Annotated in this window: 45 protein-coding genes, 1 tRNA gene and 1 pseudogene; 29 read left to right on the top strand and 18 right to left on the bottom strand. The window is 67.1% G+C overall.

Annotated features, from left to right (window positions below; translation table 11 throughout):
* The 3 genes and pseudogenes from BMY22_RS24320 to BMY22_RS10220 form a co-directional block, all read left to right on the top strand.
* A pseudogene (locus BMY22_RS24320) lies at positions 1–322 on the top strand (IS4 family transposase); the annotation flags it as partial.
* A 99-nt stretch (positions 323–421) separates the two neighbouring features.
* Positions 422–592 carry a hypothetical protein gene (locus tag BMY22_RS24315; RefSeq protein ID WP_167363721.1) on the top strand — a complete coding sequence of 57 codons (171 nt, stop codon included), beginning with the start codon at positions 422–424 and terminating at the stop codon, positions 590–592.
* Between the two features lie 382 nt (positions 593–974).
* Positions 975–1,733: a TorF family putative porin gene (locus BMY22_RS10220; protein ID WP_090621703.1), complete on the top strand. Its 759-nt coding sequence runs from the start codon at positions 975–977 to the stop codon at positions 1,731–1,733.
* A 16-nt stretch (positions 1,734–1,749) separates the two neighbouring features.
* On the opposite strand, the gene hpaI is transcribed toward BMY22_RS10220, so the two are convergent.
* Complete coding sequence (hpaI, locus tag BMY22_RS10215; protein ID WP_090621701.1) at positions 1,750–2,550, bottom strand: 4-hydroxy-2-oxoheptanedioate aldolase; 801 nt, start codon at positions 2,548–2,550, stop codon at positions 1,750–1,752.
* Positions 2,551–2,695: 145 nt separating this feature from the next.
* On the opposite strand from hpaI, the gene BMY22_RS10210 reads away from it, so the two are divergent.
* Complete coding sequence (locus tag BMY22_RS10210; protein WP_090621700.1) at positions 2,696–3,151, top strand: GNAT family N-acetyltransferase; 456 nt, start codon at positions 2,696–2,698, stop codon at positions 3,149–3,151.
* 91 nt (positions 3,152–3,242) lie between these two features.
* Here BMY22_RS10210 and trpE read toward each other — a convergent pair whose 3' ends face one another.
* The 5 genes from trpE to BMY22_RS10185 all read right to left on the bottom strand — a co-directional run bounded on the left by trpE (position 3,243) and on the right by BMY22_RS10185 (position 8,737).
* Positions 3,243–4,721: an anthranilate synthase component I gene (trpE, locus tag BMY22_RS10205; protein WP_090621699.1), complete on the bottom strand. Its 1,479-nt coding sequence runs from the start codon at positions 4,719–4,721 to the stop codon at positions 3,243–3,245.
* Between the two features lie 177 nt (positions 4,722–4,898).
* Positions 4,899–5,558: a phosphoglycolate phosphatase gene (locus tag BMY22_RS10200; RefSeq protein WP_090621713.1), complete on the bottom strand. Its 660-nt coding sequence runs from the start codon at positions 5,556–5,558 to the stop codon at positions 4,899–4,901.
* 47 nt (positions 5,559–5,605) lie between these two features.
* Positions 5,606–6,280, bottom strand: a complete 675-nt coding sequence (rpe, locus tag BMY22_RS10195; RefSeq protein WP_090621697.1) for a ribulose-phosphate 3-epimerase — start codon at positions 6,278–6,280, stop codon at positions 5,606–5,608.
* Between the two features lie 88 nt (positions 6,281–6,368).
* Complete coding sequence (gene gabT, locus BMY22_RS10190; RefSeq protein WP_090621696.1) at positions 6,369–7,649, bottom strand: 4-aminobutyrate--2-oxoglutarate transaminase; 1,281 nt, start codon at positions 7,647–7,649, stop codon at positions 6,369–6,371.
* A gap of 197 nt (positions 7,650–7,846) precedes the next feature.
* The gene (locus tag BMY22_RS10185; protein WP_090621695.1) at positions 7,847–8,737 is read right to left on the bottom strand and encodes a LysR family transcriptional regulator; all 891 of its coding nucleotides are present in this window, start codon (positions 8,735–8,737) and stop codon (positions 7,847–7,849) included.
* A gap of 155 nt (positions 8,738–8,892) precedes the next feature.
* Here BMY22_RS10185 and BMY22_RS10180 point away from each other — a divergent pair, with 155 nt between their 5' ends.
* The 4 genes from BMY22_RS10180 to BMY22_RS10165 all read left to right on the top strand — a co-directional run bounded on the left by BMY22_RS10180 (position 8,893) and on the right by BMY22_RS10165 (position 12,652).
* The gene (locus BMY22_RS10180) at positions 8,893–9,666 is read left to right on the top strand and encodes an SDR family NAD(P)-dependent oxidoreductase (protein ID WP_090621693.1); all 774 of its coding nucleotides are present in this window, start codon (positions 8,893–8,895) and stop codon (positions 9,664–9,666) included.
* A 120-nt stretch (positions 9,667–9,786) separates the two neighbouring features.
* Positions 9,787–10,602 (top strand): shikimate dehydrogenase, encoded by an 816-nt coding sequence (aroE, locus tag BMY22_RS10175; protein ID WP_090621692.1) that lies wholly within the window; start codon positions 9,787–9,789, stop codon positions 10,600–10,602.
* Between the two features lie 40 nt (positions 10,603–10,642).
* The gene (locus BMY22_RS10170; protein ID WP_090621690.1) at positions 10,643–12,079 is read left to right on the top strand and encodes an MFS transporter; all 1,437 of its coding nucleotides are present in this window, start codon (positions 10,643–10,645) and stop codon (positions 12,077–12,079) included.
* Positions 12,080–12,211: 132 nt separating this feature from the next.
* Positions 12,212–12,652, top strand: a complete 441-nt coding sequence (locus BMY22_RS10165) for a GlcG/HbpS family heme-binding protein (protein WP_425265969.1) — start codon at positions 12,212–12,214, stop codon at positions 12,650–12,652.
* Positions 12,653–12,723: 71 nt separating this feature from the next.
* On the opposite strand, the gene BMY22_RS10160 is transcribed toward BMY22_RS10165, so the two are convergent.
* The 3 genes from BMY22_RS10160 to BMY22_RS10150 are packed head-to-tail and all read right to left on the bottom strand — an operon-like array spanning position 12,724 to position 15,169.
* Complete coding sequence (locus BMY22_RS10160) at positions 12,724–13,485, bottom strand: DnaJ domain-containing protein (protein ID WP_090621687.1); 762 nt, start codon at positions 13,483–13,485, stop codon at positions 12,724–12,726.
* 2 nt (positions 13,486–13,487) lie between these two features.
* Entirely contained in the window at positions 13,488–14,156 is a 669-nt protein-coding gene (gene murU, locus BMY22_RS10155; protein ID WP_090621685.1) for an N-acetylmuramate alpha-1-phosphate uridylyltransferase MurU, read from the bottom strand.
* The gene (locus BMY22_RS10150; protein WP_090621683.1) at positions 14,153–15,169 is read right to left on the bottom strand and encodes an aminoglycoside phosphotransferase family protein; all 1,017 of its coding nucleotides are present in this window, start codon (positions 15,167–15,169) and stop codon (positions 14,153–14,155) included. The genes murU and BMY22_RS10150 overlap by 4 nt, the downstream gene beginning before the upstream one ends.
* 132 nt (positions 15,170–15,301) lie before the next feature.
* Between BMY22_RS10150 and BMY22_RS10145 the strand changes: the two genes are divergently transcribed.
* From BMY22_RS10145 to BMY22_RS10095, 11 genes are all read left to right on the top strand, one after another.
* Complete coding sequence (locus BMY22_RS10145; RefSeq protein ID WP_090621682.1) at positions 15,302–18,061, top strand: LPS-assembly protein LptD; 2,760 nt, start codon at positions 15,302–15,304, stop codon at positions 18,059–18,061.
* A complete protein-coding gene (locus tag BMY22_RS10140; protein WP_090621680.1) occupies positions 18,036–19,337 on the top strand; it encodes a peptidylprolyl isomerase in 1,302 nt (433 codons plus the stop codon). The genes BMY22_RS10145 and BMY22_RS10140 overlap by 26 nt, the downstream gene beginning before the upstream one ends.
* Positions 19,334–20,332: a 4-hydroxythreonine-4-phosphate dehydrogenase PdxA gene (gene pdxA / locus BMY22_RS10135; protein WP_090621679.1), complete on the top strand. Its 999-nt coding sequence runs from the start codon at positions 19,334–19,336 to the stop codon at positions 20,330–20,332. Before BMY22_RS10140 ends, pdxA begins: the two co-directional genes overlap by 4 nt.
* A gap of 129 nt (positions 20,333–20,461) precedes the next feature.
* Positions 20,462–21,280: a 16S rRNA (adenine(1518)-N(6)/adenine(1519)-N(6))-dimethyltransferase RsmA gene (rsmA, locus tag BMY22_RS10130; RefSeq protein WP_090621677.1), complete on the top strand. Its 819-nt coding sequence runs from the start codon at positions 20,462–20,464 to the stop codon at positions 21,278–21,280.
* Between the two features lie 40 nt (positions 21,281–21,320).
* Positions 21,321–21,701 (top strand): Co2+/Mg2+ efflux protein ApaG, encoded by a 381-nt coding sequence (gene apaG / locus BMY22_RS10125; protein WP_090621675.1) that lies wholly within the window; start codon positions 21,321–21,323, stop codon positions 21,699–21,701.
* Entirely contained in the window at positions 21,701–22,534 is an 834-nt protein-coding gene (locus BMY22_RS10120) for a symmetrical bis(5'-nucleosyl)-tetraphosphatase (protein ID WP_090621673.1), read from the top strand. Before apaG ends, BMY22_RS10120 begins: the two co-directional genes overlap by 1 nt.
* Positions 22,535–22,604: 70 nt before the next feature.
* The gene (gene glpE / locus BMY22_RS10115; protein WP_090621672.1) at positions 22,605–22,940 is read left to right on the top strand and encodes a thiosulfate sulfurtransferase GlpE; all 336 of its coding nucleotides are present in this window, start codon (positions 22,605–22,607) and stop codon (positions 22,938–22,940) included.
* A gap of 356 nt (positions 22,941–23,296) precedes the next feature.
* Positions 23,297–25,219, top strand: a complete 1,923-nt coding sequence (locus BMY22_RS10110) for a PrkA family serine protein kinase (RefSeq protein ID WP_090621670.1) — start codon at positions 23,297–23,299, stop codon at positions 25,217–25,219.
* Between the two features lie 105 nt (positions 25,220–25,324).
* Positions 25,325–26,599, top strand: coding sequence for a YeaH/YhbH family protein (locus BMY22_RS10105; protein ID WP_090621668.1), 1,275 nt, complete (start codon positions 25,325–25,327; stop codon positions 26,597–26,599).
* On the top strand, positions 26,596–28,161 hold the full coding sequence (locus BMY22_RS10100) for a SpoVR family protein (RefSeq protein ID WP_090621667.1): 1,566 nt from the start codon (positions 26,596–26,598) through the stop codon (positions 28,159–28,161). Before BMY22_RS10105 ends, BMY22_RS10100 begins: the two co-directional genes overlap by 4 nt.
* Positions 28,162–28,311: 150 nt before the next feature.
* Positions 28,312–29,559, top strand: coding sequence for a multifunctional CCA addition/repair protein (locus BMY22_RS10095; protein WP_090621665.1), 1,248 nt, complete (start codon positions 28,312–28,314; stop codon positions 29,557–29,559).
* A gap of 11 nt (positions 29,560–29,570) precedes the next feature.
* On the opposite strand, the gene folK is transcribed toward BMY22_RS10095, so the two are convergent.
* Together folK and BMY22_RS10085 are read right to left on the bottom strand one after the other, a co-directional pair.
* A complete protein-coding gene (folK, locus tag BMY22_RS10090; protein ID WP_090621664.1) occupies positions 29,571–30,116 on the bottom strand; it encodes a 2-amino-4-hydroxy-6-hydroxymethyldihydropteridine diphosphokinase in 546 nt (181 codons plus the stop codon).
* Complete coding sequence (locus BMY22_RS10085) at positions 30,107–30,460, bottom strand: dihydroneopterin aldolase (protein ID WP_090621712.1); 354 nt, start codon at positions 30,458–30,460, stop codon at positions 30,107–30,109. Before BMY22_RS10085 ends, folK begins: the two co-directional genes overlap by 10 nt.
* Positions 30,461–30,525: 65 nt before the next feature.
* On the opposite strand from BMY22_RS10085, the gene plsY reads away from it, so the two are divergent.
* Positions 30,526–31,095 carry a glycerol-3-phosphate 1-O-acyltransferase PlsY gene (gene plsY, locus BMY22_RS10080; protein ID WP_090621662.1) on the top strand — a complete coding sequence of 190 codons (570 nt, stop codon included), beginning with the start codon at positions 30,526–30,528 and terminating at the stop codon, positions 31,093–31,095.
* 16 nt (positions 31,096–31,111) lie between these two features.
* Here the strand turns inward: plsY and tsaD are convergent, their stop codons facing one another.
* Entirely contained in the window at positions 31,112–32,137 is a 1,026-nt protein-coding gene (gene tsaD, locus BMY22_RS10075) for a tRNA (adenosine(37)-N6)-threonylcarbamoyltransferase complex transferase subunit TsaD (RefSeq protein ID WP_090621661.1), read from the bottom strand.
* A gap of 199 nt (positions 32,138–32,336) precedes the next feature.
* On the opposite strand from tsaD, the gene rpsU reads away from it, so the two are divergent.
* The 5 genes from rpsU to BMY22_RS10050 all read left to right on the top strand — a co-directional run bounded on the left by rpsU (position 32,337) and on the right by BMY22_RS10050 (position 37,569).
* A complete protein-coding gene (gene rpsU / locus BMY22_RS10070) occupies positions 32,337–32,552 on the top strand; it encodes a 30S ribosomal protein S21 (protein WP_010795989.1) in 216 nt (71 codons plus the stop codon).
* Between the two features lie 96 nt (positions 32,553–32,648).
* Positions 32,649–34,580 (top strand): DNA primase, encoded by a 1,932-nt coding sequence (gene dnaG / locus BMY22_RS10065; RefSeq protein ID WP_090621659.1) that lies wholly within the window; start codon positions 32,649–32,651, stop codon positions 34,578–34,580.
* Positions 34,581–34,644: 64 nt separating this feature from the next.
* Positions 34,645–36,501, top strand: a complete 1,857-nt coding sequence (rpoD, locus tag BMY22_RS10060; RefSeq protein WP_090621657.1) for an RNA polymerase sigma factor RpoD — start codon at positions 34,645–34,647, stop codon at positions 36,499–36,501.
* A 99-nt stretch (positions 36,502–36,600) separates the two neighbouring features.
* Positions 36,601–37,275 carry a Crp/Fnr family transcriptional regulator gene (locus BMY22_RS10055; protein WP_090621655.1) on the top strand — a complete coding sequence of 225 codons (675 nt, stop codon included), beginning with the start codon at positions 36,601–36,603 and terminating at the stop codon, positions 37,273–37,275.
* 217 nt (positions 37,276–37,492) lie between these two features.
* Positions 37,493–37,569 (top strand) — tRNA-Ile (locus BMY22_RS10050).
* 457 nt (positions 37,570–38,026) lie between these two features.
* Here BMY22_RS10050 and BMY22_RS23750 read toward each other — a convergent pair.
* Positions 38,027–38,350, bottom strand: coding sequence for a hypothetical protein (locus BMY22_RS23750; RefSeq protein ID WP_143068477.1), 324 nt, complete (start codon positions 38,348–38,350; stop codon positions 38,027–38,029).
* 416 nt (positions 38,351–38,766) lie between these two features.
* On the opposite strand from BMY22_RS23750, the gene BMY22_RS10045 reads away from it, so the two are divergent.
* Entirely contained in the window at positions 38,767–40,080 is a 1,314-nt protein-coding gene (locus BMY22_RS10045; protein ID WP_090621654.1) for a DUF4214 domain-containing protein, read from the top strand.
* Between the two features lie 357 nt (positions 40,081–40,437).
* Here BMY22_RS10045 and BMY22_RS10040 read toward each other — a convergent pair whose 3' ends face one another.
* The gene (locus BMY22_RS10040; protein WP_090621652.1) at positions 40,438–41,700 is read right to left on the bottom strand and encodes a NupC/NupG family nucleoside CNT transporter; all 1,263 of its coding nucleotides are present in this window, start codon (positions 41,698–41,700) and stop codon (positions 40,438–40,440) included.
* A 315-nt stretch (positions 41,701–42,015) separates the two neighbouring features.
* Between BMY22_RS10040 and BMY22_RS10035 the strand changes: the two genes are divergently transcribed.
* The gene (locus BMY22_RS10035; RefSeq protein ID WP_244158840.1) at positions 42,016–42,486 is read left to right on the top strand and encodes a hypothetical protein; all 471 of its coding nucleotides are present in this window, start codon (positions 42,016–42,018) and stop codon (positions 42,484–42,486) included.
* 67 nt (positions 42,487–42,553) lie between these two features.
* Here BMY22_RS10035 and BMY22_RS10030 read toward each other — a convergent pair whose 3' ends face one another.
* Positions 42,554–44,059 carry a sigma 54-interacting transcriptional regulator gene (locus BMY22_RS10030; protein ID WP_279626355.1) on the bottom strand — a complete coding sequence of 502 codons (1,506 nt, stop codon included), beginning with the start codon at positions 44,057–44,059 and terminating at the stop codon, positions 42,554–42,556.
* A 50-nt stretch (positions 44,060–44,109) separates the two neighbouring features.
* A complete protein-coding gene (gene phnD, locus BMY22_RS10025; protein WP_090621651.1) occupies positions 44,110–45,078 on the bottom strand; it encodes a phosphate/phosphite/phosphonate ABC transporter substrate-binding protein in 969 nt (322 codons plus the stop codon).
* 230 nt (positions 45,079–45,308) lie between these two features.
* Here phnD and BMY22_RS10020 point away from each other — a divergent pair, with 230 nt between their 5' ends.
* A complete protein-coding gene (locus BMY22_RS10020) occupies positions 45,309–45,908 on the top strand; it encodes a hypothetical protein (RefSeq protein WP_090621649.1) in 600 nt (199 codons plus the stop codon).
* 15 nt (positions 45,909–45,923) lie between these two features.
* Here BMY22_RS10020 and BMY22_RS10015 read toward each other — a convergent pair whose 3' ends face one another.
* Together BMY22_RS10015 and BMY22_RS10010 are read right to left on the bottom strand one after the other, a co-directional pair.
* Complete coding sequence (locus BMY22_RS10015) at positions 45,924–47,663, bottom strand: hypothetical protein (protein WP_090621647.1); 1,740 nt, start codon at positions 47,661–47,663, stop codon at positions 45,924–45,926.
* 187 nt (positions 47,664–47,850) lie between these two features.
* A complete protein-coding gene (locus BMY22_RS10010) occupies positions 47,851–48,585 on the bottom strand; it encodes a DUF2780 domain-containing protein (protein ID WP_090621646.1) in 735 nt (244 codons plus the stop codon).
* Positions 48,586–48,929: 344 nt separating this feature from the next.
* On the opposite strand from BMY22_RS10010, the gene BMY22_RS10005 reads away from it, so the two are divergent.
* On the top strand, positions 48,930–49,232 hold the full coding sequence (locus BMY22_RS10005; RefSeq protein WP_090621645.1) for a PepSY domain-containing protein: 303 nt from the start codon (positions 48,930–48,932) through the stop codon (positions 49,230–49,232).
* Positions 49,233–49,492: the final 260 nt, after the last annotated feature.

Raw genomic sequence — 49,492 nt, 5'->3', positions numbered from 1 at the left:
CGTGGAACAGGCACATCGCGAACGGCTTCCCGAGGGCTGGGAGGCGTCCCCCTACCACCTGGCGGTGCAGGTCAGAAGCCGTTACGAGGGGATGCTCGTCGCGCTGGCGGTGGAGCACTGGCCCGCCTGGGCCGACGATTCGGCCAGCACACTGGCACAGCGCCTGTTGGCATTGGCACGACAGATCAAGCCCAGCCAGGTGGCGACCAGTAAGCGCGGCCCCAAGGTGGAAAAGCCCAAGGCCTGGGTCGATGCCGCGACGGCTCGCGCCCATGTCTCCACCGACCGCCTCATCAAGGCCTCGAAAAGTAAAAGACCTTGAAAGGGGTGCCTGTATGACCCGGACACGGAGACGGTCAGCGACAGCCAGAGCCGGATCGCCGCACTGCGCCATGCCCGCGCCACGGATGCCGATATCGTCGTGCTCGAACTGCTCGACGGCCGAAGGGTGACGCTGGCCATCGCCGACGCCCCGGACGCGGCGCAGGCGCACCAGGCCGTGGTCGACGGCCAGCCGCTCGCCTGGAGCGGCCATGTCGGACGCTTCGACGAGTCGACAGCCGGGGAGATGGCCTCGGGACGGCATCGGTAACGACCATCGGACAGCGGTCCCCTCCTGGAGCACCCGGCACGCTGTTCGCACCACCCTCGCCCACTGCGCTCACCGCGCCCGGCACGGCCGGTGGGGCGACTCCGGCCGTGCCGATGCCCCATCAAAGGGCCCCAGCCGGGTATCGGCACAGCCGGCGCAACGATGTTCCGTGCCAGCCATGGTCGACGCACCGGAACGATGCACAGTAAGTACCGAACGTCATCAAACCGGTGCAGAAAAGCCCGAAAAAACTCGGAAACATTTTTTACGGAAAAACCTCCGGCCAGTTGGCAAGCCCTGTGCTTATCTCAAAAAAGCTTCACCGGCCCCCTTCCAGACCAGCGCGAAACACGCGCATCGAAACCTCAAGGACAGACGCGTCATGCTCAAGAAAACGACCCTCGCCCTCACCACCGTCGGTGCCGTGGCCGGCAGTTGCATCGCCGTGGCGGGGCTGGCAGTGGACACGCCCCTGGGCGAGTTCAGCATCACTGCCAACGCCACCCTGGCCTCCGAGTACATCTTCCGCGGCATCTCGCAGACCAAGGGCGACCCGGCCATCCAGGGCGGACTGGACATCGTCCACCAGAGCGGACTGTACGTCGGCACCTGGATCTCCAACGTCGACTACGAAACCTCGAACGCGAACACGGAGCGCGACTACTACTTCGGCTACACCAACAAGCTCACCGAGGAGCTGAGCTTCGACGTGGGCTGGCTCAAGTACGACTATCCGGGCGACGACCTCGGCAATGCCGACCTGAACTACAGCGAGTACTACGGCAGCCTTTCCGCCTACGGCTTCAAGGTCGGCATCAACTATTCCGACGACTACAGCCACGACAACACCGCCGTCTATTCCTACGTCGGCTACAAGCGCGACCTGCCCTACGGGGTGGGCCTGTCACTGCGCGCCGGCAAGTACGACTTCAAGGACGACTCCTTCTACAAGGACGGCGCGACCCAGGGCGAAGACTCCTACTACGACTGGTACGTCGGGGTGAGCAAGGAGTTCGTCGGCCTGCAGTTCGGCCTGACCTATACCCAGACCGACCTGAAGGACGAGGAGTGCGAGAACTACACCGGCAACGAGACCTACTGCGACGCCAACTTCGTCGCCTCGATCTCCAAGGTCTTCTGACCGCCAGCGCGCGCCCTCAGTAGCCGCCGCCGCTTCCGGCAGGGCCCGCGTCGTTCCCCTTGAAGCGGCCGGCCAGGCTCCTCATGGCGCGCATCAGCAGGCTGGTGTCGACGCCCACGGCGACGAAGGCGCAGCCCAGCTCCAGGTAGCGGCGCGCCCGCGCCTCGTCCGTGGAAAGAATGCCGGCCGCCTTGCCGGCCCGGCGGATGCGCGCGATGCCGTCCTCGATGGCCGCCACCACCGCCGGATGCCCCGGCGCGCCGCGATGGCCCATGGACGCCGAGAGATCCGCTGGGCCGATGAACACCCCGTCCACCCCCTCGACCGCGGCGATGGCGTCGAGATTCTCCAGTCCCCTGACGCTCTCCACCTGGACCAGCAGGCACATCTGCGCGTCGGCCTCGTCCAGGTAGTCGGGAATGCTGTTCCAGCGCGAGGCACGGGCCAGCGCGGCGCCGACCCCGCGGATGCCGCGCGGCGGGTAGTGCATGGCGGCGACCAGCTCGCGGGCCTGCTCGGCGGTTTCCACCATGGGCACCAGCAGGGTCTGCGCACCGATGTCGAGCAGTTGCTTGATCAGCACCGGATCGCCGACCGGCGGACGGACCACCGCCTGGCAGGCATAGGGCGCCACCGCCTGGAGCTGGCCGAGCAGCGAGCGCAGGTCGTTGGGCGCGTGCTCGCCGTCGAGCAGCAGCCAGTCGAAGCCGGCATTGGCCGCCAGCTCGGCGCAGTAGGGATCGGCCAGGCCGACCCAGACGCCGATCTGCGCCTCCTGGCTCAGGCGCTGCTTGAAGGTGTTGACGGGCATCTGCATGGTTCGCTCCTTGGCAGACGAAGGAAAAGGAAGGCCGGGGCCGGTATCATGCCGGCCTGCCGGTAACCGCCTGCTCCTCGCAGGTTAAGCCCGCCGCCGTCCCGGGAGAAGCCCGGCCCGGCCATGCCCCCTCGGAGACACGCCCATGGAGATCCGCCCCGCCACGCCCGCCGACATCCCGGCGCTGTGCCGCCTGCTCGACCAGCTGTTCGCCCAGGAAGCCGAATTCAGCCCCGACCGCGCCGCGCAGCAGCGTGGTCTGGCGGCGATCATCGAGCAGCCGGCGGTCGGCGAGATCCTCCTCGCCGAGGAGGACGGGCGGGCCTTCGGCATGGTCAACCTGCTCTACACCGTCTCTACCGCATTGGGCGCGCCGGTGGCGCTGCTCGAGGACATGGTGGTGGATGCCGCGGCCCGCGGCCATGGCCTCGGCACGCAGCTCCTGGAGGCGGCCATCGCCACCGCGCACCGCCGCGGCTGCCGGCGCATCACCCTCCTGACCGACGCCGACAACCTCGACGCCCAGCGCTTCTACGCCCGCCAAGGCTTCGCCCGCTCGCCGATGATCCCCCTACGCCGGGCGCTCGATCCGCAGCCGTAGGGCGGGTGAAACCCGCCGAACATGGCGCGGGACCGCACCGAAATCGGCGGGTTTCACCCGCCCTACGATCCACCCGGCCCCGTCGCCGCCTTCAGGCCTTGCCCTGCTCGGCCAGGGCCACGGCGCGGAACATCGCGCGGCGCTTGTTCAGGGTTTCCTCCCACTCCAGCGCCGGCACCGAGTCGGCGACGATGCCGGCGCCGGCCTGCACGTGCAGCTCGCCGTCCTTGATCACCGCGGTGCGGATGGCGATCGCGGTGTCCATGTTGCCGTTCCACGCCAGATAGCCGACCGCGCCGCCGTAGACGCCGCGCTTGACCGGCTCCAGCTCGTCGACGATCTCCATGGCGCGGATCTTCGGCGCACCGGAGAGGGTGCCGGCCGGCAGGATGGCGCGCAGCGCGTCCATCGCCGTCAGCCCGTCCTTCAGGTGGCCGGTGACGTTGGAGACGATGTGCATGACGTTGGAGTAGCGCTCGATGACCATCTTCTCGGTGAGCTTCACCGAACCGGTGTCGGCGACCCGGCCGACGTCGTTGCGGCCCAGATCGATCAGCATCAGGTGCTCGGCCAGCTCCTTGGCGTCGGAGAGCAGGTCCTTTTCCAGCGCCAGGTCGGCTTCCTCGCTGGCGCCGCGCGGACGGGTGCCGGCGATCGGGCGCACCGTGACCAGGCCGTCCTCGACGCGCACCAGCACTTCCGGCGAGCTGCCGACCACGTGGAAGTCGCCGAAGTTGAAGAAGTACATGTAGGGGGTCGGATTGAAGCAGCGCAGCGCCCGGTACAGGTCGATGGGCGCGGCGGCGAAGGGGATCGACATGCGCTGGGAGATCACCACCTGCATGCAGTCGCCGGCGAGGATGTAGTCCTTGATGCGCGTCACCGCCCGCTCGAAGTCCTCGCGGCCGAAGCTCGAGCGGAATTCGGGCTCGGCGCCGGCCGGCGCGCCGAGTTCGATGCCCTGGCGCGACGCCAGCGGCTGGCGCAGCGTTTCCAGCAGAGCCCGCAGGCGCGCCTGACCACGCTCGAAGGCGTCCGCCTCGGCCGGGTCGGCGAGGACGATCAGATGCATCTTGCCGGCCAGGTTGTCGAACACCACCACCGCATCGGAGACCATCAGCAGGATGTCCGGGGTGCCCAGCGGATCGGGGTTCGGGCAACGGGCGAGCTTCTTCTCGACGTAACGCACGCTGTCGTAGCCGAAGTAGCCGACCAGCCCGCCGTTGAAGCGCGGCAGGCCCGGCAGGGTCGGCACCCGGTAGCGCGCCTTGAACGCTTCGACGAAGGCCAGCGGGTCTTCGCAGTCGTGGCGCTCCACCTCGACATCGTCGACGCTGATCGAGACGCGGTGGCCGTGGACGCGCAGCACGGTGCGCGCCGGCAGGCCGATGATCGAGTAGCGGCCCCACTTCTCGCCGCCCTGCACCGACTCCAGCAGATAGGAATGGGGAGCGTCGGCGAGCTTCAGGTAGATCGACAGCGGGGTGTCGAAGTCGGCGAGGGTTTCGCAGGCGAGCGGAATGCGGTTGTAGCCTTCGGCGGCCAGGCGCAGGAATTCTTCGCGGATCATGAATCAGTCTCGTGGCGGGCGGGAATACGGGAAAGGGGCAAACGCGCCGGCGAGCCGGCAGGGGATGTCGTCAGGCGCGCCAGCGCCAGCGGGCCAGGGCCTTGATGACCTTCATCCAGAGTTTGCGGGAGACCACCACGATTGCGTTTCCCTCGGCGGGATGGGCAAGAAGAGCGGTCACACTAGCGCAGCCGCGGGTGTCGAATCAACCAGCCCGGACAGCACGTCGAGCACCAGCGCCGGTCCCTCCTCGGCGATCGGCCGGCCGTGGTTGTAGCCGTAGGAGAGCGCCACGCAGGCGACCCCCGCCGCCTTGGCGGCCAGCACGTCGTTGCGCGAGTCGCCGACGAACAGCGCCTCCCCGGCGGCCACGCCGGCCCGCTCCATCACCCAGAACAGCGCCGCCGGGTCGGGCTTCTGCTGCGGCAGGGTGTCGCCGCCGACGATCCAGCGGAAATAGCCGTCCAGACCCTTGTCGGCCAGCAGCTCGGGCAGGAAGCGCGCCGGCTTGTTGGTGATCAGGGCAAGGGCCACCTCGCGCTCGCGCAACCAGTCGAGGGTTTCCACCACGCCGGGATAGACGCGGGTCAGCCCGTGGCTGTCGGCGTAGGCCCGCATGAACAGCGCCAGCGCCGCCTCGGCCTCGGCCGCGTCCACGCCGTCGTGGCAGAGGTCGCCGGCCAGCGCGCGACGCACCAGCACCGGCGCGCCGTTGCCGATCCACAGGCGCACCCGCTCGACGCCGGCCGGCGCCCGGCCGAGCTGGACCAGCATGCGGTCCACCGCGGCGGCCAGGTCCGGCACCGAGTCCACCAGGGTGCCGTCGAGGTCGAACATCGCCAGCTTCGGCAGCTCCCCGCCGAACAGGCCGTGCAGCGGCGTCGTCACGGGCGCACCCGGGCCAGCTCGGCGCGCATGGCGTCGATCACCGCCTTGTAGTCGGGCTGGCCGAAGATCGCCGAGCCGGCGACGAAGGTGTCGGCACCGGCGGCGGCGATCTCGGCGATGTTCTTCACGTTGAGCCCGCCGTCGATCTCCAGGCGGATGGCGTGGCCGCTGGCGTCGATCAGCGCGCGCGCCTCGCGCAGCTTGTCGAGGGTGCGGGGGATGAACTTCTGGCCGCCGAAGCCGGGGTTGACGCTCATCAGGAGCACCATGTCGAGCTTGTCCATCACGTACTTCAGGCAATCCAGCGGGGTGCCCGGGTTGAACACCAGGCCGGCCTTGGCGCCGCCGTCCTTGATCAGTTGCAGGGAGCGGTCGATGTGCTCGCTGGCCTCCGGATGGAAGGTGATGTAGCTGGCGCCGGCGTCGAGGAAGTCGCCGATGATGCGGTCGACCGGCTTGACCATCAGGTGCACGTCGATGGGCGCGGTGATGCCGTACTTGCGCAGCGCCGTGCAGACCATCGGGCCGATGGTCAGGTTGGGCACGTAGTGGTTGTCCATCACGTCGAAGTGGACGATGTCGGCGCCGGCGGCGAGGACCTTGTCCACCTCTTCGCCCAGGCGGGCGAAGTCGGCGGAAAGAATCGACGGGGCGATGGCGAAGGGCTGCATGGGTACCTCGGGACGGCTTGCGGCAAAGGCGTGCAGTTTCCCGCTTCGCCGCCGGTGCGGCAAGGGCGGCGCTCCGCCCTGCCCCGGCTCAGTCCAGCTCGTCGAAGCACTCGGCGAGGATCGCCAGGCCGCGGTCGAGCAGTTCGTCCGGCACGGTCAGCGGCATCAGAAAGCGCAGCACGTTGCCGTAGGTGCCGCAGGACAGCAGGATCAGGCCCTTGTCGCGGGCCCGGGCGACGATCTGCCCGGTCAGCGCGCTGGCCGGCTTCTCGACATCGCCGCCCTCGCACAGCTCCACCGCGACCATGGCGCCGAGGCCGCGCACCTCGGCGATCGACGGGTGGCGGGCCTGGAGCGCCCAGAGCCCCTCGGTCAGCCGCGTGCCGATCGCGCGGGCGCGCTCGAGCAGGCGCTCCTCCTCGAACACCTCAAGCACCGCCAGCGCCGCGGCGCAGGCCAGCGGACTGCCGGCATAGGTGCCTCCGAGGCCGCCGGGGGCGATGGCGTCCATGTATTCGGCCTTGCCGCACACCCCGGCCAGCGGGAAGCCGCCGGCGATGGACTTGGCGAAGGCGGTGAGGTCGGCGGCCACGCCCATCTGCTCCATGGCGAAGAAAGTCCCGGTGCGCCCGGCGCCGGTCTGCACCTCGTCGGCGATCAGCAGGATGCCGTGGCGGTCGCAGATCGAGCGCAGGCCGCGCATGAACTCCGGCGGGGCGACGTTGAAGCCGCCCTCGCCCTGCACCGGCTCGACGACGATCGCGGCGATGTCGCGCGGCTCGGCGTCGTTCTTGAAGATCCGCTCGACGCTGGCCAGCGCCTCGGCCACCTCGACGCCGTGCAGCGCGCTCGGGTAGCGGGCGCGGAACACCCCGCCCGGCAGCAGGCCCATGCCGGCGGCGTAGGGGACCTTCTTGCCGGTCAGCGCCAGGGTCATCAGGGTCCGCCCGTGGTAGGCGCTGGTGAAGGCGATCACCCCGGTGCGCCCGGTGGCGGCGCGGGCGATCTTCACCGCGTTCTCCACCGCTTCCGAGCCGGTGGTGACCAGCAGGGTCTTCTTCGCGAAGTCGCCCGGCACGCGCGCGTTGAGCTGCTCGCAGAGTTCGACGTAGGGCTCGTAGGCGAGCACCTGGAAGCAGGTGTGCGACAGCTTGTGCAGCTGCGCCTCCACCGCCGCGACGATCTTCGGATGCAGGTGGCCGGTGTTGAGCACGGCGATGCCGCCGGCGAAGTCTATGTACTCGCGCCCTTCCACGTCGACCACGCTGCAGTTGCGCGCCTGCTCGGCGAAGATCGGGTGGATCTGCCCGACGCCGCGCGGCACCGCGGCGATCCGGCGTTGCATCAGGGATTCGTTGGTCCTGCTCATGGGGTCCTCTCTGGCCGCGCGGCGGCGCTTCGCTCAAGGAGAATCGGGCGCCGGCGGCAGGCGCGGGCGCCCGGTCGGCCTTCCTTTTGCCACTCTAGGGCCTGCCACCGATTGTTTCCACGACTGCGTTGCCGCCTTGCCCGGGCAGAAGGCCATCGCGGCGGCGCCCCCGGAGCCAGGGAACGACAGGGCCGGTATCACAGGGGCCGGTCGGGAAAGAGTTCCTGCAACAGGCCGAACACGGTGTTCTTGATGGGCGTGTCCAGCTCCGTCCAGGCCAGGCCGATTGCCGCCCGATGGCCACCCAGCTCGAGCGGTCTGGCCACGACCTTCGGCGGCAGCGCCAGCGCCGCCTCGGAGGGCAGCAGTCCCACCCCGAGGCCCGCCGAGACCAGCGCCAGCATGGTGGTGAACTCGCCGAGTTCGGCGGCGATCTGCAAGGCCACCGCGTGCCGGTCCAGCGCCGCGACGAGTTCGTTGTAGAAACCGGGCGCATAGCGCCGGGCCAGGAGAAACAGCGGAGCCTCCGCCAGGTCGGCCGGCTGCAGCGCGGCACGCGCCGCCAGCGCATGATCGGCCGGCAGGGCGACCACGAAGGACTCGCGCAGGACGACCTGCGTCCTGATCCCGGCGCCGAGGATCGGCAGGCGGACCAGGCCGAAGTCGAACAGCCCGTTGCGCAGTCCCGCCAACTGGTCGGGAGTGGGCAAGTCCTTGAGTTCGAACTCGATTCGGGGAAAGCGGACATGCAGGGTGCGAATCAGCGTCGGCAGCACGTTGGGCAGCACGGAGGAGACGAAGGCGATCCGTATCCGGCCGATTTCACCTCGCCCCGAGGCCTTGGCGATATCCACCGCACGCGCCGACTGATGCAGCGCCGCCCGCGCTTCCGGGAGAAAGATCCGCCCCACCTCGCTGAGCGCGACGGCATGCCGGTCCCGGTCGAACAGCCGCACCCCCAACTCCTCCTCCAGTGCCTTGATCTGCATGCTGAGCGCCGGCTGCACGATCGACAGGCGCTGCGCCGCCCGGCCGAAGTGAAGCTCCTCCGCGAGCACGATGAAGGCACGCAAATGCTTGAGTTCCATGGGTTTTCTTTTCCTGCGAAGCGGCTGTTGGTGCTGATCATGAATCCTGATAACAGCATCAGCAACGACAATTGGACGCGCCGTGCAAGCTGCGGTGAAGTGGTACGCAACGCAGAGAACACTCCCAACGAGCCGCCTTTCACCAGGAGCTATCCATGATAAATCGAGATGATCGATTTCGCCTCGACGGCCGGCAAGCCCTGATAACCGGCTCCTGCCGGGGGATCGGCCTGGAACTGGCGCGCGGCCTGGCACAGGCCGGCGCGGCGGTGGTGCTCAACGGGCGAGCGGTCGAACGGAGCCGGGCGGCCTGCCAGGCGTTGCGCGAGGAGGGTTTCGCGGCGGAATTCGCGGTCTTCGACGTCACCGACGGCGCGCAGGTCCGGACCGCCATCGCCGACCTGGAGGAGCGCCTCGGCCCCATCGACATCCTGGTCAACAACGCTGGCATCCAGCACCGCGCGCCGCTGGAGGAATTCGGCTCCGAGCAGTGGCACGACCTCGTGCGCACCAATCTCGACGGCGTCTTCCACGTCTCCCAGGCCGTCGCCCGCCGCATGATCGAGCGGCGGCGCGGCAAGATCATCAACATCGGTTCCGTGCAGTGCGAGCTGGCCCGGCCCTCGATCGCCCCCTACGCCGCCACCAAGGGCGCGCTGCGCATGCTCACCCGCGGCATGTGCGCGGACTGGGCCCGCTACGGCATCCAGGCCAACGGGCTGGCCCCGGGGTACTTCCAGACCGAACTCAACCGCGCGCTGCTCGACGATGAGGACTTCTCCGCGTGGCTATGCCAGCGCACGCCGGCCGGCCGCTGGGGAAAGCCGGAGGAGCTGTGCGGAGCCGCGGTGTTCCTCGCCTCGGCGGCCTCGGACTTCGTCAACGGCCAGATGCTCTATGTGGACGGCGGACTGACCAGCGTCGTCTAGAGCCCCCGACAACGGCACGCCCCCACCAGGACAGGCTCGCCAGGCCGGTCGGCGAACAGGGCCGGCCGCGGGCGCCCTTCACCCCTCGACAAACCGGCTCCATCACCAAAGGAAAGCACCATGCCCCGCTCCATTCCCACCCTGTGCGGCTCGATCATGGGAGAACCCTTCTCACTGGGCGAGAAGATCCACAACGCCGCCTACCGGGCACTCGGCCTCGACTACACCTTCGTGTGTTTCGGCGTCGAGGACCCGCGCAACGCCGTCCAGGCGATACGGACCCTGGGCGTGCGCGGGATGAACGTCTCCATGCCGTACAAATCGGCAGTGATGCCCTACCTCGACGCCATCGACGCGTCGGCCCGGGCGATCGGTGCGGTCAACACGATCGACAACCGGGACGGCGTGCTGACCGGCTACAACACCGACTACCTGGGTGCGGTACGGGCCTTGCGGGAAGCGATCCATCCGGCCGGCAAGCGCGTCGCGGTCATCGGTGCCGGCGGCGCGGCGAAGGCGGTCGTCTACGGCTGCCGGCAGGCCGGCGCCCGGGTAAAGGTCTTCAATCGCAGCGCGGAACGCGGCAAGGCGCTCGCCGACGCGCTGGGCGTCGATTTCGGCGGGTCGCTCGACGACTTCGAGGCCCAGGCCTTCGACATCGTCATCAACGCGACCTCGGCCGGCTTCAAGCAGCCCGACGTGAACCCCTTGGACGGCCGGCTGGCCCCCCACCTGATCGTGATGGACGTGGCGTTCCTTCCGGTCGAAACGGCGCTCCTGCGACAGGCCCGGCAGTTGGGCTGCGCGACCGTCGCCGGCACCCGCATGCTCGTGCACCAGGCCTGCCGGCAAATCGAGCTTTACACCGGCCACGACGCGCCCATCGACGTGATGGAGCGCGCGATGCTGCACGAGATCGAGCGCCTGCACCTGTAAGCCCACAACAAGATCCGCCAAGGCACCCCGAGGAAACACCATGACGACTACAACTCCAACAACAGTCAATCCGCTAGCGCTCGACGACGAGCGACCGGCCACGGACGGCGCGGCACACCACGGCGACGCGATCCCGGCACGGGACCTGCGGCGCGCCGCCTGGGCCTGCTCGCTCGGCAGCGCCCTCGAATACTACGACTTCGCGCTGTATACCCTGGCCTCGGCACTCATCTTCGGTCCGCTGTTCTTTCCCGAGCAAACCCCGGAGATGCGCCTGATCGCGAGCTTCGGCACCTACTTCCTGGGATTTGCCATACGGCCGCTCGGCGGCATCCTGTTCGGCCTGCTCGGCGACCGCCTGGGACGCAAGTTCGTGCTCTCCGCCACCGTCCTGCTGATGGGCGTGTCGAGCGCGCTGATCGGCGCCCTGCCGACCTTCCAGACGGCGGGCTATCTGGCGCCGGTACTGCTCGTCGTGCTGCGGCTGCTCCAGGGGCTCGGCGCCGGGGCCGAACAGGCCGGCGCCGCCGTCATGATGACCGAGTACGCGCCAGCGGGTCGGCGGGGCTTCTACGCGGCCCTGCCGTTCCTGGGCATCCAGATCGGCACGCTGCTCGCCGCGGCGGTTTACCTCTTGATGGTCAGCGACCCGGCCCGCATCACGGAGACCTGGCTCTGGCGGGTGCCGTTCCTCCTCAGCGTCATCATCATTGGCGTCGGCCTCTACATGCGCCTGCGGCTGAAAGAGTCGCCGACCTTCATCAGGATGCAGGCGCACAAGCGGACCTCCGACAACCCGCTGAAAAGCGTCCTCAAGGACTCCAGGCGCACGCTGCTCATCGGCGTCGGACTGCGGCTCGCGGAAAATGGCGGCTCCTCCATCTACCAGGCGCTCGCCGTCAGCTTCATCGTCGGGGTCATCGGCCTCAAGGGACCGGTCGGCGTGATCACCCTGATCTGTGCGGCCCTCGTCGGCGCCTGCACCGTACCGATCGCCGGAAAGTTGAGCGACGCGTTCGGGCGCGTCGTCGTGTACCGCGGTTTCGCGATCCTCCAGCTGCTGCTGGCGTTTCCGGTCTGGTGGATCCTGAGCCTGGGCAACGTCGTCGCCAGCGTGATCGCCATCGCCATCGCGCTCGGGATCGGCACCTGGGGGATGTTCGGCACGCAGGCCGCGCTCATGCCGGAACTGTTCGGCGCCCGCCATCGCTACATGGGGGTATCTCTCGCCCGGGAAGCCTCCGCCGCCATTGCCGGCGGCATCGCGCCCATGGTCGGGGCGGCGATCATCGCGGTGGTCGTCTCGATGAACCCCGACGACCCGCAGGCCGCCGTCGGCGCCTGGTTTCCGATTGCCTGCTACCTGGCGCTGCTGACCCTGGCGACGATCTACACGACCTTCAAGATGCCGGAAACGCGCAACCGCGACCTGGACGACCCGCAGGATGCGACACACGCGAGGGCGGTGCCGTTCTGAGCAAAAGCCCGCACGTTCCGAACGCCTCGCCGTGGGATGCCCCACGGCGACGGCCACCGACCATTTCATTTACACCGAGGTTCGATTGTGAAGCGTTCCGATAGCCACACCACGAATGGCAACTCCCGTTACCTGCGCCAGGTCGGCACGGTTACCCTGCCGCTGGCCATGCAGGCCTTACAGGCGGCGCTGGACAAGGCTGCCGAACTGTCGGTCCGGGTCAGCGTCTCCGTGGTCGATGCGGCAGGCCACCTGATTCACCTGGCGCACATGGACGGCGCGACGCTGCAGAGCCGCGACATCGCCTTGAACAAGGCCCTGACGGCGGTCGGTTTCGGCTTCTCCACCAGCGCCTGGGAGGCTCGCCTGGAAAGCCGCTCGGCGGCGGTCCGCCAGGGACTGCCGCTCCAGCCGCGCATCGCCCTGTTCGGCGGTGGAGAACCGTTCCTGCAGCACGGCGTGACCGTGGGGGCTATCGGCGTGTCGGGAGCCTCCGAGCAGGAGGACGTGCTCTGCGCCCGGGCGGCGGTCCATGCCGTGGAAAGCCTGCTGGGCGAGCCAGTCCAGCAATAATGATGCGCCCGCGCTGGTCGCACGGCGCGGCCGTCCCGCAGTGGGCCCGCCGGGGCCGGCAGGACTATCCCCTAGCGGAATCCGTGGCGGTCGCGGACCAGCCGATAGGCCTCGTGCAGCTCGCGGGTCCGCGCGGTGGCGGCATGCAGCCGCGCCGGGCTCGCCCCGGCGCCGGCCAGCTTGTCCGGGTGGTGCCGGCTGAGCAGCCGGCGGTAGGCGCGCTTGATGGTCGCCGGGTCGCTGTCGGCGTGGATGCCGAGCAGACGCAGAGCCTCTCGGTAGTCGTCGGCGGCGGGCGGTGCCGGCAGGGGCGCGCAATCGCGGCCGAGCGCCTCGACCTGGGCGCTGCTGCGCCCCAGCCAGCGTCCCCAGAGCAGCATCAGCTCGCGCTCGGCAGGCGTCACCCGGCCGTCGGCCCAGGCCATCCGCCAGCAGGCGCGCAGCAGGCGCTCGACGCGCTCGGCCTGGCCGCTCAGGCGCTGCAGCGAACGGCGCAGCCCGTCGACGCCGAGCATGCCGTGGGCGAAGATCCGGCTGGCGGCCTGCCGCGCGCGGGCGTCCAGGCCGAGTTCGCCCATCTCGCGACAGGCCTGGCGCAGATGGGTTTCCTGCACCGGCCCCTCGCGCCGGGCCAGACGACCGAGCAGGTGGAAGAGCAGCTCGTGGTCGTCCGGTGCCCGACGCAACCCCAGGCGCTCGGCCAACTGCCGCCAGGAACGCAGCTTCAGCCGACGGTCGAGCAGCAGGCCGAGCAGGCCACCGAGCGCGGCACCGCTCAAGCCGGCCAGCAACAGGCCGGCCAGGGCGCCCAGCAGGGCGAACGGCCAGACCATCCTCAGCGCGGCTCCGCCAGCAACCGCTCGACCTCGGCGAGGCGTTCGTGGGTGCCGACGTCCACCCAGTGCCCGCGAAAGTGCTCGCCGCCGACCCGTCCCTCGGCCATCGCGGCGAGCAGCAGCGGCGCCAGCTTGAAGGCTCCCGGCCGGCAGCCGGCAAACAGCGCCGGGTCGAGCACGGCGATGCCGCTGTAGGTCAGTCCGGGCCGTTCGCCGCGGGCGCTGACCCAGCCGTCCCGCAGGCAGAAGTCGCCCTGCGGGTGGTGCGCCGGGTTGTCCACCAGCACCAGATGGGCCAGGGACGCGGGGACACGGCGCAGGCCGGCGAAGGCGTAGTCGGTCCAGATGTCGCCGTTGACCAGCAGGAAGGGCGCCTCGCCGAGCAGCGGCAGGGCGCGGTGGATGCCGCCGCCGGTCTCCAGCGGCTCGCCCTCGGCCGAATAGGCGATGCTCGCGCCGAAGCGCGCGCCATCGCCCAAGTAGGCCTCGATCTGCGTGCCGAGCCAGGCGTGGTTGATCACCAGCTCGCGAAACCCCGCGGCGACCAGCGCGCGCACGTGGTATTCGATCAGCGGCACGCCGCCGGCGCGCACCAGCGGCTTGGGAGTGTGCAGGGTCAGGGGGCGCAGGCGCTCGCCCTTGCCAGCCGCGAGGATCATCGCCTTCATGGCGCGCGCTCCCCGGGCAGGCCGGCGAGCAGCGTGCCGAGTTCGGCCAGTTCCGGCCGGCGCGCCAGCACCGTCTCGATGTAGCCGAAGAAGCGCGGCACGTCGGTCAGGTACTTGGGCTTGCCGTCGCGGTGACAGATCCGCGCGAAGATGCCGATCACCTTGAGGTGGCGCTGCACGCCCATCAGGTCGCTGGCGCGCAGGAAGTCCTCGAACCCGGCCTGCACCGGGATGCCGGCCTCCCCGGCCATCCGCCAGTAGCGCTCCAGCCAGGCGTCGACACGCGCCGGCGGCCAGCTGAGGAAGGCATCCTTGAACAGACAGGTGACGTCGTAGGTGACCGGGCCGTAGACCGCGTCCTGGAAGTCCAGCACGCCCGGGTTGGGCTCGCTGAGCATCAGGTTGCGCGGCATGTAGTCGCGGTGCACCAGCACCTTGGGCTGCGCCAGGGCGCTGTCCACCAGCAGGTCGCAGACTCGCTGCCAGGCGGCCAGTTGCGCGCCTTCGAGCGCTATGCCGAGATGGCGCTGCAGGTACCAGTCGGGAAACAGCTGCAGCTCGCGGCGCAGCAGGGCGTCGTCGTAGCTCGGCAGGCCACCGTCCAGCGGCAACTGCTGGAAGGCCAGCAGGGCCTTGAGGGCGTCCTCGAAGAGGGCGTCGGCGTTGTTTTCGTCGATCACCTCCAGATAGGTCTGCCGACCGAGGTCGGTCAGCAGCAGGAAGCCCTGCTCGAGATCGGCGGCCAGAATTTCCGGCACGTTCACGCCGGCGGCGGCGAGCAGCTCGGCGACCTTGACGAACGGCCGGCAGTTCTCCTGGGGCGGCGGCGCATCCATCGCGATCAGGCTGCGCTCGCCATCCTGCCAGCGAAAATAGCGCCGGAAACTGGCGTCGCTGCTCGCCGGCGTCAGGCTCGCCGGCCCCGGCACTCCCCAGCCGCGCTCGGTAAACAGCGCCGGCAGACAGCGCTCCAGCCAGCGCTCGAGGTTTTCCAATCGACCATCCACAGACATCTACTACCCCCTACTCCTACGGACCTAGCCGTTGCCAGACGCATTGCTTTATTATGGCCGATCTTACTCCAGCCTATCGAAGGCCGTGCCGCACCGGCGGTTGGCGCACAGGAAGCCCGGACATAAACTCAGATGGCCCTCACTCCTCCCCGCTCGTTGTTCCGCCGAAAGTTTCCCCTTCTGGTCACCGGCAGCCTGTTGGTCCTGGGTTCGGCCCGCCTGCTCGCCGCCGACCAGTTCGACTGCCAGGCCTCGGCCACCGGCGGCTGGAACTGCGCGCCGAAGAGCGCTGCCAAACCCCGGCCACCGCGCCCGCACGAGGCCGCCGCCATGGCCGGCGGACAGGCCGCTTCCGCCCAGGAGGCCCAGGAAGGAGCCGCGGCGACCCTGGTCACCAAGAGCGAAGGCTTTGCCCTGGCCTCGCGCAGCAGCGACTACAGCCACCTGGACTGGGTGCCGCGGGAGAAGCTCACCCCGGCACAACTGGCGGAAACCGGCCCCTACTGCGCCGGCGCCTACGTCGAGCCGCCCCGCGTGGGGATGGACGACAAGACGCCGATGCGCGAAGCGCCGACCTACGTCTCCGCCAAGGCCTCGCGCTACGACCAGGACAAGCAGGTCGCGGCGATCGCCGGCGACGTGGTCCTGCGCCGGGGCGGCATGCAGGTGGAGTCCGACGAGGCGCGCCTCTATCAGCTGGAGAACAAGGGCGAGGTGTCCGGCAACGTCAGGCTGCGTGACGAGGGCGTACTGGTCGTCGGCGACCGCGCCGAGATCCTGCTGGACAACGGCGAGGCGCAGGTGGACAACGCCGAGTACGTCATGCATCGCGGCCACGTCCGCGGCAGCGCGCTCACCGCCAAGCGCGAGGAAACCGCGATCATCCGCCTCAAGGACGGCACCTACACCACCTGCGAGCCGGGCAGCAACACCTGGACCCTGAAGGGCAAGAACATCACGCTGGACCCGGCCACCGGGGTCGGCAACGCCACCCACGTGACGCTACGGATGCGCGACCTGCCGGTCTTCTACACCCCGTACATCCGCTTCCCGATCGACGATCGCCGCCAGTCCGGCTTCCTGATGCCGAGCTTCGGCAGCTCGGGCAGCGGCCTTGCCCTGCAGACGCCCTACTACTTCAACCTGGCGCCGAACTACGACGCGACCCTCTACCCGACCTACATGGCCGACCGCGGCCTGTTGATGGAGGGCGAAGTGCGCTACCTGACCAAGACCAGCGAGGGCCAGGTCGGCGGAGGCTACCTGGACGACAGCGACAACGAGCGCAAGCAGCAGTCGGAGTACCAGAAGCAGCGCTGGATGTACAACTGGCAGCACACCGGCGGGCTGAATTCGCGCCTGCTGACCGAGGTCGACTACACCGACATCAGCGACCCCTACTATTTCCAGGACATGCAGACAAGCCTGGGCATCCGCCAGCCGGACTTCCTCAACCAGCGCGGCACCCTGACCTGGCGTGGCGACACCTTCACCGCGCGCCTCAACGTCCAGGCCCTCGAACGCAGCACGATCAGCGACACCACGCCCTACGACCGCCTGCCGCAGGTCAGTCTCGACGGCTTCCTGCCGTATCAGCCGCAAGGCCTGCACTTCACCTACGGCACCGAGTACGTCAAGTTCGAGCGCAGCCTGCGCCGCGGCAACTTCATCAACCAGAGCGGCAACCCGCAGCCCTGGTATGACGAGAACATCACCGGCCTGGACCGCGCCGACGGCGACCGCATCCATCTGGAGCCCGGCGTCAGCCTGCCGCTGGAGTGGACCTGGGGCTATCTCAAGCCCTCGGTCAAGGTCGCCCACACCCGCTACGACCTGAGCCTGGACAGCAAGGGCAAGCAGGAGATGGCCGCTGCCGGCGAGCACTACGACGACACCCCGGACCGCACCGTGCCGATCGCCAGCCTGGACGGCAGCCTCTACTTCGACCGCAACGTCAACTGGTTCGGCAAGGGTTTCCGCCAGACCCTGGAACCGCGGATGTACTACCTCTATGTGCCGTACCGCAACCAGAAGGACATCCCGGTGTTCGACACCGGCGAGCACGTCTTCAGCTATGCCTCGCTGTGGCGCGACAACCGCTTCACCGGCAAGGACCGCATCGGCGACGCCAACCAGCTGTCGCTCGGCGTGACCAGCAGCCTGATCGAGAACAACGGCTTCGAGCGCCAGCGCGTCAGTTTCGGCCAGACCATCTACTTCAAGGATCGCCGGGTGCAGATGCCGCGCGTGGACTACAAGACGCGCGACGACTCCAAGTCCGGGATTTCGCCCTACGCCCTGGAGTACCTGTACCGCTTCAACCACGACTGGCGCCTGACCTCCGCGTTCAACTGGGACCCGGACGCCCACGAAACCCGCTCGGGCAACGCGATGTTCCACTACCAGCCGGCCGACAATCCGAGCAAGATCGTCAACCTGGGCTATCGCTATCGCAAGGACGTGATGCGCTACAACCAGGCCAACGGCACCTGGGACTACAGCACCGACTTCGGCAAACCGGGCGACCCCAACTACATCAAGGACTACTACAAGATCAAGCAGCACGACTTCTCGACCATCTGGCCGCTCGTTCCGCAGTGGAGCGCCATCGCCCGCTGGCAGTACGACTACAGCCGCAGCCGCACCCTGGATGCCTTTGGCGGCTTCGAGTACGACAGCTGCTGCTGGAAATTGCGCGTGATCGAGCGTTACTGGATCGGCTACAACGAGGACAACCTCAACCCGAACAAGAACGACCAGGCCGACCAGGGCATCTTCTTCCAGGTCGTGTTCAAAGGCCTCGGCGGCGTGGCCGGCAGCAAGGTGGACGCGTTCCTCAGCCAAGGCATCGAAGGGTACACCGAACGTGAAGAGTACCAAAAAGATAACTAAGCACCTGCGCCCGCTGCTGCTGTCCACCCTGCTGCTCGGCAGCGCGGTGCATGCCGAGGTGCGGCCGCTGGACCGCGTCGTCGCCATCGTCGACAACGACGTGATCATGCAGAGCCAGCTCGACCAGCGCCTGCACGAGGTCGAGCAGACCATCTCCAAGCGTGGCGCCCAGTTGCCGCCGCGGGAGCAGCTCAACGCGCAGGTGATGGAGCGCCTGATCCTGGAAAACATCCAGCTGCAGATGGGCGAGCGCGCCGGCATCCGCATCGGCGACGAAGAACTCAGCCAGGCGATGTCGACCATCGCCCAGCGCAACGGCTTGACCCTCGAGCAGTTCAAGGCCGCCCTGGCCCGCGACGGCCTGTCCTTCGACGATGCCCGCGAGCAGGTGCGCCGCGAGATGATCATCAGCCGCGTCCGCCAGCGCGTGGTGGCCGACCGTATCCAGATCAGCGACCACGAGGTGCAGAACTTCCTCGCCTCGGACCTCGGCAAGCTGCAGCTGTCGGAAGAGTTTCGCCTGGCCAACATCACCATTCCGCTGCCCGACGGCGCCTCACCCGAGATGATCCAGGCCGCCGAGCGGGATGTACTGGAGATCTACCGGCAGCTGCGCGCCGGCACCGACTTCGCCCAGTTGGCGATCGCCCGCTCGGCCGGCGAAACCGCGCTGGAAGGCGGCGAGATCGGCTGGCGCAAGGCGGCCCAGCTGCCGCCGCCGTTCGACGGTCTGGTCAGCCGGCTGTCGGTCGGCGGGGTGACCGAACCGGTGCGTACCCCGGGCGGCTATATCATCATCAAGCTGCTCGAAAAGCGCGGCGGCAGCGCTCACCAGGTCCGCGACGAGGTCCACGTTCGCCACATCCTGATCAAGCCGAGCGAGATCCGCAGCGAAGCCGAGGTCCGGGCGCTGATCGAGCGTATCTACGAACGCATCCAGAACGGCGAGGACTTCGCCGAGCTGGCGAAGAGCTTCTCGGAAGATCCGGGTTCGGCGCTGAACGGCGGGGACCTCAACTGGATCGATCCGAACGCCCTGGTTCCGGAGTTCCGCGAGGTGATGGCCAACACCCCTGCCGGGCAGCTGTCGCGGCCGTTCAAGACCCCGTTCGGCTGGCACGTGCTGGAAGTACTCGGCCGCCGCGCCACCGACAGCAGCACCCAGGTCCGCGAACAGCAGGCGCTCAACATGCTGCGCAACCGCAAGTACGACGAGGAGCTGCAGTCCTGGCTGCGCCAGATCCGCGACGAGGCTTACGTGGAAACCAAGCTGTGAGCCCGCGCCGCTTCGCCCTCACCCCTGGCGAGCCGGCCGGCATCGGTCCCGACCTGTGCCTGCTGCTGGCCCGCCAGGCCCAGCCCCAAGTGCTGGTCGCCGTCGCCAGCCGCGCGCTGCTCGCGGAGCGCGCCAGCCAGTTGGGCCTGCACATCGAGCTCCTCCCCGTCACGCCGGACGCCTGGCCGAGCACCCCCGCCGCGGCCGGTCGCCTGTACGTCTGGGACACTCCGCTGCGCGCCGCGGTGCAGACCGGACGGCTCGATCCGGCGAACGCCGCCTATGTCCTGGAGACCCTGAACCGCGCCGGCCAGGGCTGCCTCGCCGGCGACTTCGCCGGCATGATCACCGCGCCGGTGCACAAGGGCGTGATCAACGAAGCCGGCATCCCCTTTTCCGGCCATACCGAATTCCTCGCCGAACTGACCGGCACCGAACAGGTGGTGATGATGCTCGCCACCGCCGGCCTGCGCGTGGCCCTGGTCACCACCCACCTGCCGCTGCGCGCGGTGGCCGACGCCATCACCGCCGAGCGTCTGGAGCGGGTGACGCGCATCTTGCACGACGACCTGGTCGGCAAGTTCGGCATCGCCCGCCCGCGCATCTTGGTCTGCGGCCTGAATCCGCACGCCGGCGAGGGCGGCCACCTGGGCCGCGAGGAACTCGAGGTGATCGAGCCCACCCTGAAGCGTCTGCGCAGCGAAGGCCTGCAGTTGGTCGGCCCGCTGCCGGCCGATACCCTGTTCACCCCCAAACACCTCGAGCACTGCGACGCGGTGCTGGCGATGTACCACGACCAAGGACTGCCGGTGCTCAAGTACAAGGGCTTCGGCGCCGCGGTCAACGTCACCCTCGGTCTGCCGATCGTGCGCACCTCGGTCGATCACGGCACCGCGCTGGAGCTGGCCGGCAGCGGCCGGGTCGATACCGGCAGCCTGCAGGTGGCGCTGGAAACCGCCTACCAGATGGCCGCCGGCCGCCCGCAGGTCGGCTGAAGCGAGAGGCGCCGCAGCCTTTCGGGCTTTTCCTGCCGCGTACGGCTTGAAGCGTGCGGCCACCTCACTGCTAAACTGCATCTTTTTGCATTCGCTTTGAGCTTGTGGCTTGAAGCTTGGAGCCGTCCCATGTCCGAGCTGTACCAGCACCGCGCGCGCAAGCGCTTCGGCCAGAACTTCCTGCACGATGCCGGGGTGATCCACCGCATCCTGCGCGCCATCCATCCCCGCGCCGGCGAGCATCTGGTCGAAATCGGCCCGGGCCAGGGTGCGCTGACCGAGGGGCTGCTCGGCAGTGGTGCGCGCCTCGACGTCGTCGAGCTCGACCTCGACCTGATCCCCCTGCTCAAGATGAAGTTCGGCCTCGACCCATGCTTCCACCTGCACCAGGGCGATGCCATGAAGTTCGATTTCGCCCAGTTGTGCAGCAAACCGCACAGTCTGCGCATCGTCGGCAACCTCCCCTACAACATCTCCACCCCGTTGATCTTCCACCTGCTCGAACATGCCGGACTGATCCACGACATGCACTTCATGCTGCAGAAGGAGGTGGTCGAACGCCTGGCCGCCGAGCCGGGCGGCGGCGACTGGGGACGGCTGTCGATCATGGTCCAGTACCACTGCCGGGTGGAGCACCTGTTCAACGTCGGCCCCGGCGCCTTCAACCCGCCGCCGAAGGTCGACTCGGCGATCGTCCGCCTGGTCCCCCACGCCACCCTGCCGCACCCGGCGCAGGACCCGGCGCAGCTCGAGCGGATCGTCCGCGAGGCCTTCAACCAGCGCCGCAAGACCCTGCGCAACACCCTCAAGGGCCTGCTCGACGCCGCGGACATCGAGGCCGCCGGTGTCGACGGCAGCCTGCGCCCCGAGCAGCTGGACCTGGCCGCCTTCGTCCGTCTGGCCGACCGCCTGCATGAACGGGAGAAGGAACACCGCCCGCTCACGTAAGCTCAAACCCCGTTCAGCCATCCGCCAACAGAGCCAACGCATGTCAGATCCCCGCTATCAGATCGACGTCAGCGTCGAGACCCGTTACCTGCCGGAGCAGTCGCAGCCGGAAGAGAACCGCTATGCCTTCGCCTACAGCGTGACCATCCGCAACAACGGCACGCTGCCGGCCCAGTTGCTCTCGCGTCACTGGCTGATCACCGACGGCGACGGCCATGTCCAGGAGGTCCGCGGTCCCGGCGTGATCGGCATGCAACCGCTGCTCGGCCCGGGGCAAAGCCACAACTACGACAGCGGCACGCTGCTCGCCACCCAGGTCGGCACCATGCAGGGCAGCTACCAGATGCTCGCCGAGGACGGGCACCATTTCGATGCGTCGATCCAGCCGTTCCGCCTGGCCGTGCCCGGAGCCCTGCACTGATGGCGTTGTATGCGACCGGAGACCTGCAGGGCTGCCTGGAACCTCTCAAGTGCCTGCTCGAGCGGGTCGCCTTCGATCCGGCCCGGGATCGCCTGTGGCTGACCGGCGACCTGGTCAACCGCGGCCCGCAGTCGCTGGAGAGCCTGCGCTTTCTCTATGCCATGCGCGACGCGGTGACCTGTGTGCTGGGCAACCACGACCTGCACCTGCTGGCCGTGGCGCACGACATCGAACGCCTGAAGAAGAGCGACACACTGCGGGAAATCCTCGAGGCCCCCGATCGCGACGTGCTGCTCGACTGGCTGCGCCAGCAGAAGCTGCTGCACCACGATGGCGAGCGGGGCATCGCCCTGGTGCATGCCGGCATCCCGCCGCAGTGGTCGCTGAAGAAAGCGCTGCGCCTGGCCGGGGAAGTCGAGGAAGCCCTCCAGGACGACGCCCGGCTACCGCAATTTCTCGACGGCATGTACGGCAACGAACCGCTGCGCTGGAACGGCCGGCTGCGCGGCGTGGCGCGCCTGCGGACAATCACCAACTACTTCACGCGGATGCGTTTCTGCACCCCCGACGGCACCCTCGACCTGAAGAGCAAGGAAGGCCTGGGCACCGCACCGGCGGGCTTCGCCCCCTGGTTCAGCCACCCCGGACGCAAGACCCGCGGGCAGAAGATCCTCTTCGGCCACTGGGCCGCCCTGGAAGGCCGCTGCGACACGCCCGGGGTGATCGCCCTGGACACCGGCTGCGTCTGGGGCGGGACCCTGACCCTGCTCAACGTGGACACCGACGAGCGTCACCGCTGCGCCTGCAACAGTGCCAAAGGTGCTCCTATCTAGTGGGACGGCCACGGATCGGGTAGTTTCTCAGCATTGACGAGCGACCCGCTCCAGCCATCGAGGTGCATCCATGAGCGAATTCCGTCGTATCCCGCCCCAAGAGGCCCAGCTCCTGCGTACCCAGGGTGCGGTGGTGGTGGACATCCGCGACCCGCAGAGCTATGCCCTGAGCCATATCGCCGGCGCATACCATTTGGACAACCACTCCCTCGCCGACTTCATGGCCCAAGCGGATTTCGAGCAACCGCTGATCGTCGCCTGCTACCACGGCAACTCCAGCCAGGGCGCTGCGGCCTACCTGGCCGAGCAGGGCTTCGCCGAGGTCTACAGCCTGGATGGCGGCTTCGAGCTGTGGCGCGCCACCTTCCCCGACGAGGTCGCGCAAGGCGAGACGGACCAGCCCTGAGCCCCGCCTGAGCTAGACCGAGCCGGCTTTCTCGGCCCGCCAGACGGGTCGGGCGGTGCTCTTTTGCGCCGTAAATCAGCCACTTTTCCGCTCCGCCAGACCGTCCTCCGCAGTGTCCCGGCAACCGCAACTCCCCCTCTTGTCATCTCCCCGCGCAACCGTGCTACTGTCGATACCGAACTACTCTTGTTCTTACGCCATCCACATCTGGGCAAAGCCGGCACACGGCTTGCTACTACACTTCAAGGCAACGACCTTCGGGCATGGGGGATTCATCGGCTGACCCGCGTCAGCGAACCGCCAACACCCAAGTGCTAAAACCAAAGCCGGCTCCGGGCATCGAACGAGGTGACGACATGAGTATCTTCAGCCACTTTCAACAACGCTATGAGACGACGCGTCAGGAAGAGTACTCCCTCCAGGAGTACCTCGAACTGTGCAAGCAGGACCGCAGCACCTATGCCACCGCAGCCGAACGGATGCTGATGGCGATCGGCGAGCCGGAGTTGCTGGACACCTCCGTCGACCCGCGGCTGTCGCGGATCTTCTCCAACAAGGTCATCCGCCGCTACCCCGCCTTCGCCGACTTCCACGGCATGGAAGACTGCATCGAGCAGATCGTCTCCTACTTCCGCCATGCGGCCCAGGGCCTGGAAGAGAAGAAGCAGATCCTCTACCTCCTGGGTCCGGTCGGCGGCGGCAAATCCTCCCTGGCGGAGAAGCTCAAACAGTTGATCGAAAGGGTGCCCTTCTACGCGATCAAGGGCTCCCCGGTGTTCGAATCCCCCCTGGGGCTGTTCAATGCCGCCGAGGACGGCGAGATCCTCGAAGAGGATTTCGGCATTCCGCGCCGCTACCTCTCCACCATCATGTCGCCCTGGGCAACCAAGCGGCTCAACGAGTTCGGCGGCGACATCAGCCAGTTCCGGGTGGTCAAGCTGTATCCCTCGATCCTCAACCTGGTCGGGGTGGCCAAGACCGAGCCGGGCGACGAGAACAACCAGGACATCTCCGCGCTGGTCGGCAAGGTCGACATCCGCAAGCTGGAGGAATTCCCGCAGAACGACGCCGACGCCTACAGCTATTCCGGCGCGCTGTGCCGTGCCAACCAGGGTCTGATGGAGTTCGTCGAGATGTTCAAGGCACCTATCAAGGTGCTGCATCCGCTGCTGACCGCCACCCAGGAAGGCAACTACAACAGCACCGAAGGCCTCGGCGCGATTCCCTACACCGGCATCATCCTCGCCCACTCCAACGAGTCCGAGTGGCACAGCTTCCGCAACAACAAGAACAACGAGGCCTTCATCGACCGTATCTACATCGTCAAGGTGCCCTACTGCCTGCGCGTTGCCGACGAGATCAAGATCTACGACAAGCTGCTGACCCACAGCTCGCTGGCCAAGGCCCACTGCGCGCCGGACACCCTGAAGATGCTGGCCCAGTTCTCCGTGCTCTCGCGTCTGAAGGAGCCGGAAAACTCGAACATCTACTCGAAGATGCGCGTCTATGACGGCGAAAATCTCAAGGACACCGATCCCAAGGCCAAGTCGATCCAGGAGTACCGCGACAACGCCGGGGTGGACGAGGGCATGAACGGCCTGTCGACCCGCTTCGCCTTCAAGATCCTCTCCAAGGTGTTCAACTTCGACCCCAACGAAATCGCCGCCAACCCGGTGCACCTGCTCTACGTGCTGGAGCAGCAGATCGAGCAGGAACAGTTCCCGCCGGAGGTGCGCGAGCGCTACCTGCGCTACCTCAAGGAATACCTGGCGCCGCGCTACATCGACTTTATCGGCAAGGAGATTCAGACCGCCTACCTCGAGTCCTATAGCGAGTACGGGCAGAACATCTTTGACCGCTACGTGCTGTACGCCGACTTCTGGATCCAGGACCAGGAATACCGCGACCCGGAAACCGGCGAGATCCTCAACCGCATGGCCCTCAACGAGGAGCTGGAGAAGATCGAGAAGCCGGCCGGCATCAGCAACCCGAAGGACTTCCGCAACGAGATCGTCAACTTCGTGCTGCGCGCCCGCGCCAACAACAACGGCAAGAACCCGAGCTGGCTGAGCTACGAGAAGCTGCGCGTGGTGATCGAGAAGAAGATGTTCTCCAACACCGAGGACCTGCTGCCGGTCATCAGCTTCAACGCCAAGGCGAGCAAGGAAGACCAGCAGAAGCACAACGACTTCGTCACACGCATGGTCGAACGCGGCTACACCGAGAAGCAGGTCAGGCTGCTCTCCGAGTGGTACCTGCGGGTCCGGAAATCGCAGTAATCCAGCCGCAAGCCACACGCTTCAAGCTGCAAGCGGAAGCAAGCCCCTGAGCTCGGCTCCGCTTGCAGCTTGCGGCTCGGGGCTGGCAGCTCCCCGGAGGGGCCTATGAGTTATGTGATCGACCGACGCCTGAACGGCAAGAACAAGAGCACGGTGAACCGCCAGCGCTTTCTGCGGCGTTACCGTGATCACATCAAGAAGGCGGTGGAGGAGGCCGTCAGCCGCCGCTCCATCACCGACATGGAGCACGGCGAACAGATCAGCATTCCCGGCCGCGACATCGACGAGCCCGTGCTGCACCACGGGCGCGGCGGCAAGCAGACCATCATCCATCCGGGCAACAAGGAATTCACCACCGGCGAGCGCATTCCGCGCCCGTCCGGCGGCGGGGGCGGCGGCAGCGGTGCCGGCAAGCCCAGCAACAGCGGCGACGGCATGGACGACTTCGTCTTCCAGATCACCCAGGAAGAGTTCCTCGACTTCATGTTCGAGGATCTCGAGCTGCCCAACCTGGTCAAGCGCCACATCACCGGCGCCGACACCTTCAAGTCGGTCCGCGCCGGGATCAGCAGTGAGGGCAACCCCTCACGGATCAACATCGTCCGCACCCTGCGCTCGGCCCATGCCCGGCGCATCGCCCTGTCCGGCAACAGCCGCGCCAAGCTGCGCGAGGCCAGGGCCGAACTGGAGCGGCTGAAGATCGAGGAGCCGGACAACTTCGGCGACATCCAGAAACTGGAGGCGGAAATCTCCCGCCTGCGTATGCGTATCGAGCGGGTGCCTTTCCTCGACACCTTCGACCTCAAGTACAACCTGCTGGTCAAGCAGCCCAACCCCAGCTCCAAGGCAGTGATGTTCTGCCTGATGGACGTCTCCGGCTCCATGACCCAGGCGACCAAGGACATTGCCAAGCGCTTCTTCATCCTGCTCTACCTGTTCCTCAAGCGCAGCTACGACAAGATCGACGTGGTGTTCATCCGTCACCACACCAGCGCCAAGGAAGTGGACGAGGAGGAATTCTTCTATTCCCGGGAAACCGGCGGCACCATCGTCTCCAGCGCCCTCAAGCTGATGCAGGAGGTGATGGCCGAGCGCTACCCGGTCAACGAGTGGAACATCTACGCCGCCCAAGCCTCGGACGGCGACAACTGGAACGACGATTCGCCGGTCTGCCGGGATATCCTGATCAAGCAGATCATGCCCTTCGTGCAGTACTACAGCTACGTCGAGATCACCCCGCGGGAACACCAGGCGCTGTGGTACGAATACGAGAACGTCCGCGAGGCGTTCCCCGACTCCTTCGCCCAGCAGCAGATAGTGTCGGCCGCCGATATCTATCCGGTGTTCCGCGAACTCTTCCAGCGGAGGCTAGTGTCATGACCCCCAGAGAGAGAAAGGGCCAGCCGATTTCCACCGGCTCGGAGTGGAGCTTCGAACTGGTCCAAGCCTACGACAAGGAAATCGGCCGCATCGCCGAACGCTACGCGCTCGACACCTATCCCAACCAGATCGAGGTGATCACCGCCGAGCAGATGATGGATGCCTACGCCTCGGTGGGCATGCCGATCGGCTATCACCACTGGTCGTACGGCAAGCATTTCCTCGCCACCGAGAAAGGCTACAAGCGCGGGCAGATGGGCCTAGCCTACGAGATCGTGATCAACTCCGATCCGTGCATCGCCTATCTGATGGAAGAGAACACCATGTGCATGCAGGCACTGGTGATCGCCCACGCCTGCTATGGGCACAACAGCTTCTTCAAGGGCAACTACCTGTTCCGTACCTGGACCGATGCCAGCTCGATCGTCGACTACCTGGTGTTCGCCAAGCAGTACATCATGCAGTGCGAGGAGCGCCACGGCATCGACGCGGTGGAGGAGTTGCTGGACTCCTGCCACGCCCTGATGAACTACGGCGTCGACCGCTACAAGCGCCCCTATCCGATCTCCGCCGAGGAGGAACGGCGCCGCCAGAAGGATCGAGAGGAGCACCTGCAGCGGCAGATCAACGACCTCTGGCGGACCATTCCCAAGGCCTCCGGGAAAGGCGGCGAACAGGATCGCTCGCGCTGGCCCGCCGAACCCCAGGAGAACATCCTCTACTTCATCGAGAAGCACGCGCCGCTGCTCGAACCCTGGCAGCGCGAGGTCGTGCGCATCGTCCGCAAGATCGCCCAGTACTTCTATCCGCAGCGCCAGACCCAGGTGATGAACGAGGGCTGGGCGACCTTCTGGCACTACACCCTGCTCAACGACCTCTACGACGAGGGGCTGGTCACCGACGGCTTCATGATGGAGTTCCTCCAGTCGCACACCAGCGTGGTCTACCAGCCGCCGTTCGACAGCCCCTACTACAGCGGCATCAACCCCTATGCGCTGGGTTTCGCCATGTACCGCGACATCCGGCGGATCTGCGAAAACCCGACCGAGGAGGACAAGCGCTGGTTCCCCGACATCGCCGGCAGCGACTGGCTGAGCACCCTGAAGTTCGCCATGCAGAGCTTCAAGGACGAGAGCTTCATCCTGCAGTTCCTCTCGCCCAAGGTGATCCGCGATCTCAAGCTGTTCAGCATCGTCGACGACGACCAGAAGGACGAACTGCTGGTTTCCGCCATCCACGACGACAACGGCTACCGCACCGTGCGCGAACTGCTCGCCGCCCAGTACAACCTGGGCAACCGCGAACCGAACGTGCAGATCTGGAACGTCGACCGCCGCGGCGACCGCTCGCTGACCCTGCGCCACCAGCAGCACGACCGCAAACCGCTCAGCGACTCCACCGAGGACGTTCTCAAGCACCTGCACCGGCTGTGGGGCTTCGACATCCACCTCGAGTCGATGCAGGGCGAACGGATCGCCAACAGCTACCACATGCCGCCCAGAGGCGACGGTGACAGCGAAGAGAACTATCCCCGCCTGGACTTGGCCATCCCACCGATCTGACCCTCCGCCCGCCATCGCGACGATGGCGGCGCCACTCCCGCAGCAGTCGGCCTGCCGTCGCTGGACGGCACCTGCTGTTGCCGGGAATGGTCGCCTCTCTTCCGTTCCCCCCGCCCTGCCCACCCGTTATGCTCTGTCCAGGAGGTGGACATGCAAATCTATAAAGTGGGTGGTGCGGTACGCGATCGTCTGCTCGGGCGAGCGATCAGCGAGGTCGACTGGGTAGTGGTCGGTGCCAGCGCCGAAGCGCTGCAGGCCAAGGGCTTTCGCCCGGTCGGCGCGGACTTTCCGGTATTCCTGCACCCCGAAACCGGCGAGGAATACGCCCTTGCCCGCACCGAGCGGAAAAGCGGCCACGGCTACGGCGGCTTCACCTTCTATGCCAGTCCCGAGGTGACCCTGGAAGAGGACCTGCTGCGCCGCGATCTGACCATCAACGCCATGGCCGAGGACGCCGAAGGCCGGCTGATCGATCCCTACGGGGGCCGGCGCGACCTTGAGGCGCGGCTGTTGCGACACGTCTCCCCGGCCTTCGCCGAAGATCCGCTGCGCGTCCTGCGCGTGGCGCGCTTCGCCGCCCGCTATGCGCCGCTGGGCTTTCGGATCGCCCCGGAAACCCTGGCGCTGATGCGCCGACTCGCCGAATCCGGGGAGCTGCAGGCGCTCACCGCCGAGCGCAGCTGGAAGGAAATCTCCCGCGCCCTGATGGAGCCGCGCCCGGATATGTTCATCCAGGTGCTGCGCGACTGCGGTGCCCTGCGCGAGCTGCTCCCGGAGGTTGACGCCCTGTTCGGCGTGCCGCAGCCGGCCGCCCACCACCCGGAAATCGACACCGGCGAGCATGTGCTCGCCGTGCTGCGCCAGTGTGCCGAGCACGAACAGCCGCTGACCGTGCGCTGGGCCTGTCTCCTGCACGATCTGGGCAAGGGGCTGACGCCTCCCGGCGAGTGGCCGCGGCACATCGCCCACGAACAGAAGGGCCTGAAGCCGATCCGCGCAGTCAACGCCCGCTGCAAGGCGCCCCGCGACTGCCAGGAACTCGCCCTGCTGGTCGGCGAATACCACACCCATGGCCATCGCGCCCAGGAGTTGCGCCCCGCCACCCTGCTCGAGCTGCTCCAGCACTTCGACGTCTACCGCCGTCCGCAACGTTTCGAGGAGTTCATCGCCGCCTGCGAGATGGACGCCCGCGGCCGGCTCGACCTGGAGGGGCGCGATTATCCGCAGGCCGCCTACTTGCGTGGCGCCGCCGCGGCCGCCCGGGCGGTGGATGTCAAACCGCTGCTGGAAAGGGGGCTCCAAGGCGCCGCGCTCGGCGAGGCGCTCAAGCACGAGCGGCAGCGGGCACTGAAGACCTACAAGGCCGGTCCTGCGCAGCAGGTCGACGAGGAAGACTGAAAGCGGCGCAACTACCGCTCCGTCGGCAGCGGAAAGGCCCGACGCAGCTCCACCGGTGTCAGCTCTGCCCCGCGCCATGGGAAGGAAACCGGCCACAGGCTCTGCTCGATCCGCGCCTCGCGCCACAGCTCGGCGAAGGCGCAGCCCGCACCGGGATGGCGCTGCTCCGGCACCAACAGCGCCAACGGCCAGAGCACGAAGGCGTTCTTCAATATTTCCGGGCGCGGCAGCACCAACCCGTCGAAATTGCCGACCCGTTCGCCGTACATCAGTACGTCGATATCCAGCGGCAGCCCTTTGCGGTCGGGCGCATAGCGGCCATTGTCCGCCTCGATGAATTTCAGCCGGCGATCCAGCTCGAGCAACGGCAAATCGGTACTGGCGGCCACCACCAGATTATAGAAAGGCCCGCTCCTGATCCCCACCGGCAAGCTCTCGAACACCGGCGAGCAGCGCAGATCCTGCAGAAAGCCGGCCAACGCCTCGAGACCGGCGGTGAGATGGGCGACACGCTCGATATTGCTGCCGAGCCCGAGCAGCACGGGAGTCAGCGACATCCGCGCTCGATCTCCACACCCACCCCGGCGGCGGCCGGAACGGCGCCCGGCTTGGTCAGCCGCAGGCGCAGCCAAGGCATGCCGAACTCCGCCATCAGCACGCCGGCCAGGCGTTCGGCGAAGGTTTCCACCAGCAGGAAGTGCGCCTCGCCGGCGAAAGCCTGGATGCGCACCGTCATCGCCGCATAATCGAGCGCGCAGGCCAGCGCGTCCCCGGCAGCCGGCGCCCGGACATCCCAGCCGCACTCCAGATCCAGCCGAAGGCACTGGCGAATGCCGCGCTCCCAGTCGTACACGCCGATGACGGTGTCGACCTCCAGGCCCTCGATAAACACTTTGTCCAAATTCATCTCCACGAAGGGCGCTGCGCCCCGCTAGAATCGGGTGCTCTCACCCCGGAATGGATCCCATGTTCTGGCTGCTGGCGATCCTCGCCTACCTGCTCGGTTCGCTGTCCTTCGCCATCCTGCTCAGCCGCCTGAGCGGCGGACCGGACCCGCGTGCCTGCGGCTCGGGCAACCCTGGCACCACCAACATGCTGCGCATCGCCGGCAAGCGACTGGCGGCGCTCACCCTGCTCGGCGACCTGTGCAAGGGCCTGCTGCCGGTGCTGATCGCCCAGCATGCCGGCCTCGGCGTCCAGCAGCAGGCCTGGATCGGCCTGGCCGCGGTGCTCGGCCATCTGTATCCCCTGTACTTCCACTTCCACGGTGGCAAGGGCGTGGCCACCGCCGCCGGACTACTGCTCGGCGTCTATCCGCCTGCCGCGCTGCCGGCCGTCGCTGCCTGGCTGCTGATCTTCGCCCTCACCCGCACCAGCTCCCTCGCCGCCCTGGCCGCCATCCCGCTCTGCCTGCCGCTGCTGGCCTGGAAGCAACCCGAGGCCCTGTTGCCGACGCTGCTGCTCTACGGGGTGATCGTCTGGCGCCATCGCGGCAACCTGCATGACCTCTTCGCCGGCCGGGAGCGGCATTTCTAGCCCCGCGCGTCCGACCTCAAACCGCCGGCAAGGTCTCCATCGGCCAGCGCGCGTGGACCTGGATCGACGGCCCGTCCTGCTGGCCGGCCAGCAGACGCTGGCAGCCGGCATAGGCGATCATCGCACCGTTGTCGGTGCAAAAGCGCGGCCGTGCATAGAACACCCGGCCATGCAGCTCGCCGAGCATCTTCTCCAGGGCCGTGCGCAAGGCCTGGTTGGCGCTCACCCCGCCGGCGATCACCAGGCGCGCGAGGCCGGTCTGTTTCAGCGCTCGCCGGCATTTGATGGTCAGCGTCTCCACCACCGCCTGCTGGAAGGCCAGGGCAATGTCGCGGCGCGACTGCTCGCCGTCGTCGCCGCTCGCCTGGCAGTGCTGCCAGGTATTCAGAGCGAAGGTCTTGAGGCCACTGAAGCTGAAATCCAGTCCCGGCCGGTCGGTCATCGGCCGCGGGAAGACGAAGCGTCCCGGCCGGCCGTCCTGCGCCAGCCGGGCGATCTCCGGCCCGCCGGGATAGCCGAGGCCGAGCAGCTTGGCGGTCTTGTCGAAGGCTTCGCCGGCGGCGTCGTCCAGCGACTCGCCGAGCGCCTGGTAGCGGCCGATGCCGTCGACCCGCACCAGTTGGGTGTGCCCGCCGGAAACCAGCAGGGCGACGAACGGGAACTGCGGCGGCTGCTCTTCCAACATCGGCGCCAGCAGATGGCCCTCCATGTGGTGCACGCCGAGCGCCGGAATCCCCCAGGCCAGCGCCAGCGCCTGGGCGCAGGAGGCGCCGACCAGCAGCGCGCCGACCAGGCCAGGTCCTGCGGTATAGGCGATGCCGTCGATGTCCTCCGGCGTGCAGCCAGACTCGTCGAGCACTTGGCGCAGCAGCGGCAGCATGCGTTTGACGTGATCCCGCGAGGCCAGCTCGGGCACTACTCCGCCATAGACGCAGTGCAGATCGATCTGGCTGAATAGCGCATCGGCCAGCAGGCCGCGTTCGCTGTCGTAAAGCGCGACGCCGGTTTCGTCGCAGGAAGTTTCCAGCCCCAGAACGAGCATGGGTTCGACCTTTTAGCCTGACAAATCAAGGGGCGCATGATAATCGCCGACCACCCCGCAGACCAGCGCTTTTCGCGCCGTGGGCTTTGCATTGCCTCGGGCAAATGAGGTAACATCCGCAGCCCTTGAGAATCGACGTTCTCCCGAGCCGAGTCCGGAGAGGGCGTTCACCACCGGTCAATAGTTAAGGTAGCCCTGGATGCCCGCCGTCAAAGTTAAAGAGAACGAACCCTTCGACGTAGCCCTGCGTCGCTTCAAGCGCTCCTGCGAAAAAGCCGGCGTTCTGGCCGAAGTTCGCAGCCGCGAGTTCTACGAGAAGCCCACTTCCGAGCGCAAGCGCAAGGCCGCCGCCGCCGTCAAGCGCCACGCCAAGAAAGTGCAGCGCGAGCAGCGCCGCCGCGAGCGCCTGTACTAAGCTGCAGCAAGGCTTCGCCGCTCCTGGAAAGCCCGGCCGAAACCGGGCTTTTTGCGTTTCTGGAGCCACCCGGCACCCGCCCGAACCGGAAACCCCATGGCCGGACTGATCCCCCAAGGCTTCATCGACGACCTGCTGAACCGCACCGACCTCGTCGAGGTGGTCGGCTCGCGCGTCCAGCTGAAGAAGACCGGCAAGAACTACAGCGCTTGCTGCCCCTTCCACCAGGAAAAGACCCCCTCCTTCACCGTCAGTCCGGACAAACAGTTCTACTACTGCTTCGGTTGTGGCGCCGGCGGCAACGCGCTGGGCTTTCTCATGGACCACGACCACCTGGAGTTCCCCCAGGCGGTCGAGGAGCTGGCCAAGCGCGCCGGCCTGGAAGTCCCGCGCGAGGACGGCGGGCGCAGCCACAAGCCGCACCAGAGCGTCGACTCGCCGCTCTATCCGCTGCTGACCGCCGCCGCCGAGTTCTACCGCCAGGCCCTGAAGAGCCATCCGGCGCGCCAGGCCGCCGTCGACTACCTGAAGGGACGCGGCCTGTCCGGCACCATCGCCCGCGACTTCGCCCTCGGCTTCGCCCCGCCCGGCTGGGACAACCTGCTCAAGCATCTGGGCGGCGACGCCCTGCAGCAGAAGGCGATGATCGATGCAGGCCTCCTGATCGAGAACGCCGAGACCGGCAAGCGCTACGACCGCTTTCGCGACCGGGTGATCTTCCCGATCCGCGACAGCCGCGGCCGGGTTATCGCCTTCGGCGGCCGGGTGCTCGGCGACGACAAGCCGAAGTACCTGAACTCCCCGGAAACCCCGGTATTCCACAAGGGCCAGGAGCTTTACGGCCTCTTCGAGGCACGCCGGCACGACCGCGACCTCGACGAGGTCATCGTGGTCGAGGGCTACATGGACGTCATCGCCCTGGCCCAGCAGGGCCTGCGCAATGCGGTGGCCACCCTCGGCACCGCCACCAGCGAGGAGCACCTCAAACGCCTGTTCCGCCTGGTGCCCAGCGTGCTGTTCTGCTTCGACGGCGACCAGGCCGGCCGCAAGGCCGCCTGGCGCGCCCTCGAGGCCACCCTGCCGAGCCTGCAGGACGGCCGCCGCGCGCGCTTTCTGTTCCTTCCCGAAGGGGAGGACCCGGACAGCCTGGTACGCGCCGAAGGCCGCGAGGCCTTCCTAGCCCGCCTGGAGCAACAGGCCCGACCGCTGGCCGACTACTTCTTCCAACAACTGACCGCGGAGGCCGACCCGCGCACCCTGGAAGGCAAGGCGCACCTGGCGACCCTCGCCGCCCCGCTGATCGAGAAAATTCCCGGCGCCAACCTGCGCACCCTGATGCGCCAGCGCCTCGGCGAAATCACCGGACTGCCCGGCGGCACCCCGCCCACGCCCGGTCACAACCAGCCATCCCACGCGGAAGACGCCTACTACCAGGCCGAACCCAGCCACGCAGGCTACCCCGACTTCGCCGAGCCCGGACCGCCTGCACCCTTCGAGCGCCCCGCCTACGGCAAGGGCCAGTGGAGGGGGCAAGACCGCAACGGCTATCGGAAGGGCCGCAGCGACTTCCCGCCGCGACTACGCACCGCAATCAGCGTCGAACCGCCCAACCTGAGCGCGCTGCGCACCCTGCTCCACCACCCACAACTGTCCCAGAAGGTCGCCGACGCCAGTCATTTCGCCAGCGAGGACGACACCTACGCCCAGTTGCTGGTCGCCCTGCTGGAGGCGCTGCAAAAGAACCCGCACAGTAGCACCCTGCAACTGATCGCCCGCTGGCACGGCACCGAACAGGGCCGCCTGCTGCGCGCCCTGGCGGAAAAGGAATGGCTGATTTCGACAGACAACCTTGAACAACAATTTTTCGACACTATAAATAAATTAGCGGCCCGTCAGCGCGAGCGTGGTATCGAACAGCTACTTCGCAAAGCTCGCCAAGGCGAACTGAGTGCAGAAGAGAAGGCTCGACTGCGCGATCTGCTCAGCCGCAACGCATCCCCCGCCTCCCCGACCTCAACTGGCGCGTGAGGTCAAGCATCAGCTATAATATTTAGCTTTTCAGCCCGCCAGAACATTCAGTGGATAGGGTGTTATGTCCGTAAAAGCTCAACAGCAGTCTCGCATCAAAGAGTTGATCGCTCGCGGCCGCGAACAGGGTTACCTGACCTACGCCGAGGTCAACGACCACCTGCCGGAGGATATTTCCGATCCGGAACAGGTGGAAGACATCATCCGCATGATCAACGACATGGGGATCAACGTATTCGAGAGCGCTCCGGATACGGATGCCCTGTTGTTGGCTGAGGCCGACACCGACGAAGCTGCCGCCGAAGAAGCCGCCGCCGCCCTGGCCGCGGTGGAGACCGACATCGGCCGGACCACCGACCCGGTGCGCATGTACATGCGCGAAATGGGCACCGTGGAGCTGCTCACCCGCGAAGGCGAGATCGAGATCGCCAAGCGCATCGAGGAAGGCATCCGCGAGGTGATGGGCGCCATCGCCCACTTCCCCGGCACCGTGGACAGCATCCTCGACGAATACCAGCGCGTCACCAGCGAAGGCGGCCGCCTCTCCGACATCCTCAGCGGCTACATCGATCCCGACGACGACTCGGCGGTTCCCGCCGAAGCCGAGGTTCCCGTCGACCTCAAGAGCAAGAGCGCCGCGGCCCCCGCAGCGTCGGACGAAGAGGACGAGGAAGAGGGCGAAGAGGACGAGGAGGAAGAAGGCGACGGCGGTCCCGACCCGGAAGTCGCCCGTTTGCGCTTCGGTGCCGTCGCCGACCAGATGGAGAGGGCTCGCCAGGTCCTCCAGCAGCATGGCCGCGGCAGCGCCCAGGCCATGGAAGAGCTTCAGGCGCTGGCGCACCTGTTCATGCCGATCAAGCTGGTGCCCAAGCAGTACGACACCTTGGTCGACCGGGTGCGCGACTCCCTGGCCCGCGTGCGCGCCCAGGAACGCGCGATCATGCAACTGTGCGTACGCGATGCGCGCATGCCGCGCGCCGACTTCCTCCGCCAGTTCCCCGGCAACGAGGTCGACCGGGACTGGATCGATTTCCTCGCCAAGGGCAAGGCCAAGTACGCCGAAGCCCTCGGCAAGCTGGCCGACGACGTCAAGCAGTGCCAGCAGAAGCTGATCGACCTCGAGCAGGAAGTCGGCCTGAGCATCACCGAGATCAAGGACATCAACCGCCAGATGTCCATCGGCGAAGCCAAGGCCCGCCGCGCCAAGAAGGAAATGGTCGAGGCCAACCTGCGCCTGGTGATCTCCATCGCCAAGAAGTACACCAACCGCGGCCTGCAGTTCCTCGACCTGATCCAGGAAGGCAACATCGGCCTGATGAAGGCGGTGGACAAGTTCGAATACCGTCGCGGCTACAAGTTCTCGACCTACGCCACCTGGTGGATCCGCCAGGCGATCACCCGCTCGATCGCCGATCAGGCGCGCACCATCCGCATTCCGGTGCACATGATCGAAACGATCAACAAGCTCAACCGCATCTCCCGCCAGATGTTGCAGGAGATGGGCCGCGAGCCGACCCCGGAAGAACTCGGCGAGCGCATGGAGATGCCCGAGGACAAGATCCGCAAGGTCCTGAAGATCGCCAAGGAACCGATCTCCATGGAAACCCCGATTGGCGACGACGAAGACTCGCACTTGGGCGACTTCATCGAGGACTCCACCATGCAGTCGCCGATCGATGTGGCGACCGTAGAAAGCCTCAAGGAAGCCACCCGCGAAGTCCTCGCCGGCCTCACCGCCCGGGAAGCCAAGGTGCTGCGCATGCGCTTCGGCATCGACATGAACACCGACCACACCCTCGAAGAGGTCGGCAAGCAGTTCGACGTGACCCGCGAACGCATTCGCCAGATCGAGGCCAAGGCCCTGCGCAAGCTGCGCCACCCCTCGCGAAGCGAGCACCTGCGCTCCTTCCTCGACGAGTGAAGACAAGACCCCCGGCTCGCCGGGGGTCTTGCTTTCCGCCTGCCGACCGAGCAGCGAAACGACCCCGTGCGGCACTGCCCTTCCCCGACGACAGACACCATGAACGGTCCCGATCCCAGCAACCTGCTCGAACGCCTGGACGCGCTCACCCAGGCCGCACTGCTGCAGGGCTTTCACCAGCGCCAGCTGGTCGAAGACGAACTGCTCGGCAGCCCGAGCGGCGAGCGCGACAGCGTGTTCATCGTGCGCAGCGGGCGCATCCGGGTATTCCTCGCCCTCGAGGATAAGGAATACACCCTCACTTTCCTCGAGGCCGGAGACATCTACAGCACACACAGCCAGGCCTACGTCCAGACCGTGCGCCCGAGCGAGGTGCTGATGGGCGACACCGCCCGGATGATGGCCACGCTCCGCTCGCTGCCGAGCGCCGTGCCGGCGATCATCCGCGTGCTCGGCGCAACCCTAGCCAACTGCATGGGCATCATCGAAGATCTGGCCTTTCGCGACGTCGAGGGCCGCCTAGCGCGCTTTCTCGATGGCATGCTGGCGCGCAGGGGCCGCCCCCACCAGGGCAGTCTGCGCCTGGAGCTGGACCTCAACACCGAGGACATCGCCCGGCTGCTCGGCACCACCCGCCAGACCGTCTCCTCCCTGATCAACCGGATGGCCCGCGAAGGCATCCTCAGCCGCGCCGGCAACGGCATCTTCGATATCCACGATGCCGAGCGCCTACGCGCCCGCAGCCAGCAGCCCGGCAAGGTGTCGGCGGGCTGACAGACACTCCGGCGCGGCTGCCACCCGACAGCCGCCAGCCATCAGGTTGCCGGAAAAGCAACCATGCTCTTGCTGCGCTGCATCGGAGGACAACTGCTGCCGAAAACACCTCGTGCGGAAGAAGAGGTCTGCCGATTTTGCGGCAGATAGCGGCCTTTGCTGCTCCTGTCGCTTGGCGCAGGCAGAAAACCGCCGCTATAATCCGCCCGCCTTCTGGGGGCCTGTAGCTCAGTCGGTTAGAGCAGAGGACTCATAATCCTTTGGTCCTGGGTTCGAGTCCCAGCGGGCCCACCAATCAAATCAAGGAATTACGTCTGTAGCCCTTCCCCTCCTAAACCTGCTGTCAATTACTACTGGAACTTCGAGCGACTGCTCGACGTCCATTTCAACGGTCAGGTGACCGCCGGTAGCTGACAACCCCTCGCAGGATCCACATACTGCCCTCGGATTCGCATAAGGTTGTCGGTCTGCAGTTTGATTCGGGAGCTTCGATTCTGCTCTGTGGGTTTGCTCTTTTCTCTTCTTCAAAGCTCTTGATTAGAAACGTCAACAGCCCCTAGACGTACCCACAAGCATCAACAAGATAGTAGCATTGCCGAAGCCTCATCAAAGGAATGGCTTTATGCATGGCACGGAAGCAGTACCCATTCAGTGGCATAGCTCTCCATGGCAATCAGCTTCTCAGCGGAGCTGAATTATGCCAGCGAGCATGAGCTTTTATTTTTTGAAAGTACCGCCCCAGAGTGTCGCATTAGACGTCGGGATATCCATTTACCGCTACGTCTCCGGCATATTCGCGCCCCGAAACAGCAGCCTCAGCCAGTTTCCCCAAGCCCCCACCGGCAAAGGGGTAGTCGACCTTTCCCCGGCCAGCGGGATCGCCCGATCCCCCTTTACAGCGCCAGTGTGCATCAAAGGGGCGCAGGCCGGCGCGCCGATCACCGAATACCACCCCGAAGGCGGAAGCGCCGAGATCCAATTCCGGATCGATCAGATCCCCTCCGCCACCCCCAAACCTGTCACGCCACCGAAAGCTAGTTCCCTGCAACCCGTACAGTTCAAGCTGCACGGTCATATCGGAACCCCGACGATATCGTCGCCAAGAATGGTTGGCTTGGGACGCCAAACTCACCACGACGACTCGAAGGCCCTCCGTCGAGCGGCCCCGGGCGAAACCCGCCATGCCCCCATGTCCGCTGCCTTCGCACTCACCGGGCAACGCGCCACCCATTACGAATTCGGGGCAGACAGTTTTCGGGGAGCACTCCCCGTTGGCCTCCGCCCTCGACAAAAAACAGAACTATCAAATCCGAACGGGACCGAACAACTGGTCGCACAGCGACTGGTCATTATCCCCAAAGCCGTCCAGCATATCCTCCCGCTCCCCCCGGAGCGACACAGCAACTATGCATATCTTCCGTAACACAGTTAGGTAACGGCTCGATCGATTTTCCGAAACAGTGATGAGTAATTCAAAGGGAGAACACTAGAATGGCATCTAACACCACTCTGACCGGCGGACTCGGCAACGACATCCTGACCACCGGCGACGGCAACGACTCGGTCACCGGCGGCTTCGGTAACGACCTCGTCTCGACCGGCGCAGGCAACGACACCATCCATGCCGGCCTCGGCCACGACACCGTCGACGGTGGCGAAGGCTTCGATCTCGTGCAGATCAACGGCAACCGCGACAATTTCGATTTCGAGGTCGTGAATGGCCGGCTGGTGGCACGCAGCTCACTGCTTCCCGCCTACTCGTCGACCAGCGTCACCAACGTCGAAATCTTCAGTTTCACCAGCCAGTTGGCCGGAACCAAGCAGGTAGTGGTCGCCGCCAACGAAGACCAGGCCAGCGCAATGCGTCTGTACCAGGCCTTGTTCGATCGCACCCCCGACGTGGGCGGCGCCGAATACTGGCTCGGCCAGCTCGACCAGGGGGTGCCGCTGCCCGATATCGCCAATGCCTTCCTGAACTCGACGGAGTTCCAGAGCAACGGCGAGCTGAGCGACGATGCCTTCGTCGATCTGCTCTACCAGAACGCCCTGGGCCGCTCGTCGGACGAAGCCGGCAAGACCTTCTGGCTCGAGCAGCTCCAGAACGGCGTCAGCCGCGCCGAGGTGGCCCTCGATATCGTCGGCTCGCCGGAGGCGGCGGACACCATCGACAGCGTCCTGCTACCTACCGGAGTGGCCACCTCCGGCGACGACACCATCGATCTCACCGTAGGCCAGGACACCATCGACGCCGGCAAGGGCTTCGACGTCGTGCAGGTGAAGCTCGCCTCCGAACTCTCCTCTTCCGACTACAGCTTCTCGGTCGATGACGACAGCCTGGTGGCGACCCACAACAGCGACAGCTCCCTGTCCTTCACCCTGAAGAACACGGAAGTCCTGAGCTTCGGCACGGAGGACAACGTCGTCATCGTCGACAACGAGGACAATGCCGAAGCGATGCGCCTGTACGAAGCGCTCTTCGACCGCTCCGCCGACGTGGACGGTGCCAAATACTGGCTCGACCAGCTCGACCAAGACGCAGTATCGCCGACCGACGTCGCCAATGCCTTCCTGAACTCGACGGAGTTCCAGGACGCCAATAGTTCGCTGGATAACGACGCGTTCGTCGAACTGCTCTACCAGAACACCTTTGGCCGCGCGGCCGACACAGATGGCAAAGCGTTCTGGCTCGACGCGCTCAACAGCGACCACGCTACCCAGGCCGAGGTGGCCATCGCCATCGTCGGCTCGCCGGAAGCGGCGGACACCATCGACAATGTCCAGATCATCCCGGCTAACCAGGCCTAAATCGGCTTCCATCAGCTAGCCAGTAAATACTCCGGTCGAAAGGCCGGGGTATTTCTCGGCGGACTTTTCGGCCGTCGAGAGATCCGCCGAGAAATACCCGTACTTTCTGTACCCATGCCGTCTTCAGTCTCCTTGCCCTGCGGAGTCCCGAAGGTCGGCAAGTGATGATCCCAGCGCCTACGCAACCGACCCGTCGCTACGGGCTGGACGCTGTCGATTCGCACACGGGAAAACCATCGTCATCGCTCGACGCCCCAAGCGTCGTCGCAAGGTTGCCGAACTGCTGCAAGCCTTGCTGGACTTCCAGTTGCTTAATGATGAGCGTGCCCACTCGGGAGCGCCGGCGCCTGGCAACCATCAAATAATCAGGCCAGCCACCGCCCCCGTCATCAGGGTTGCCAGTGTTCCGGCGTAGAGGGCTCGCAGCCCGAGCGCCACAATTTCGCCACGACGCTCAGGCGCCAGCACACCCAGGCCGCCGATCAGGATGCCCAGGCTGCCGATGTTGGAAAATCCGCACAGCGAATAGGTCATGATCAGGCGGCTGCGTTCGCTCAGCGCACCTTCCGGCAAGCCGGCGAGTTGAAGGTAGGCGATGAACTCGTTCAATACCGTCTTGACGCCCATCAGCGCCCCGGCGGTCATGGACTCGGCCCAGGGAATGCCAGTCAACCAGACGATGGGGGCCATCGCCCAGCCCAGCAGGCGCTCCAGCGTCAGCGGCGCTCCGTCGACCTCCGGCATCCCTGCCAGCCCCAGATTGACCAGATGCACCAGGGCAACCAGAACCAGCAGCATGGCGATGATGTTGAGCCAGAGTTGCAGGCCATCCAGGGTGCCCCGGGTTACGGCATCCATGGCACCGTGATAACGGATCGGGTCTGCGGGTGGCAGGGGGGATGCCTGCTGTTCTGCCGGGTCCTGCCCGGGAGGAATCATCACATGGGCAATCAACAGGGCCGCTGGCGCACTGATCAGCGACGCGATCAGCAGATGCCGGAGCGGATCGGGAATGGTGCCTTCCAGAAGGATGGCGTAAAGCACCATCACGGTTCCTGCGATGGTGGCCATGCCGGTGACCATGACGGCAAACAGCTCGCTGCGCGACATGCTCGACAGATAGGGACGAATCAGCAAGGGGGCCTCGGTCATGCCCACGAAGACATTGGCGGCACTGGCAAATCCCACGGGCCCGCCAATGCCGAAGGTTTTCTGGAGTAGCCAGGAAAATCCCCTGACGACCAACGGCAGGATTCGCCAGTGAAACAGCAGCGCCGACAGGGCACTGATCACCAGCACTAAGGGCAAGGCCTGGAACGCCAACACAAAACCGTTGGACGGGCTGGTGACGGTATAAGGCGCCGCGCCGCCGCCGATGAAGCCGAAGACGAAGGCGCTACCGGCGGCGGTGGCTTGTTGCAGGGCCTGCACCAGAGCGGTGAGAGGCTCGAACACCTGGCTGGTGCCGGGAAACTTCAGCAACACGGCCGCCAGTCCAAGCTGGCACAAGAGCCCGGCGACGATCACCCTGGGACGCACCAGCGAACGCCGTTCGCTGAGTATCCAGGCCAGCAAAATCAGAACGGCCAGCCCCAAAAGCCCCTGAAATACGCTGAACATACCGTCGCTCTCCCAGTGATGATCCCCGTTTGTCTGTGGGGGAGCGCCAGTGTACCCGTCGTACGGGGCTTGCTGTTCAGCCGACGGGCCCCTCGCGCTGCGCTTGGCGCGCCCCCGGACCGGCTCATCCGGGCTCGGTGGCAGAGCGTACGGGGCCGATGGAAGCGTTTCAGGCGTCCCGCCTGTTCTTCGACGAACGCTCCAACCAGCCAAGCCCCGGCGAACCCATTCCGGGGCTGATCAGCCTTTCCCAAATGCAGGACAATACAGCGCCCAGGCTGAACGGCCGGCAGCCTCACGACAACGGAGATTCCCATGAAGCAACACAACCAGGCATCCGTCCCGAACGCGGTATGGGTGCAGATATGCCAGGCCGCCGGGCTGGACCCGGAGCGGCGTCTGGCGGCACGGCAGGCGATCCTGCGCAGCGAGGCGGCGCAGGAGTGCACGGTCTATCGGCCGGACGAGCACGACCCGGACGCCGAGGAAGAAGATCTGGGCGATGCCAAAATCCTCTTCGGCGGGCCGTTCCAGGCGCCGGAGGAGTGGGACGAGGAGGCACGCGCCGCGTTTTTCGACGAAGCCGATCCGGAGCTGTTCGTCACCGCCTTCATCGAATGCGAGGCCGCGCCGGCGTCGCGCCGCTTCTTCGCGGTCGAGGTCGGCGATTACGTGGCGGCCACGCTGGATACGGGGGAAGTGGTGATGTTCTACGTGCACGACTGCCGCGAGGACGAGCACGGCCGGCGCTGCGTGCTGATCCGCGACGACGAGCCGCTGGTCTGAGCGGCTCGCCGGGCAAGGCCGAAACCGGCCAGTCGCTGGGCCGGTCCTGAAGCGCGGCCGGCCAGGCTCAGCGAAAGTCCTTGTAGTTCAGGGTGTGCCGGGCCATGCGCAGGCCGAGGATGCGTCGGGTCAGGCCTAGGTGGGTGGCGGCTTCGGTCATGTTGCCCTTATGCAGTCTGAGGGCCTCGACGATCAGGTCGTACTCGGCCTGGCCGAGACGCACGTCGAGGATGCCGCCGGCGGTGCTCTCGGATGCCGCGGGGATCTGCAGGGACGGCGGCAGATGCCGCTCGTCGATGGTCCCGCCCTCGGAGAGGATCACCGCCCGCTCGATGACGTTCTCCAGTTCGCGCACGTTGCCCGGCCAGTGGTAGCACATCAGCATGCTCAGCGCCGGCGTGGCGATCCGCTCCACGTCGATGCCCATCTCGCTGGAAAAACGCGCGACGAAATGCTCCGCCAGGGTGGCGATGTCGGCGCCGCGCTCGCGCAGCGGCGGCACGGTGATCGGGAAGACGTTGAGCCGGTAGTAGAGGTCCTCGCGAAAACGCCCCTGCTCGACCATGGCCCGCAGGTCGCGGTTGGTGGCGGCGAGGATGCGCAGGTCGACCTGATGGGTGAGGTTGCCGCCGACCCGCTCGAAGCTCTTTTCCTGGAGCACCCGCAGCAGCTTGGCCTGCATGGCCAGGGACAGCTCGCCGACCTCGTCGAGGAAGATGGTGCCGCCGTCCGCCGCCTCGAAGCGCCCGCGCCGCTGGCTCGCCGCGCCGGTGAAAGCGCCGCGCTCGTGGCCGAACAGCTCGCTCTCGATGACGCTCTCCGGCAGGGCAGCGCAGTTGAACTTGACGAAAGGGCCGTCGGCGTTGCTGCTGTTGTAGTGGATGGCGCTGGCCACCAGCTCCTTGCCGACGCCGTTCTCGCCGAGGATCAGCACCGTGGTCCGCGAGCGGGTGACCTTCTCGATCAGCGCGTAGACCTCCTGCAGGGGCCGCGAGTTGCCGATGATGTTGCTGGGCTTGAAGCGGTTCTGCAGGGCCGAGCGCAGGCGGCGGTTCTCGTCCTCCAGGGCCGCCTTGCGGACGTGCTCCTGGAGGTGCAGTTCCACCGCCTGGGCGGTGGTGGCGGCGAGGATGGCGAGGATCTCCGCATCCAGTTCGAGCATCTGCCGGTTGGCGTAATACCGTTCGGCGACGATGGCGCCGAGCACCTTGCGGTCGCGGCGGATCGGCACGCAGAGAAAGGACTGCCCGCCCGCCTCCCCGGGCACCACCACCGCCCGGCCGCTGTCCACCACCTGGGCGACGATGCCCTCGCCGCGGGCGAGGCTGCCCGAGGCCTGTTCCTCTTCCGTCAGACCGCAGCCCTGCTGGATGAAGATCCGCCCGGACTCGGGATCGCGCAGGCTGACCAGGCCCCGCGTCACCTTCAGATGGCGCTGCATCAGCTCCACCAGGACCTGCAGGATGCCGGCCAGATCGCCGCCCTCGGTAGCGATACGGCCCAGCTCGCCGAGCAACGGCAGCAGCTCGGTGCGACACTCCCCCATGTCCCACTCGCAGGGTTTGTCCTGCATCGCAACCTCCACGCCGGCGAGCACGGCCGGCAACGTCTGGGAACGGCGGTTCACGAGCGCGCTCCGGCCTGCCCGCGCGGACGCCGCCAGGAAAGCACCTGGCCCCGCGCGGCGGGCGCCGCCCCGGACTCGCCGGCAGCCTCCAGCCCGCGGGCGTGCAGGCGGGCCTGGAGGATCTCCTCCATCCAGTGGCGGACCCGGTCGACATCGGCGTCCACCGCGGGAATGAAGGCCTGTGCCGCGTAGGCGTCGAGGGCCCTCGGCTCGCGCAGCTCGACGAAGGCCTGGCGCAGGGCTTCGCGCAACTCGGCGGGCAGTCCCTCGCGGAAGGTCCAGAGGTATTCGGGGATCGGCGGCGACTCGGCGAGGATGCGCACGGCACGGCCGTCCAGCCGCCCTTCGGCGAGCAGGCGGCGGAGGATCGTCAGGGACAGCCCTCCGGCCGTCGTCCGGCCGGCCGCCACCGCCGCGGCCACCTGGTCGTGGGCGCCGAGGCTGCGCCGCACATAGTCCTGGTCGGCGGAAAGGCCCGCCGCCAGCAGCATGTGCCGGGGCACCCAGGCGCCGGAGGTGGAGGCCAGGTCGCCCATCGCGATCTCGCCGCCGCGCAGCTGTTCGAGGCGCTCCACCCGGCTGTCGGCGGGCACGATGATCGCCGCCTGGAAAGTGGGTCCCCGGCTGCCCCCGTGGGTCGGCCGGGCGAAGGGCTCCAGGCCGGCGTGGCGGCTCTGCAGGATGTAGGTCACCGGCCCCAGGTAGGCCAGATCGAGCTGCCCCCGGCGCAGCGCCTCGCCGGTGGCCACGTAGCTGCCGCCGACCAGCAGCTTCACCGGCCGGCCCAGGCAGCGCTCCAGGTAGACCCGCAGGGGTTCGTTGAGTCGTTCCACCACCGCCCGGGATTCGCCGGGCAGCAGTCCGCATCTGATGGCTTTCATGACGGGCAGAAGAGTGTCTCCGGGCATTCGTCGCGCCGCCGGCAGGGCGGCACCCGAACGGAGATACAGCAAGCTCCGTTCCATGCAGCCCGACGCCCGGAAATACCGACTCCGCCGGCGCCAGGCGCACGATCGCGTACTAAATCGCCGGGGCCGGTGCACATTTCCGTACGCCCGTGCGGCGTTCGCGCACCGGTGGCGCCTCCCCGCCTGCCTCGGCAGGCAGCGTCGCACGGGCCCGCCCGCTTCGCGGGGAACGGCTGGCGCCGATCTTGCGAGGGGCGCTCCATCCCTCTGCCCGGAAGAACCCCGCCATGCCCGAATCCACCCCGCACTCCGAACGACCACCGGCCGGCGCCCGCATCTACCGCCTGGAGCCCCATCACGCCAGCCACCTGCCGCCGGACACCCACGCCAAGCTCAAGGACGTCTTCGCCCACTGGAACGAGTCGGAGAAGGCCGAGACGCTGGTCCGGGACATCATCGACCAGGCCCCCGACACCCTGGGCGTACGCATCGTCGCCTACCGCTTCTATTTCTACCGGCGGCGCTCCCTGGAAGCCGCCCACTGGGCGCTGGCCTGCATCGAGTGGCTGTCGCTGCGTCTCGGCCTGCCGGCGGACTGGCGCGAGGTCCGCGCCGAGATGGCCGACTTCGCTCACTGGCACGTCTTCACCCGCCTCTGGCTGCAATCCCTCACCGCCTACGCCTACAACCTGGCCCGCCTGGGCCGCGAGGCCGAATCCCTGGAGGCGCTGGACAAGGTGGAGGAACTCGACCCCAGCGGCAAACTGGGTGCGCCGCGTCTGCGCCAAGTCTTCAACGGGCCGCGCGGCGACGCCGGCATGGTCTTTCCCAAGGAGTTCGAGAACTGGCGCTTCGCCCAGGACGCGCCGCGGCAGAGCGAGGGCTGATCCATCGGGCGGCCGCTACAGGAGCGTCCAGCCGCCGGCCCCGCCCTGCCCGGACAGGTGGTACTCGAAGCGGCTGAAACGACCCGCAGCGGCAAGCCGCTGCGTCAGAACGGCAAGCCGCTCTTCGCCGCCCTGATTGATCCACACCCGGCTGTCTTCCCGAAACGGGATACCGGCAGTGATCAGGCTGGCGGGGCACGCCTCGCTGGCCGAAAGCAGCAAGGCGCGCAGGTACTGGCCGTTCGGCGGCGCCCCGTCGACCAGCCGCACCCCGCAGGATTCGGCGCGCTCGGCGATCAGTTCGATCCCCAGGTGCGCACCGTTGCGGCCCTGCCTGACCCAGCGAACCACACCCACCGCCCAGCCCTGCCCGGAGGCCGGCAGCACGCCGATCAGTTCGCCGGCCTGCAGTAGGCTGGCCGGGGCATCCGGCCAGAGCAGGCCGTAGCCGCCCGGACTCCGGTCGACGATGGACAGGGCGAAAACCGGGTAAGGCTCCTCTCCCGCCGGCTCGCCCGAGGATGCAGGCCGCCCCGTCGCCGGGCGCTCGAAGCGGATCGCCTCGAGGTCCGGTGCCCTCTCCTGCCGGGCCAGCGAGCGGACCCCGACAGCCCGGTTCCAGACATCCTCCAGATCGCCCCGGTTCGCCTGGAAACGAACCTGGCAGGAGTCCCGCGGACGCTGGAGCACTTCGTCGAACGGCCGCCGGTCCGCCAGGTGGTAGTGGACGGCCCCCAGGCCGAGGACCACCGCCAGCCGGCCATCGCCCAGCGCGCGCGGACCGGCGCGCTGGGCAAGATCGCCCCAGGCACGGTAGAGGTGTTCGAGCAGCTCCATGCCGAGGCCGCCCGGTGGCGGCGGCAGGGAATGCCGGGCATCCTTCTCCTCCTGCAGATAGATCTCCAGAACGCCGAGCAGCGCGCCGGGATCGATGCCGAGCGGCACGCGCATTGCGTCGGGGTCGCACAGGCGTCGGTAACGCGGCGGGCGGTCCCGGGCCAGGTCGACCAGCAGCGGGCAGGCGCCGGCCTCCTCCTGCAGGCGAACCAGGGCACTCCAGGACTCCAGCGCCCTGGACAGCCGGGTGATATCCAGCCGGCTCATCTGGTTGCAGCGGGCAGTGCCCAGCAGCAGGCTCGCCGCATAGCTCCGCTCGATCGTCGCCGGGACAGGGTGGGCCGTCGGCCGGTCATCCACCGGCAGGCGCAGGAGCTCCCGATCCCGGGCGGTCCGGTACAGGCTGTGCATTTCCAGCCACAGCCCCGGACGCGGCGGACGATGGAGCCGCTTGGTGCGGATCAGCATGTCGTGGAGGGCCTGCAGCGCCCGCTGAATGGCCGTTGCCTGCACCTGTCGGGCGGCCTGCTCCGCCGGGTCCGGCGCCGCCAAAGCGACGACCTGCTGGTAACCGATGGCCAATTGATAGTTCAGCGCCTGACAGAGGTTCGCCACCTTGCCCAACCGCTCGTCGGGAACGCTGCCCGGGTGGAGAAAGCGCCGCTCCAGATGCTTGCAGACGAAACGGACCTCCGGGCGCAGCAGTTCGAGCAGGTGCAGGCGATTTTCCGCCGAGGTCTGCAGCCTGACGAGTTCGAGCAGCCCCTGGTAGAGGCGCTGTGCGCAGGCCCCCAGATTGGCCTTGGGCAACTCGGCGATCCAGCGCTCCAGCGCCCACGGAGTGGCCTGGCAGAAGCTCAGCCCGGGATGGTCGGGACAGGGTACGCGCAGCAGCGCTCGAGAACGCTCTCTGTTCATTCGGAACGGCCTGAAAGGAAGAGGGATCACACACCCTCGGCGTCGACGACGGCGGTTTCGAGACCAGCATCCGTCCCCAAACCAGAGCCTTCGACGTCGCCCGGAGCAATGGCGCTACGCTCGTCCCCTCGCCGGCGACAGGCGGACGAGGTCGCCGACCGGAGCAGCCACGCCCGCCCTGCGCGGATCAGGAGCCGGCAGCAGTGCCGGTGCCGACGGTGGTGGCCGGAACGGAGCCGCTGCCAGTTCCGACGCCACTGCCACTGGCGGTGCCGGGTACGACAGCGGAGCCGCCCACGCCCCAGACGCCGGCCAGGCTCTGCATCAGCGGACCGGCCACCCCCTGGTTGCCGAGGAACTGCAGCAGGATCGGCGCGAACTGGCCGGTCAGGCTGGCGTCCATGCCCAGGGAGGAGAAGGCCTGGTTGACGTCCTGCATGTTCTGGACATTACCCAGCAGCTCGCCGGTCTGCTCCAGTGCGGCGGACTGCTCGGCCGTCGGCTGGGCGGACTTGCCGAGCAGGCCCCCCAGACCACCGCCGAGTCCGCCGAGACTACCACCCAGCGCACCCAAGCCGCCGAGGGTGCCAAGCTGGTCCAGCGCATTGTTGCCGGTGAGGTGTTCGATGCCGGGAACCGACTCGGCCAGCTGCGCATAGTCGCTGCCCTTGAGCTGGCTTTGCGCCAGCCCCAGCAGGGCCCCGGTGCCGCCCAGCATCTGCAGCGGGGTGACGGGCAGCGCGCTCAGGGCCTGTACCAGCCCGAGGACCTGCGCACTCTTGTCGTTGGCAGCCACCGCGCCGGTCTGCTCGCCCTTGAGGGTGGAAACCGCCTGGGCGGCGGCGTTCAGGTCGAAGGCAAAGGCCGGGACGCTCGCCAGACTCAGCAGGGCGACCAGGGCAATGGAAGGGGACGCTTTCATCGGGTGAAACCTCTCGACTCGGGATGCCGGCGCCGCCCGGCGACACAAGGGCCGGACGGGTAGCCGGAATGGGCAGGATGATCGCGGGCCGGGCATGGGCGGCGCCGCGCCCAGTCGCTCGCGCGACGGTCCGCCGCCTCTGCGGCGGCATTTTCGTGACACCCCACTCGGACATGGCCTCCGGGATGGGATAGGGATAGATGGCGGCCCTATGGTCGGTCATCGCCTTGCCGCCTGCAATAGCGCCCCCATCAAGCAAGACGCACCGGCCGATTCAGCTTGGTTTAAGTCGCCCAGGCTAGGGTGACGCCCATCGAAAGCCGACGACTCCCTGGAGAGCCACGATGAAAACCCTCACCGCCCTGTTCGCCAGCGCCCTGCTCACCGCCAGCCTGGCCCAGGCCCACGACCTCGGCCCGGACCAAGCCGTGCAGTTGCTCAAGGCCGGTACCATCCAGCCGTTCGAGACGCTCAACGCCACGGCACAAGCCAAGCACCCCGGCGCGACCGTCCGGGAAACCGAGCTGGAAGAGGAATACGGCCGCTACATCTACCAGGTCGAGCTGCGCGACGCCCAAGGCGCGAAGTGGGACGTGCATCTGGATGCCGCCAGCGGTCAGGTCCTCAAGGACAAGCGGGACGACTGAACGGCCGGATGAGTACCTGAAACCCTGTCCGCGCCTGCCGGACCAGTTCGATCCGCCAGGCCTGGCCCCGCGCTTCGCCCAGGCAGGCCTGGCAGTGGCGGGCACGGGTTGCTTCATCGGGCCGGCTTGCCTGCCTTGGCTCACCCTGTGGCAGGGTATCGCTTAACGAGGTGTCCACCATCAGGGCATACCGCCGGGCTCTGCCAGTGAATCGACGCCTGCCGTAACAAGTGATCACATAACAATAATCCCAACAGGGA

This window comes from Azotobacter beijerinckii, assembly GCF_900110885.1.
GTDB lineage: Bacteria > Pseudomonadota > Gammaproteobacteria > Pseudomonadales > Pseudomonadaceae > Azotobacter > Azotobacter beijerinckii.
Note: the sequence above shows the minus strand (reverse complement) of the source record. Positions and strands in the feature narration are given on the sequence as shown.

Bases quoted from the DNA above. Each gene is read 5' to 3' on its own strand.
- BMY22_RS10120 (WP_090621673.1), top strand. From the start codon at position 21,701: ATGGCGTTGTATGCGACCGGAGACCTGCAGGGCTGCCTGGAACCTCTC.
- BMY22_RS10150 (WP_090621683.1), bottom strand. From the start codon at position 15,169: ATGTCTGTGGATGGTCGATTGGAAAACCTCGAGCGCTGGCTGGAGCGC.
- rpsU (WP_010795989.1), top strand. From the start codon at position 32,337: ATGCCCGCCGTCAAAGTTAAAGAGAACGAACCCTTCGACGTAGCCCTG.
- rpoD (WP_090621657.1), top strand. From the start codon at position 34,645: ATGTCCGTAAAAGCTCAACAGCAGTCTCGCATCAAAGAGTTGATCGCT.
- BMY22_RS10220 (WP_090621703.1), top strand. From the start codon at position 975: ATGCTCAAGAAAACGACCCTCGCCCTCACCACCGTCGGTGCCGTGGCC.
- BMY22_RS10030 (WP_279626355.1), bottom strand. From the start codon at position 44,059: ATGCAGGACAAACCCTGCGAGTGGGACATGGGGGAGTGTCGCACCGAG.
- BMY22_RS10105 (WP_090621668.1), top strand. From the start codon at position 25,325: ATGAGTTATGTGATCGACCGACGCCTGAACGGCAAGAACAAGAGCACG.
- murU (WP_090621685.1), bottom strand. From the start codon at position 14,156: ATGAAGGCGATGATCCTCGCGGCTGGCAAGGGCGAGCGCCTGCGCCCC.
- BMY22_RS10010 (WP_090621646.1), bottom strand. From the start codon at position 48,585: ATGAAAGCGTCCCCTTCCATTGCCCTGGTCGCCCTGCTGAGTCTGGCG.
- BMY22_RS10005 (WP_090621645.1), top strand. From the start codon at position 48,930: ATGAAAACCCTCACCGCCCTGTTCGCCAGCGCCCTGCTCACCGCCAGC.
- BMY22_RS10035 (WP_244158840.1), top strand. From the start codon at position 42,016: ATGAAGCAACACAACCAGGCATCCGTCCCGAACGCGGTATGGGTGCAG.
- tsaD (WP_090621661.1), bottom strand. From the start codon at position 32,137: ATGCTCGTTCTGGGGCTGGAAACTTCCTGCGACGAAACCGGCGTCGCG.
- BMY22_RS10160 (WP_090621687.1), bottom strand. From the start codon at position 13,485: ATGGTCTGGCCGTTCGCCCTGCTGGGCGCCCTGGCCGGCCTGTTGCTG.
- dnaG (WP_090621659.1), top strand. From the start codon at position 32,649: ATGGCCGGACTGATCCCCCAAGGCTTCATCGACGACCTGCTGAACCGC.
- gabT (WP_090621696.1), bottom strand. From the start codon at position 7,649: ATGAGCAGGACCAACGAATCCCTGATGCAACGCCGGATCGCCGCGGTG.
- BMY22_RS10180 (WP_090621693.1), top strand. From the start codon at position 8,893: ATGATAAATCGAGATGATCGATTTCGCCTCGACGGCCGGCAAGCCCTG.
- BMY22_RS10210 (WP_090621700.1), top strand. From the start codon at position 2,696: ATGGAGATCCGCCCCGCCACGCCCGCCGACATCCCGGCGCTGTGCCGC.
- apaG (WP_090621675.1), top strand. From the start codon at position 21,321: ATGTCAGATCCCCGCTATCAGATCGACGTCAGCGTCGAGACCCGTTAC.
- phnD (WP_090621651.1), bottom strand. From the start codon at position 45,078: ATGGAACGGAGCTTGCTGTATCTCCGTTCGGGTGCCGCCCTGCCGGCG.
- BMY22_RS10100 (WP_090621667.1), top strand. From the start codon at position 26,596: ATGACCCCCAGAGAGAGAAAGGGCCAGCCGATTTCCACCGGCTCGGAG.
- BMY22_RS10040 (WP_090621652.1), bottom strand. From the start codon at position 41,700: ATGTTCAGCGTATTTCAGGGGCTTTTGGGGCTGGCCGTTCTGATTTTG.
- rpe (WP_090621697.1), bottom strand. From the start codon at position 6,280: ATGCAGCCCTTCGCCATCGCCCCGTCGATTCTTTCCGCCGACTTCGCC.
- rsmA (WP_090621677.1), top strand. From the start codon at position 20,462: ATGTCCGAGCTGTACCAGCACCGCGCGCGCAAGCGCTTCGGCCAGAAC.
- BMY22_RS10145 (WP_090621682.1), top strand. From the start codon at position 15,302: ATGGCCCTCACTCCTCCCCGCTCGTTGTTCCGCCGAAAGTTTCCCCTT.
- BMY22_RS23750 (WP_143068477.1), bottom strand. From the start codon at position 38,350: ATGACCGTGCAGCTTGAACTGTACGGGTTGCAGGGAACTAGCTTTCGG.
- BMY22_RS10185 (WP_090621695.1), bottom strand. From the start codon at position 8,737: ATGGAACTCAAGCATTTGCGTGCCTTCATCGTGCTCGCGGAGGAGCTT.
- BMY22_RS10055 (WP_090621655.1), top strand. From the start codon at position 36,601: ATGAACGGTCCCGATCCCAGCAACCTGCTCGAACGCCTGGACGCGCTC.
- BMY22_RS10045 (WP_090621654.1), top strand. From the start codon at position 38,767: ATGGCATCTAACACCACTCTGACCGGCGGACTCGGCAACGACATCCTG.
- BMY22_RS10110 (WP_090621670.1), top strand. From the start codon at position 23,297: ATGAGTATCTTCAGCCACTTTCAACAACGCTATGAGACGACGCGTCAG.
- BMY22_RS10095 (WP_090621665.1), top strand. From the start codon at position 28,312: ATGCAAATCTATAAAGTGGGTGGTGCGGTACGCGATCGTCTGCTCGGG.
- folK (WP_090621664.1), bottom strand. From the start codon at position 30,116: ATGTCGCTGACTCCCGTGCTGCTCGGGCTCGGCAGCAATATCGAGCGT.
- aroE (WP_090621692.1), top strand. From the start codon at position 9,787: ATGCCCCGCTCCATTCCCACCCTGTGCGGCTCGATCATGGGAGAACCC.
- plsY (WP_090621662.1), top strand. From the start codon at position 30,526: ATGTTCTGGCTGCTGGCGATCCTCGCCTACCTGCTCGGTTCGCTGTCC.
- glpE (WP_090621672.1), top strand. From the start codon at position 22,605: ATGAGCGAATTCCGTCGTATCCCGCCCCAAGAGGCCCAGCTCCTGCGT.
- BMY22_RS10170 (WP_090621690.1), top strand. From the start codon at position 10,643: ATGACGACTACAACTCCAACAACAGTCAATCCGCTAGCGCTCGACGAC.
- BMY22_RS10020 (WP_090621649.1), top strand. From the start codon at position 45,309: ATGCCCGAATCCACCCCGCACTCCGAACGACCACCGGCCGGCGCCCGC.
- BMY22_RS10200 (WP_090621713.1), bottom strand. From the start codon at position 5,558: ATGTTCGACCTCGACGGCACCCTGGTGGACTCGGTGCCGGACCTGGCC.
- trpE (WP_090621699.1), bottom strand. From the start codon at position 4,721: ATGATCCGCGAAGAATTCCTGCGCCTGGCCGCCGAAGGCTACAACCGC.
- BMY22_RS10015 (WP_090621647.1), bottom strand. From the start codon at position 47,663: ATGAACAGAGAGCGTTCTCGAGCGCTGCTGCGCGTACCCTGTCCCGAC.
- hpaI (WP_090621701.1), bottom strand. From the start codon at position 2,550: ATGCAGATGCCCGTCAACACCTTCAAGCAGCGCCTGAGCCAGGAGGCG.